The organism is Cupriavidus sp. 05N39, assembly GCF_056397325.1.
Genome location: NZ_JBFTNE010000045.1, coordinates 1 through 57,671 on the forward strand (window position 1 = coordinate 1; position 57,671 = coordinate 57,671).

Here is a 57,671-nt window from a genome sequence, read left to right on the forward strand (position 1 = left end):
CCTTGGGCAATGGCTGGAAATCCATCCAGCAAAAAGCAAGCTGCAAATCCGGCCGGTGTTCTGGCCTTCCTCGCAACGTTCTAGACTCCCCCTGGCTGTTCGGCCCGGTTCGTCTAAGCAAGAAATGGTTGGGATTGGACAGTTCAGGCGGAAACCTTCCCCTTGTCCCAACAAGGTCGATGCTCCTTACGTTGGAGCTGCCCGGACACGATAGTGCGTGTCGCACAGGATCGCCGCATTATAGCAAGCAGGGCGCAGCCAACCGCCCCCGGTTCGCGCTGGAATGCCCGGCCGCGCGGAATCATTTATGCTGCGTCCGGTCTGAATGCTGTCGCACGGGACGTGCGGCCGACGTGGACGGCACATTCTGCCCTCGCCCACGCTGGCTGTGACGACCGCGCCATTTCTCCTCCCTCGGTTACTCCATGCAACGACGCAACTTCCTTGGTGCCGGTGCGGCAGCACTGCTGGCTGCCTGCTCCTTTGGCCCAAAACCGGGCGCACTCACCGCAGCGCCGGACACCCCGGCTGCGCCGCCCACGGCGCCACCCCGGCCGATCAAGATCGGCCTTGCGCTCGGCGGTGGCGCCGCACGCGGCTTCGCCCACATTGGCGTGATCAAGGCACTCGAAGCACAGGGCATCCATCCGGACTTGGTCACTGGCACCAGCGCGGGCGCGGTGGTCGCGGCACTCTACGCATCGGGCATGAACGGATTCCAGCTCAACAAGGTGGCGCTGACGATGGACGAAGCCACCATCGCCGACTGGGCCCTGCCCTTCGGCACCCGCTTTGGCGGCTGGCTCAAGGGCGAGGCGCTGCAGAACTACGTGAACCGGCTGGTCGCAAATCGCCCGATCGAGTCCATGAAGCTGCCACTGGGCATCGTCGCCACCAACCTCAAGACCGGCCAGGGCATCTTGTTCCGGCGCGGCAACACCGGCCAGGCGGTACGGGCATCGAGCAGCGTGCCGGGCGTGTTCCAGCCGGTCTCGATTCAGGGGCATGACTATGTGGATGGCGGGCTGGTCGAACCCGTACCGGTCGATTCCGCGCGCGCCATGGGCGCTGACTTCGTGATAGCCGTGAACATCTCCGCCGAGCCCTCCAGCCAGAAGAACGGCGGCCAGAGCGGCGTATTGCTGCAGACCACGGCCATCATGGGGCAGTCGATCAGCAAGATGGCCCTGGCGCATGCCGATGTGGTAATCCGCCCCGACCTGCCGGACATGGGTGGCAGCGACTTCGCCTCGCGCAACCGCGCCATCCTGGCTGGCGAGCAAGCGGCCTCCGCGGTCATGGCGAGCCTGCGCGACAAGCTTGCCCTGGCKCGCTCGCGGCCCGCCGGAACGGTGGCCGCGCAATAACGGCCGCGGGAGCACATGCCGCCGGGAGGCGGCGCCAACGAAAAAGGACTGCGAGGCAGTCCTTTTTCGTTGTGACACGCACGGACAGGGCCCGCCCTCGCCTCAGCCGCCGTAGAGCGAACGACCGCCTGCGTTGGGATCGAAACGCTTGAGCGTCTCGACCATATTGCCCAGGTTGCTGGCGCTGCCGCTGTCCTGCGGCATATCGTCGATACGGCGCGCGCCGTTGTAGCGCGTCACCCAGTACGAGGCGCGCATGTCATCGACACGAATCTTGCTGCCGGTGGACGGGGCATGTACGAACTTGTTGTCACCAATGTAGATGCCAACGTGCGAGAAGGTATGGCGCATGGTGTTGAAGAACACCAGGTCGCCGGGGCGCAGGTCGCTGGTTGCCACGGTGGTGCCAACCTGGCTCATCTCGACCGAGCGGCGCGGCAGCATGAAGCCAAAGGTATCGTTGAAGACGTAGCGGACAAAACCGCTGCAGTCGAGGCCCGATTCCGGGCTGTTGCCGCCGAAGCGGTAACGCACGCCGATCAACCCGAGGGCATTCATGACCAAGTCGCCGGCCTTGCTGGCCACATGGCTGGTCGAGTTCATSACCGAMGACAGCAAGCCRCGCTTGCCTTCCGGATGCGGCTCCGCGCTGAGTTCGGTACGTGCGTCGATGCGGGCGTCGGGATCCTTGAAGACCGTGTCAGCCAGCACTCCATTCGATAGAGTGGCACCGCAGGCAATGGCTATTCCTACGGCGGCGCGCGCCAGGGAATGAAGCACCGTTCGCTGCATTGGTTCTCCTGATGAATCGTTCTTGTCCGGGCCCGGGCAAACACACCGGGGCGGGCCTGAAATCAATGAAGTGGATCGCACGCAAAAAGCGCGCCAAGTGACGCAAGCCACCCGCGCTGTGCATAAGCGACGCGCGAACCACCCGTAAAATTAGTTCTCGCCGGATGGTATAAGGTTGTCATCCACATGTCAAAGTTCGTTACAAAATTCAGATAAAGTGCTTTGTAATCAAGGCTATACAACGGAAGTCGCAGATGCTTTCTCGGTTTGATTATGTCAGCGGCAGGTCAATCGGGTGACACCCTGAGTTCGGCCGCACCAACTTGCGGCGGAATCGGGTCGCCTGCACCAATTTCGGCCGCGATCATGAGCTTGCGGGTGTATGCGTGCTGCGGATCACCTAGCACAACCTCGGTTTCTCCCGCCTCCACCACCTCGCCGGACTTCATCACGATGACCCGGTGCGCCATGGCGCGGATCACGGCCAGGTCATGGCTGATAAAGAGATAGCTCAGGTTGTACTTGCGCTGCAGTTGCGTCAGCAGCGCCAGCACCTGCTGCTGGATGGAGACATCGAGCGCGGACGTCGGCTCATCGAGCACCAGCACCTGCGGCTTGAGGATCAGCACGCGCGCGATCGCCACGCGCTGGCGCTGGCCGCCGGAGAACTCATGGGGATACCGCCCCAGGGCCGTGCGGTCCATGCCCACCTCGCGCAGCGCCTCGGTAACGCGTTGCCGCATGGCGTCGCGCGAAAGGCCCGGCTGGTGCAGTGCCAGGCCCTCCCCCACGATCTGCTCGATGGTCATGCGCGGCGAGAGCGAACCGAACGGGTCCTGGAACACCACCTGCAAGCGCGAGCGCAAAACGCTACGCTCGCGCCGCGAGACTTCGTCCAGGTTGCGGCCCAGGAACTGGATTTCGCCGGCACTACGGCGCTGCAGGTTCAGCACGGCGTGAGCCAGCGTGGTCTTGCCGGAGCCCGATTCGCCCACGATGCCGATCGTCTCGCCCTCGCGCAGCGAAAAATCCACGCCCTTGACCGCGGCAAACTGATCCCGGCCGAACCAGCCAGCCAGCCCGCTGCGCTTGCGCGCATAGTTCACGCACAAGCCGCGCGCTTCCAGCAGTACCGGCGCCAGCGGCACCAACGGCAGCACCTCCCGGCGCGGCCGGCTGTCGATCAGCTTGCGGGTGTAGGGATGCTGGGGCGCGGCGAAAACGCTGGTGGTTTCGCCCACCTCGACCAGCACGCCCTTCTCCATCACGCCCACGCGCTGGGCAAAAGCCCGCACCAGGTTGAGGTCGTGCGTGATCAGCATGACGGCCATGCCGAACTCAGCCTGCAGGTCGCGCAGCAACTCGAGGATCTGCACGCGGATGGTGACGTCGAGAGCAGTGGTAGGCTCGTCGGCCAGCAGCAGCTTGGGCCGGCAGGCCAGCGCCATGGCGATCATCGCGCGCTGGCGCTGGCCGCCCGATAGCTGGTGTGGAAAGCTGTCGAACCGGTGCGCCGCATCACTGATGCCAGTGCGCTCGAGCAACGCAATGGCGCGCTCGCGCGCAGAGCGCCGGTCCAGGCCCTCATGCAGCGCCAGCGTCTCCACGATCTGGTTGCCGATCGTGTAGAGCGGGTTGAGCGCAGTCATCGGTTCCTGGAAGATCATGGCGATGTCGGCACCACGAATGCCCCGCRTCTCGCGCTCCGAGACCTTGAGCAGGTCGCGGCCCTCGAAACGCACCGCGCCCTGGTAACGCGCGTCCTCCACCAGGCGCAGCATGGCAAGCGCGGTAACCGTCTTGCCCGAGCCGGATTCGCCCACCAGCGCGAAGCGTTCGCCCGCACGCAGGTCAAAGCTGACATCGCGCACCGCGCGGGTGGCCTCGTCGCCATGGCCGAACGTGACCGACAGGCGTTCGATGCACATTAGCGGACCGCCAGCGCCCTCCTTGGCTTGCACCGCTTGCACACCATTCACGGTGCTGGCTTGCGACAGCGCGCTCATGGCGTCACCTCGGCCGCGGGCGAACCTTCCGGCGCCTTCGGCTCGACCCGTCCGCGTAGCTGGGCCAGGCCCAGGCGCGTATCGAAGGCATCGCGCAGCGCGTCGCCCATGAAGGTCAGCAGCAGCAGGGTCACCACCAGCACGGCGAAGGTCGACAAGGAAATCCACCAGGCATCGAGGTTGGCCTTGCCCTGCGCCAGCAACTCACCCAGGCTAGGGGTGGTGGGCGGCACGCCCAGGCCAAGGAAGTCGAGGCTGGTCAGGGCCAGGATGGCGGCGCTCATGCGGAATGGCAGGAAGGTGATGACGGGCGTCAGGCTGTTGGGCAGGATGTGGCGCCACATGATCTGTACGTTGGAGAGTCCGAGCGCCCGTGCCGCCTTGACGTAATCGAGCGAGCGATTGCGGTAGAACTCGGCGCGCACGTAGTCGGACAAACCCATCCAGCCGAACAGCGAGAGCAGGATGATCAGCAGCGCCAGGCTTGGCGTGAAGATCGAGGCGAAGATGATCAGCAGATAGAGCTCGGGCATCGAGCTCCAGATCTCGATGGCGCGCTGCGAGAACAGGTCGAAGCGCCCGCCGAAGAAGCCCATCAGGGCGCCCGTCAGGGTGCCGATCACCACGCCGATCAGGGTCAGGGCCAGGCTGAACAGCACGGAGACGCGAAAGCCGTAGAGCAGCCGTGCCAGCACGTCGCGCCCGCGGTCGTCGGTACCCAGCCAGTTCTCCGCCGAAGGCGGCGCCGGATTGGGTTCCTTGGAGAAATAGTTGATCGAATCGTACGAATAGCGGTTGGGCGGAAAGATCGCGAAATTGCCATTGCTGGTGATGCGGTCGCGGATAAAGGGATCGAGGTAGTCCGCCCTGGTAGGAAAGTCTCCGTCGAAGGTGTTCTCGGCGTAGGTCTTGACGATGGGGAAATACCATTCGCCCTTGTACTTCACCACCAGCGGCCTGTCGCTCGACAAGGTCTCGGCAACCAGGCTGAGGAGGAAGATGGCAACAAAGAGGATCAGGCTCCAGTAGCCGAGGCGATTGCGGCGAAACCGCTGCCAGGCTCGCTGGCGCGGCGAGGGCGAATGCGGCAGCCCGTTGGGGAGCGTGCGCGAGCGGAATTTCATCGGTGCACTGCCTCGAAGTGGATGCGCGGGTCGACCATCACATAGCAGACATCGGAAATCAGCCGGGTCACCAGGCCGATCAGGGTGAACAGGTAGAGCGTGCCCAGCACGACCGGGTAATCGCGCCGCAGCACGGCCTCATAGGACAGCAGGCCGAGTCCGTCGAGCGAGAACAGCGTTTCGATCAGCAGGGAACCCGTGAAGAAAGCACCGATAAAGGCCGCCGGGAAACCGGTCACRAGCGGGATCAGCGCGTTGCGGAAGAYGTGCTTCCACAGCACGCGCCGCTCCGCCAGGCCCTTGGCSCGSGCGGTCAGCACGTAYTGCTTGCGRATYTCTTCSAGGAAMGCGTTCTTGGTCAGCATGGTAACCACGGCAAAACTGCCCACCACCGATGCGGTGATCGGCAGCACCAGGTGCCAAAGGTAATCCATTACCTTGCCCATCAGCGAGAGCTGCTCCCAGTTGTCCGACGTGAGCCCGCGCAGCGGGAACCACTGCACGAACGTGCCGCCCCCGAACAGCACCAGCAGCAACACACCCAGCACGAAGCCGGGAATGGCATAGCCCACCAGCACCACCATGCTGGTCACCACATCGAAGCGGCTGCCCGCCCGGATCGCCTTGGAGATACCGAGCGGCACCGATATCAGGTAGGTCAGGAAGAAGGTCCATAGACCCAGGCTGACGGAGACCGGCATCTTCGACTTCACCAGCTCCCACACGCTGCGGTGCTGGAAATAGCTCTGCCCCAGGTCGAACTGGGCGAAGCGCTTGAGCATCATGAAGTAGCGCTCCAGCGGCGGCTTGTCGAAGCCGTACAGGGCCTGGATCTCCTTGATCTTCTCGGGGTCCACGCCGCGCCGGCCGCGGTATTCCGCGCCGCCGCCGCTGGCCTCGCCGCCACCGCCTYCCCTGCCCTTGAGCTCGAGCATCATCTGCTCGACCGGCCCCCCCGGCACGAACTGGATCACCGCGAAGGTGAGGGTGATGACGCCGATCAGGGTCGGGATCATCAGCAATACGCGCTTGAGCAGATAGGCGAGCATCTTGTTTCCTTGTCGCGCTTATTGAGCGGCCGGCTTGGTGTCGGCACGCCACCAATCGCTCAGTATCCAGCCTTCGGCCGTGTAGTAGTGCGGCAAGCGCTGCGGATAGACCAGCTCTTTCCGATATGACACCCGGTGCGAGGCGCTATACCAGTTGGGCACGATGTAGTAGCCGTGCATCAGCACGCGGTCCAGCGCGCGCCCGGCGTTGACCAGTTCCTCGCGCGTATGGGCGTGCAGGACATTGTCCACCAACCGGTCGATGGCGGGCGATTTCAGGCCGAACAGATTATCGGAACCGGGCGTGCCTGCGGCTTCGCTGTTGAAGCGGTCGCGCAGTTCGTTGCCGGGGCTCTGCGAATCCGGGAAGCGGATCGACACCATATCGAAGTCGAAGTCCTCCAACCGCTTCTGGTATAGCGCGAAATCGGTGGTGCGCTGGTTCACCTCCATGCCCAGCTTTTCCAGGTTGCGCACATAAGTGGTAATGACGCGGCTCATGGCGCCGCCGTCATCCAGGAACTCGAAGACGAAAGGTTCACCCTTGGCATTGCGCAGCGCACCATCCGTGTAGGTCCACCCCGCCTGCGCCAGCAACCTGCGCGCCTCGCGCAGGTTGTCCCGCAGGGAGCGCGGCGGATTGGTGGTAGGCATCGTCACGATAGGCCCGAATACCTCCGGCGCCAACTGTGTGCGCAGCGGCTCCAGCAGCGCCAGCTCGCCGGGGCCTGGCCGGCCGTCGAAGGTGGCACTGGCTGCCAGTTCGCTGTTGGAGAACCAGCTATCGAGACGCCGGTAAGCACCGTAGAAAAGCTGGCGGTTCAGCCACTCGAAATCCAGCGCCAGGATCATGGCTTGCCTGACCCGCACATCCTGGAACACCGGCTTGCGCATATTCATGACGAAGCCTTGCATGCCGGCTCCGTTGCGATGCGGAAAATCGGTCTTCACCAACTCGCCGTTGCTAAAGCGCTTGCCCTCATAGCTCTTGGCCCAGCTCTTGGCCTTGTACTCGACGATGGCGTCGAACTCGCCGGCCTTGAAGGCTTCCAGCTTGGCGGTCTCGTCCTTGTAGAGGCGGTAGACCACGCGATCGAAGTTAAAGGTGCCGCGCCGCACCGCCAGGTCCTTGCCCCAATAGGCTGGATTGCGCTTGAAACTGATGCCGCGCCCGGCATCGTAGCGCTCGATCAGGTAGGGCCCGCTGGCCACGGGATCCTCGAAGGTCAGCTTGTCGAACGGTACCGTGGCGGTCCACTTCTTCGAAARGACCGGCAGCGAACCGACAATCAGCGGCAACTCGACATTGCGCTGCTTGAAATCGAAGCGCACCGTGTGCGGATCCACCACAGTGACGGCTTTCACATCGGTGCACATGCTGCGGTAGCCTGGGCTGGATGCCTTGCTCATCAGCATGTCGTAGGAATACTTGACATCGCTGGCCAGCACCGGATCGCCGTTGCTGAAGCGCGCCTGCGGCCGAATGTGAAAGGAGACGGACAGCTCGTCCGCCGCCACGGTCACGTCGTCGGCCAGCAAGCCATAGGCGCTGGCGGTTTCGTCGGCGCTGGCGATCAGCAGGGATTCGAACATCAGCGAATTCACGCCGGGGGCGGAGGTACCCTTGAGCGTAAACGGGTTGAACTTGTCGAAGCTGGTGCGGCGATCCGGATTCGCGAGCGTCAGCGTGCCGCCGCGTGGCGCGTCCGGATTGACGTAATCGAAATGGGTGAAGTCGGCGGGATACTTGAGGCCGCCATACTGCGCGAAACCATGGGCCGCGCCAGCGGATAAGGGAAAACCCGCGGCACACAGGGCTACTAGTCCACAGCCCAGCGCCGCAATCGTGCGGAAGCGCTGCCATGCCGCCTGAAGCGGTCTACGTGCGCGAATAGACATCCGGTTGGGGTCCTCCACCTGAATCGGATTCGTCCGCGGCCGTCTGCGGCGCGGTCAAGTTATGAGACAATTTTACATGGGTTCGGCCGGCATTCAGCCATCCGGACATTCCAGTACGCGGCACCGCTAGTTTGCCGGTCGTCAGCCTGCTGCCAAGCAGCCACCGCGGCGCGCGCTGCAACCCGGACGCGATTGCACGAACCGTGCCCGTCCACCTCGAACATCATTGGAGAAGTTATGGGATTTCTCGCAGGTAAGCGAATCCTGATTACCGGCTTGCTGTCCAACCGCTCGATTGCCTATGGCATCGCATCGGCCTGCAAGCGCGAAGGCGCGGAACTCGCCTTTACTTATGTCGGCGAGCGTTTCAAGGACCGCATCAACGATTTTGCCAAGGAGTTTGGCAGCAGTCTGGTGTTCGAATGCGATGTCGGCAGCGACGAGCAAATCGCCGCCACCTTCGCCGCACTGGGCCAGAGCTGGGACAAGCTCGACGGGCTGGTGCACTCGATCGGCTTCGCACCGCGCGAAGCGATCGCCGGCGACTTCCTCGAGGGCCTCTCGCGCGAATCCTTCCGCGTGGCGCACGACATTTCCGCCTACAGCTTCCCGGCGCTGGCCAAGGCCGCACTGCCCATGCTGTCGGACAAGGCCTCGCTGCTGACGCTGACCTATCTGGGCGCGGAGCGCGTGGTGCCGAACTACAACACCATGGGCCTGGCCAAAGCCTCGCTGGAAGCCAGCGTGCGCTACCTGGCCGCCTCGGTAGGCCCGCGCGGCATCCGTGCCAACGGCATCTCGGCGGGCCCGATCAAGACCCTGGCTGCCTCCGGCATCAAGGGCTTCGGCAAGCTGCTGGGCCATATCGAGGAAGCAGCGCCGCTGCGCCGAAATGTGACCATCGACGAGGTCGGCAACGTGGCCGCATTCCTGCTGTCCGACCTGGCCAGCGGTGTGACCGGCGAGATCACCTACGTCGACGCCGGCTTCAACACGGTGGGCGCGAGCCTGCCCGAAGAAGCGTAATCCGGGTGCGGCCGCCTGGGCGGCCGGCCATCGCAAAAAAGGGGCGCCCGGCTTTGGCCGGCGCCCCTTTTTAGTGCCTGCGGCGAGCTGGCACCGGGACCACCGCGCATGGCACGCGCCAACTAATCGGGGCCCGGCGCGGGCAGGAGACCCGAGCGCAGATAAGCAATGATCGGCGCCCAGAAGGCATCCTGACGCTCCGGTTCGATCGCCGCATCGTGCGGCAACGCCGGCAACGCCACCAGTCGCCGCGCCCCCGCGGCGGCACGCTCCAGCCGCTCGGCATGCGCGAAGGGAATCACCTCATCCGCGCGGCTGTGCACAAGCAGCAGCGGCAACTGCAAATTACGCAAGTGCATCTCGTTGTCCCACGGCTCGGGCAACAGCCGCGCCAACCACGCCGGCACCCGCCCTGTCACCACCGCCGCCTCGCGCGCGGACGTGAATCCGGCGGCAATCACCAGGCCAGCCGGCGCCGGGCGCAATGTGGATATCACATCAAGCAGCACCGCTGAGCCCAGCGAAAATCCCATCACATAGCGCCGGGACGACAACGGCGTAGCGGCAAGGAACTGCCCGTAAGCGGCCACGCCATCTTCATGCAGGTTGACAACGCCGGGCTTGCCGTCGCTGGCGCCGTAGCCGCTGTAGTCGAACACACAGGAAGAAACACCGTTACGGTAAAGCAGCGCCTGGGCGCTGGCCCAGTCGGACAGGTTCTCCTCGTCGCCGTGATAGATCAGCACGGCAGGCGCCTCGGCTGCCTGCACCAATACGCAAGAGCCGCGCAACGTGCGCGCCCCGCTGGAAAAAGCGAACTGGCGTGACGGGGCGCCCAGGCGGTCGGGGGTCATGGCATCGGCGGAGCCGGCCGGCTTGGGTTCGAACGCATCACGTTCAACGGCCAGGAACAAGGCATGGCGGGCAGCAGCAGCCAGCAACAACAGGCAGGCGCCGCCGGCCAACCATTGACGCAGCTTCCTGGCACTGCCTGCCGGGGACTTTGYCATGGGGACACCTCGGGAAACGAGACCGTGGCCAAAAACCGCGGCTCAACCCTGGAATCTTAATCCGGACTTGTGGGGAATGCGGGAGAAGGTGGCCCGCCCTACACGATTCGAACGTGTGACCGCTCGCTTAGAAGGCGAGTGCTCTATCCAACTGAGCTAAGGGCGGATACGTGGAAACTGCTGAAGACTACCGATACGAAGCCCGGTATTCTACCTCAGAGCCGCAGCCTATCCTACCGCCCCGACACGGCGCGCCGCACAGGCAATCGTCACGATGCCTGCGAAATCCGCATGCGCGGTGTCTTTGCCATGCCGGCAATTCGCTCGACGGGCTGCGTGGAAACGCAATTCCGACCCATTGTCTTGGCGTCGTAGAGGGCATTGTCGGCTCGGCGCATCAGCGCATCCGCGCCCTCTCCCGGCAGCCGCTCGGCCATGCCGACGCTGACCGTGTAGGAGATCGCATCCGGCTCGGACGGGCATGGCGTTGCGCGCACCAGCATATTCAACCGCAAGCTGATCGCCCGCCCCTGGTCCAGTGACGCATCGGGCATCACGATGCCGAACTCTTCCCCACCCAGCCGGCCGACGAAATCGCCCGTGCGCACCGACTTGCGCAGCAACCCGCTGAAGTGGCGCAGCACGCTGTCGCCGGCGAGGTGGCCGTAGAGATCGTTGATGGCCTTGAAGTGATCAAGATCGATGAAGGCCACGGTCAAAGGACGTTGCAGGCGGTCCGCCTGCTTGCAGGCATCCTCCAGCGCCTCCCAGTAAGCGCCGCGCGTCAGCAAATCGGTAAGATCGTCATAACTGGCGCGATGCTCGAGCCGGCGGCGCAGGCTGTCGTGGGCCATCAGCGCGAAGCTGACCGACAGGCTGACGATGCCGAAGGCGTGCAGGAGGGTGAACGTTCCCTCGGGTGGCCCCTTCGCCAGCCAGGCGAGCCCGGCAGGAAGCAGGGCCAGGTCGGCTGCCTGATAGACGCCCATACCCGCGCAGGCGAGCGCGATCAACCCAAGCGACAGCGCCGCCAGCCGCCCGGTGCCGCGCTTGGCCGGCACTTGCGCCGCCACGACGCGCAGCAACGCGAGCGGAAGATAGATATTGGCCAGGGCGAAGAGCAGCGCCGGCCCCGATGGCGGCGCCCCCGACCAATCGAAGTAGACCGCACCGGCCAGCACCGCAAGATTCAGCAGGCAGAGTGCGCCCGCGCGCCCACGCCTGCCGAAGAAGCAGCGCGTGCCGTAAACCATCAAGGACAGCGCCGCGGTCATGACCATGTCCGCCAGATTGAGCGTCAGCCATTCCGGCAGATAGTCATGCGCGGCAAGCAAGACCGTGGCGGCCGTTACCAACAGGTCGCCAACCGCCCAGGAATTCAAGCCCGCCCGGCCCATACCCGGTGTGCGCTGCAAGACGGCGAATACCACTGCCATCTGCAACCCGAATAGACCCGCGACGAGCATACTAACTTGCGACTGAAACATGATTTCCCCGTCCAACTTGGCAGGTGGCGTTCCATCACGCCACCTTGCGCCCCAGGACCCGCGCGGACCCAAGGTTTTCGCCATTCATTCTTTTTACGCATCTGACCGACTTCATGCGCCCCGGCGGACGAGGGCTGGGCCTCGCGATCGTGGCGAGGGCACTCTTGTTTTCATGCTCGGCGCCAGTCCGGCAGGCGGCACGCTTCCCCTTGCGCCTGACCGGGCGCGGGGTCTGGCCGCTGCGGTGTGCGGATTATGTCAGCGCTTGCGACCAAGTCAAGCGAACCTTACCCATCGAATACGGCAGCGCTACCGGCACCGGCCAGCGCCATGCGCGGCCGGTGCAAAAGTAAAATTTGACCCGTGCCCCCCAGCCGGGCTACAATCCGACGCTTCGGGGCGTAGCGCAGCCTGGTAGCGCATCTGATTTGGGATCAGAGGGTCGCATGTTCGAATCATGTCGCCCCGACCAGTATTTGGCAATATGATCAAAGGCTTAGACCATAGGGTCTAAGCCTTTTTTTCGTCCACTGTTGGTACATGGGCCGAATCTCGGCCACTCGCCTGCCGCCCCCTCCACTGCGCCGCACCAATTCCATGGCAATGCCATAAACATGGGATGCCCCGCGAGAGCCGGAACGACGACACTGATCGCGGGCGGATCCGCAGAACGCCCACACCACTTTTAGCCCGTCACCTACCCGGCCGCGGGCTTTTTTTCGTGTTTTTGCGAGTGGAAACCAACAAGGTACCCGAGAGCACACCACGCCCGGGCAGCACTGGCATGGTATAATCGCGCGTTAGCCCGGGGTGTATGCAGCATGCCCTGTAACCGGGCGCCCTTGCCGAAATCTGCAATCAAGCCGCAATTTATACTGCGACGCAGTATCGGCAAGCCACCGGGAACATCTTRCCCGCTTCATTGCCCCGCGCCTATCACGGTAGCTCGGCCGCATTAGCTTGGGCCGCAACCGGCAAGGCAATCGGCCGGGCACTGACGCGCCCCCTGGCGATTCCCTAACGTGGACCACGTTGCACGCGCTTCGGCCGTGCCGGTCCGGGTCAGCTTGCCTCCCGCAACTCCAAGGCGCAACCAAGCAAGCCGGCGCTTGTCACTGCTGGCACCCGGACCTCGCGAGTCAGCAGGCGGCAAGCCCGCGCTCGCCTCACCGGATTTACCTAAATCATGCAGCCCAAGGCTGCCGTAAAGGAAGAAGATTGGCTAAGGAAGAACTCATTGAATTTGGCGGCGTTGTCTCGGAAGCCCTGCCCGACAATCGTTACCGCGTAACGCTGGAAAACGGCGTGGAAATCTGGGCCTATGCCTCGGGCAAGATGCAGAAACACCGCATCCGCATCCTGGCCGGTGACCGCGTGACGCTGGAAATGTCGCCCTACGACTTGACCAAGGGCCGCATTAACTTCCGCCACAAAGTCTGATCTTCTTCCACGCTCGCCGCCAGCGAGCGTTGCGCCAAGCGCGCTCCCAGGGCACCGCATAGCGGCGGTCCGGCCCAGGGAAACATCTGGCCATTGGTACCGCTTTGGTACCGGCAAGGGCCTGCCGGAAGCGTCGCCGTGGCAACGCCGGCCTGATCCCCCAGGCCTGGCATCCACGTGCTGGCGCCGTATGCGTTTCCGGCGGTCTTGGCATGAGGTGCCCGTCACATGCGCGTCATCCGGGCTTGCGATGCTGCAAGCCCGTTTGGCCGGTGTTTGCCCGCCTTGCATGCACCTGCAGGCGTAGCCATACTCAAGCCACCCCCCTAGTCCGAATACCCCGCCCCCATGAATCTGATCCTTTGGCGCCATGCCGAAGCCGAAGAGTTGCCTGGCTCGCTCGGCCTCAGCCGCAATGCCGACCTGCAGCGCCCATTGACAAGGCGCGGCCATAAGCAGGCGGATGCCTCGGCAGCCTGGCTGCGCGCGCACCTTCCGGCCGGCACGCGTGTTGTCTGCAGTCCGGCGCTGCGCACCCGCGAGACCGCCGCCGCCCTGCGGGAGAACGCCGAGATATTGCCCGAGCTCGCTCCAGGCGCCGACGTCAGTTCGGTACTGGCCGCGGTCGACTGGCCGCAGGGCGCCGAGCACACTGTCCTCGTAGGCCACCAGCCGTGGCTAGGCCGCCTTGCCAGCCTGATGCTGGCAGGCACCGAGATGAACTGGAGCGTGCGTAAGAGCGGCATCTGGTGGCTATCGGGCCGCACCCGCGAAAGCGAATCCCAGGTGGTGCTGCGGGCCGTCATCAATCCTGAATTTCTCTGACTTTTCCAGAGATTTCTTGCCTCCCGGGCCAGGCAGGCTCCACTTGCCTGGCCATCGTCACCGAACCGTCACAGCGGCTTCACGGCACTGTCACCTGCCCTCTCTACATTCGACCGCAACAGTTTCGTCACCGTAAGGACATACTGATGCGAGAGCTACCGACGCCCMCCCAGCCGTTGTTCGATTCCTTGCCCAATGGCCTCTCCGGCCATTCGGCGCGGAGGCGTCTTCATCGCCAGCAACCTGCACAGGCAAATGAACAAGGGCATGAACAGCCTGCTTTCAGCGTGGCGTGGGCGCGCCACCAGGACGAAGTAGTCGAGGCGCAACGCCTGCGCTACAAAGTCTTTGCCGAAGAAATGGGCGCAAGGCTGAACCCGTCGACGCCGGAACTCGACGTGGATATGTTCGACGCCTATTGCGACCACCTGATCGTGCGCGACATGACCACGCTCAAGGTGGTCGGCACGTACCGCGTCATGGCGCCGCACCAGGCCAAGCGCATCGGCTGCCTCTATGCCGAGTCGGAATTCGACCTGGTGYGCCTGGCCCACCTCAAACCCAAGATGGTCGAACTGGGGCGCTCCTGCGTGCACCGGGACTACCGTTCGGGCAGCGTGATCATGGCGCTGTGGGGGGGCCTTGGCGAGTACCTGCAGCGCTGGGGAATCGAGTCGATGCTAGGATGCGCGAGCGTGCCGATGAGCGACGGCGGCCACTATGCGGCCAGCCTTTACCGCGTCTTCGCGGAGCGTGCCCTGGCGCCGATCGAATACCACGCCTTCCCGCGCCTGGCCTTGCCGATCGATGAGCTGAACCAGACGCTGGAGGTGGAACCGCCGGCACTGATCAAGGGCTACCTGCGGCTCGGCGCGCGCATTTGCGGCATGCCGGCCTGGGATCCCGACTTCAACGTCGCGGACTTCCTCACGCTGCTGCGCGTGAACGATATGAACCCCCGCTACGCGCGCCATTTCCTCGGCCTGAACCGCGGCGCCTGATCCGGACAGTTCCTGCGCGAGCGCTGGCTCGCACAGGCAACATCGGGTCATTGACCGGGGGCCGCCTGCCGGCCGGCCCCCGCCCTCTTGCTCAGGCGTAGACCACCTTGTAGCGCTTGCCGATACGTTCCCACTCATCGGCTTCCTGCGCCAGGCTGTATTCCACCAGCGGATTGGCTTCGATCCAGGCCTTCGGCAAGCGGACTTCGAAGCCCTCATCCAGTTCGTCCGAGCGCTGACCAACGGTGATCTCCGGCAGCGGCTCGTCGGCGCGGCGCCGGCACAGCACGAAGGCCAGGCGCAGGCTGAACAGCATGCGCCAGTCGAGGAACTTCCCGCTGCCTGACAGCTTGCCCAGCTTGCCGGCGTGTCCGAGCAGTAGCGTCGCCAGCCGTGCCTGGTCGGTCTTGGAGAAGCCAGGCATGTCGGCGTGGGTGGCGATATACGCCGAGTGTTTGTGATAGCCACTGTGCGAGATGGTCATGCCGATCTCGTGCAGCCCGCCAGCCCAGCCCAGCAGCGCAAGATTGTCATCGCGGCGCTCATTGCGCGGCTCGGGAAACTGTGCCAGCAAGCCCAGCGCGGCCTGTCGCACGCGCTGCGCCTGGGCACGGTCCACGCCATAGCGTCGCATGAACTGATCGACGGTAATGGTGCGCATATCCTCGTGATGCGTGCGGCCGAGCAGGTCGTACAGCACGCCGAGGCGCAGCGCGCCATCGGTCACGTCCATGCGCTCGATATCGAGTTCGGCGAACACGCCGAGCATGATCGACAGGCCGCCGGGCAACACGGGAATGCGGTCCGCCTTCAGCCCGACCAGCTTGACCCGGTTGGCGTTCTCCGCCTTGACCAGCGCGCGCTTGAGACGTTCCAGACCTTCACGGGTGATGCCGTGCTCGGCCGGGTTGTCGTTCATGCCGTTCAGCTCGATCAATTCAGCCAGCGCGCGCGCCGTGCCGGACGATCCCACCGCCTGCTGCCAGCCGGCGGCGCGGTACTGGCGCACCAGCACCTGGATCTCCCGGCGCGCGGCCAGTTCCGCCTGCTTCATCGCGTATTCATCGACGTTGCCACTGGGAAAGAATTGCCGGCTGTGCGAGACGCAGCCGATGTACAGGCTCTCCATCAGCTTGGACGAGTAGCCACTGCCAATGATGAACTCGGTCGAACCGCCACCGATATCAACCACCAGCCGATTGCCCGCGCAGGCCGGCGCATCGTGCGAGGCCCCCAGGTAGATCAGCCGCGCCTCTTCCCGCCCGGCAATCACCTCGATCGGGAATCCCAGCGCATGCTCGGCCTCGATGAGGAATTCCGAAGCGTTCTTGGCCACCCGCAGCGTATTGGTGGCCACAGCACGCACATGGTCCGCGGAGAAATCGCGCAAGCGGTCGCCGAAACGCCGCAGCGCGTCGATGCCGCGGCGGCGAGCCGGCTGGTCCAGGTATTTGTCGGGCGTCAGGCCCGCAGCCAAGCGCACGGGCTCGCGCAGCGCGTCGACCTGGAAAATCTGGCTGGCCGGCCCGGATGCGGTCAGGCTCTCGTCCACCCGGCCGATCATCAGGCGGAAGCTGTTGGAGCCCATATCGACGGCGGCCAGCAAGCGAGGGGTTTGGTTCATCGCGGTAGGGGGAATGTTAGTCGGTGCCGCAAGCCGCGGCGCAAAAGATTGCATCGGGCGAAACAAGGCTGCCCAACCATGGAAAATATGTCTTTATCATGTCTGCATCGTGACAAAATCACTTTGTCATCAATTTGACATCAATCTATGAAAAAGTCGCCGCATTACCAAAAGAAGGTCATGCCAATGTCGACAAGCCCACCTGGCACGCTGCTCAACCGTGAACTGGGCATTCTGGAATTCAATACGCGAGTGATGGCACAGGCTGCTGACGCCAAGGTGCCGTTGCTGGAACGTCTGAAGTTCATCTGTATCGTATCAAGCAATCTGGACGAGTTCTTCGAGATCCGCATGGCCGGATTGAAGGAGCAGATGCGTGACAATCCGTCCGGCATCACCCCCGATGGGCTCTCGCTGCAGCAGGCTTACCAGATCGTAACGGAACGCGTGCAAACGCTGGTGGCGATGCAGTATGACATGCTGCAAAACGTGATCTTCCCCCTGCTGGAGAAAGAAGGGGTGTTCTTTCACCTGACCTCCACCTGGAACGAGGCGCAACGCGAATGGGCGCGCAGTTTCTTCGTGCGCGAACTCGGCCCCGTCCTGACGCCGATCGCGCTGGACCCGGCCCACCCCTTCCCGCGGGTACTCAACAAGAGCCTGAATTTTGTCATTGAATTGTCGGGCAAGGATGCCTTCGGCCGGGAGGCCGACCTGGCCATCGTGCAAGCGCCGCGCGCGCTGCCGCGCATGGTCAGGATGCCCGAGGAGCTCTCGGGCTATCCCTACGGCTTTGTGCTGCTGTCGTCCTTCATGCAAGGCTTCGTGCATGAGTTGTTCCCCGCCATCAAGGTCAACGGCTGCTATCAGTTCCGCGTCACCCGCAACTCTGACCTGTTTGTGTCCGAGGACGATATCACGGACCTGCGCGAAGCGCTGCAGGGCGAGCTGCCCACCCGCCACTTTGGCGACACGGTGCGCCTGGAAATCTCTTCCGACACACCGCCGACGATCGCGCGCCGACTGCTGCTCGAATCCGGCCTGGGCGAGCAGGATGTCTACCGCGTGAGCGGCCCCGTCAACCTGGTGCGGCTGATGCAGATCCCCGACCTGGTCGACCGCCCCGCCCTCAAGTACCCGCCCCACGTGCCGGCGCCGGTCAAGGCATTCGTGCCCGGCGTGCCGATGTTCGACGCGATCCGCCAGCAGGACGTGCTGCTGCATCACCCCTACGAGAGCTTCAGTTCGGTGCTCGACCTGCTGCAGCAGGCCGCAGTCGATCCCGCCGTGGTGGCCATCAAGCAGACTGTCTATCGCACCGGCAACGAGTCGCCGGTGATGGAAGCGCTGATGACCGCGGCCCGCAATGGCAAGGAAGTCACGGTCGTGGTGGAACTGCTGGCGCGCTTCGACGAAGAAACCAATATCAACTGGGCCGAACGGCTCGAGTCCGCCGGCGCGCACGTGGTCTACGGCGTAGTCGGCCACAAGTGCCATGCCAAGATGCTGCTGATGGTCCGCCGGGAACTGGCCGGCGCCAAGAGCAAGCAGTACAAGCTGCGCCGCTACGCGCACCTGGGCACCGGCAACTACCATCCGCGCACCGCGCGGCTGTACACCGACTTCGGCCTGCTCACCGCCAACGAGCAGATCTGCGAGGACGTCCAGCATGTGTTTCAGCTGCTCACCGGCACCGCGGGCACCATCCGGCTGAACCATCTGTGGCAGTCGCCGTTCACCATGCAGAGCAACCTGGTCGAGCATATCCGCGCGGAAGCGCGCAACGCCCGCGCCGGCAAGCGCTCGCACATCATGGCCAAGATGAATGCGCTGCTGGAGCCGTCTATCATCGATGAGCTGTACAAGGCTTCGCGCGCCGGCGTGAAGATCGACCTGATCATCCGTGGGGTTTGCGCGCTGCGTCCGGGCGTGCCGGGCATGTCGGAGAACATCACGGTACGCTCGATTGTCGGGCGCTTCCTGGAACATCATCGCGTCTACTACTTCCTGGCCGACGGTGCCGATGTCGTCTACTTGTCCAGCGCGGACTGGATGGACCGGAACCTGTTCCGCCGGGTCGAGGTCGCCTTCCCCGTACTGGACAAGACACTGAAGGCGCGCGTGATCAGCGAGAGCCTGCGCGTTCACCTGCGCGACAATGCTTCCGCCTGGATCATGCAGGAAGACGGTAGCTACACACGCAAGCACACCAAGTCCAAGCAGCCCCACGTCAGCCAGCACGACTTGCTGGCCATGTTCGGCAGTGCCTGAGGCGCGGGTGGCACGGCACGCCTGGCGTGCCGTGTCCAGCGAACTGGAGCAGTCGATGCCCTGGGCCAGCCGCAAACCTCCGGTCTGGGCCGGCGACTGACCACCGAGAATCGCCCTGGTCAGGCTGCCTTCTGCGGCGACTGGCCGGGGCGCGGCACGGCGGCCGGCACGTAGCCACTGCGATCGGTCGGGAATACCACGCGGAACACGCTGCCGCGGCCTACCTCGCTGGTGATACGCAGATCGGCATGATGGCGCGACAGCACGTGCTTGACGATGGCCAGCCCCAGGCCGGTGCCGCCGGTATCGCGCGAGCGGCTGCGATCGACCCGGTAGAAGCGCTCGGTCAGGCGCGGGATGTGGTCGGCGGCGATGCCCAGGCCCGTATCGCTGACCGAGAAGATGGCGTGCTCGTTCTCGTACGTCAGCGCGATGCCGATGCGCCCGCCCTCGGGCGTATAGCGCACCGCGTTGGAAACGAGGTTGCCGAATGCCGATAGCAGTTCCCGCTCCGCGCCGCGGATCACCACCGCCGGATCGATCTGCGCGGACACCTGATGGCCGCCCTGCGACAGCGCCTCGGCGTCATGCACCAGGTGCCCGACCAGTTCGGCCATGTCGATGCGCTCCGGGCTCGGCGGCTGCTCGTCGCTTTCCAGTTTGGCCAGCACCAGCAAGTCCTCGACCAGATGCTGCATGCGCATGGACTGCACCAGCATCATGTCGAGATAGCGGTTGCGATCCTGCTCCGATACCGGCAGGTCGCGCACCGTCTCCAGGAAGCCGGTCAGCACTGTCAGCGGCGTCTTCAACTCGTGCGAGACATTGGCGACGAAATCCCTGCGCATCGCCTCGGTGTTCTCCAGCTTGGTGATGTCGTGCGTCAGCACCAGCTTGCGGTTCTCCCCGTAAGGCAGGATCTGTACGGCAATCACGCTGCGCTTGTGCTCGCCCATGTCGCGCATCAGCAGCGGATCGTCGAAACGCTGCAGGTGCAGATACTGGACGAACTCGGGGCGCCGGATCAGGTGGGTAATGCGCTGGCGCACGTCCCGCCGCGCATTGAGGCCGAAGTGCTGCTCGGCCACGTCGTTGCACCACTCGATCTGGTCGGCGTCATCGAGCATCAACACGCCGTTGGGCGAAGCCTGGATGGCCTGGATAAAGCGGGTATGTTGCTGCTCGACCTGGAGCACCTGGGTACGCCACCGCTTGACCAGMCGATGCAGGCGGTAATACACCTCGCCCCACAGCCCGAGCGCGCTGGGAATCTCGCCGTAGGCCGGCGCATCGAGCACTTTCCACAGGCGGTTGATCTGGTACAGGTAGTAGAGCAAGAGTCCCAGCAGCGCGACGCACATCATGGCCAGCGCGGGTACGGGACCGGCAAGGAAGTACAGCCCCGACGAAGCCAGGGCCAGGAAGATCAGGATGGCCGCCGAACGGGCCCAGATGACGTTCATGAAGAAGGAAGAAGGTCAGGCAGGCGGCAGGACCGCAGGGAATGCGGTGGAGTGTGCCACGAAACAGGCCACAAGAAACAGGCCACAAGCGAGGCAACAAGCGAGCGGCCGGCGGTCGGCCGCCCGCCCGGCGACAGGCGCCACGCCAGCGACGACGTGGCAAGCCTGGTGTCAGTGGCTGGGAGCGCGCGCCAGACGGTACCCGCTGCCCCGCACCGTCTCGATCATATTGCTGTACCCGCCGGGCGTCAGCGCGGCACGCAGGCGCTTGATATGGACGTCGACCGTCCGCTCTTCGACGAACACGTGATCGCCCCAGACCTGGTCCAGCAGCTGCGAGCGGCTGTGCACGCGCTCCGGATGCGTCATCAGGAAGTGCAGCAGACGGAACTCGGTGGGCCCCAGATCCAGCTTGATCAGCCCGGTCTCGTCCTGGCCGGTGACACGGTGCGTGGCCGGATCGAGGCGCAGGCCATTGATGGCAACCACGTCGTCGGTGAGTTGCGGTGCGCGGCGGCGCAACACGGCCTTGATGCGGGCCAGCAGTTCCTTGGGGGAAAACGGCTTGGTGACGTAGTCGTCCGCGCCGGCCTCGAGCCCCAGTATCTTATCCTGCTCCTCGCTGCGCGCGGTCAGCATGATGATCGGAATCTGCTTGGTACGGTCGTTGTTGCGCAGTTCCTTGGCGAAGGTTGCACCCGACTTCCCCGGGAGCATCCAGTCGAGCAACACCAGGTCCGGCAACACGTCGCTCATCAGCGACAGTGCCTGCTCGGCGTTGTAGGCCCGGATCGGATAATGTCCCGCGTGTTGCAGGTTGACCGCGATCAGTTCGGCGATCGCCGGTTCGTCTTCGACAACAAGAATGCTGCTTGGCATGTAGTTTTCTCCGCAGTGGCGCCGTTTTAACTCAGCGCTTCGCGCTCCATGTCCTCACGCGAGGCGTGGCGGACGTCGGTTCCCTTGACGATGTAGATGATGAATTCGGCGATGTTCTTGGCGTGATCGCCAATACGCTCGATTGCCTTGGCGATGAAGAGGAAGTCGAGCGCGACCGAGATCGTACGCGGGTCTTCCATCATGTAGGTGATGAGCTTGCGCACAAAGGCGCGGAATTCTTCATCAATGGCTTTGTCTTCCTTGACGATCCGGGCCGCGGCCACGGTGTCCAGGCGCGCAAAGGCGTCCAGAGCCTGGCGCAGCAGCGCGATGGCCATATCGCCCGAGAGCTTCACCTCGGAATAGTTGATCTGGTGGGCACCCGAATCTTCCATGATGTGCTTGGTGCGTTTGGCGATCTTCTCCGCCTCGTCACCGGCGCGTTCCAGATTGGTGATGGTCTTGGAAATCGCCATCACCAGGCGCAGGTCGCGCGCGGTCGGTTGCCGGCGCGCGATGATATTGCCGCAATCGGCATCGATCTCGAGCTCGAGCGCGTTGAGCTGCTGCTCGCGCGCGATCACCTGGTCGGCGAGATCGGCATCGAACTCCGATAGCGCCCGCATGGCGATTTCGATCTGCGACTCGACCAGACCGCCCATCTGCAGCAGCTTCGTGCTGATGGCGTTCAGGTCGGCGTCGAATTGGGTCGACAGGTGCTTGTCAGACATGTTGTTCTCCTAGCCGCTCTATTTGCATGCTATGCGTTACGTGCACAACGCTCAAATCAGCCGAAACGGCCGGTGATGTAGTCTTCGGTTTCCTTGCGATGCGGCTTGATGAAGATCTTCTCGGTCTCGCCGAATTCGATCAGTTCACCCAGATACATATATGCGGTGTAGTCCGAGCAGCGCGCGGCTTGCTGCATATTGTGCGTCACGATCACCACCGTATACTCATCCTTCAGCTCCGCAATCAGTTCTTCGATGCGCCCGGTCGAAATCGGGTCGAGAGCAGAGCACGGTTCGTCAAGCAAGAGCACTTCGGGGCGGATGGCGATGCCTCGTGCGATGCACAGGCGCTGCTGCTGCCCGCCCGACAGACCATAGCCCGACTGGTTGAGCTTGTCCTTGGCCTCGTTCCACAACGCAGCCTTGGACAGTGCCCACTCAACGCGGTCGTCCATCTCGGAGCGAGACAGCTTCTCGAACAAGCGCACCCCGAAGGCAATATTGTCATAGATCGACATGGGGAACGGCGTGGGCTTCTGGAACACCATGCCAACCTTGGCGCGCAGCAGGGCGATGTCCTGCTTGGCGGTCAGCAGGTTGTCGCCGTCCATGTTGATCTCGCCCTCGGCTCGCTGCTCCGGGTAGAGCGCGTACATCTTGTTGAAGGTACGCAACAGGGTCGACTTGCCGCAGCCGGACGGGCCGATGAAGGCCGTCACTTTGCGCTCCGGGATCGACATGTTGACGTTCTTCAACGCATGGAACTGGCCATAGTAGAAGTTCAGGTTGCGCACGTCGATCTTGGCGCGGGTCGTGTCGGGAATGTCGATGACGGTCGAGGTCATGCTCGTCTCTCGCAAGGAATTTCGGGAATGCCGTGTGGCTATCACGCCGCTGGTCATTTCTTGAACAGAATGCGGGCCAGGATGTTCAGCGCCAGCACCCCAACGGTAATCAGGAACACGCCGGCCCAGGCCAGTTGCTGCCATTCGACAAACGGGCTCATGGCGAAGCGGAAGATGGTCACCGGGAGGTTCGCCATCGGCTTGTTCAGGTCGCTGGTCCAGAACTGGTTGGACAAGGCCGTGAAGAGCAGTGGCGCGGTCTCGCCGGCGATGCGGGCCACCGCCAGCAGCACGCCGGTGACGATGCCCGCATAAGACGACTTCACCGTGATGGACAGCACCATCTTCCACTTGGGCGTGCCCAGGGCGAAGGCCGCCTCACGCAGTGCGTTCGGGACCAGGTTCAGCATGTTCTCCGTGGTACGCACCACGATCGGGATCTGCAGCAGCGCCAGCGCGCAGATGCCTGCCCAGGCGGAGAAATGGCCCATGCGGGTCACCACCAGCGCGTAGACGAACAGGCCAATCACGATCGATGGCGCCGACAGCAGGATGTCGTTGATGAAGCGGATGAAGCTGGCCAGCGGCGAAGTCTTGCCGTATTCCGCCAGGTAAATGCCAGCCAGGATGCCTAGCGGCGTGCCGCACAGCGTGGCCAGCCCGACCATCACGAAACTGCCGTAGATTGCATTGGCCAAGCCGCCGCCGGCGGTGTTCGGCGCCGGCGTCATCTGCGTGAACAGGTCCATCGACAGCCCGCCCACCCCCAGCGAGATGGTGGTCCACAGGATCCAGGCCAGCCAGAACAGGCCAAACCCCATGGCGCCCAGCGACGCGGTCAGCGCATAGAAATTGGTGCGACGGCGGCGCGCCTGCAGGCGCTTGCGCATTGAGTCCGCATCCGGACTGACTGCCGGAATCGAGGAGGAGGAGGAAGACATTGCGGCTTGGCTCATTTTGCGCCCTCGTTCTTGGCCAAGCGCAGCAGAAGGATCTTCGACAGCGCCAGGACCACGAAAGTGATGAAGAACAGGATCAGGCCGAGTTCCATCAGCGCAGCAGTGTGCAGCCCCGCGCCGGCTTCGGCGAACTCATTGGCCAGCGCCGAGGTAATGCTGTTGCCCGGCGAAAACAGCGAGGCGCTGTCCAGCAGGTTGGTATTGCCGATGACGAAGGTGACCGCCATGGTCTCGCCCAGCGCGCGGCCCAGGCCCAGCATCACGCCGCCGATCACGCCGGCCCGGGTGTAAGGCAGCACCACGCGCCACATCACTTCCCACGTCGTGCAACCGATGCCGTAAGCCGATTCCTTGAGCAGCACCGGCGTGACTTCGAACACGTCGCGCATCACCGAGGCAATGTAGGGAATGATCATGATCGCCAGGATCACCCCGGCGCACAACAGGCCAATGCCCAGCGGCGCGCCCTGGAACAGCTTGCCGATCAGCGGCACCTGGCCCACCGTGGCGGCCAGTGGCTTCTGGAAGTACTCGCCGAAAATGGGCGAGAAGACCAGCAGGCCCCACATGCCGTAGACAATCGAGGGCACCRCCGCCAGCAGTTCGATGGCCGTGCCGAGCGGACGGCGCAGCCACGCCGGCGACAGTTCGGTCAGGAACAGCGCAATACCGAAGCTGATGGGCACCGCGATGATCAAGGCGATGAGCGAGGTCACGATGGTGCCGTAGATGGGCACCAGGGCGCCGTAGACATCGGCGGGTGGATCCCACTCGGCGGTCCACAGGAAGCGCAGGCCGAAGGCCTCGATGGTGGGCCACGCGCTGATCGCGAGCGATACGATGATGCCGCCCAGCAGCAGCAAGGTCACGATGGCGGCGCCGCGCGTCAGGCCACCAAACAAGATGTCACCGGTACGGCTGGGTGGCCGCACAGCGGATAGATCGGATGTAGTCGCCATGATGTGGTTTTTGAGTTCGGTTAAGGGCAGGTCGCCGGCTGCTCCGCCCGCTCAGGCTCGTGAGCCGGCGCATTGCGCTGCGGGTGCCAGGATGTTTGCCATACGTTCTGCGTTGCTGTTTCTGCTGTGATGCTGCTCTGCTGCTGCGTAGTACTTTATTGCCTGCCCGGCGCCTTTTGGGCGCCAGGCAGGCGAAGCTGCAACCCCGGCCCGCACATGCGGCCGGGTTCGCAGCCGGCCGATCAGTTGTACAGTGCCTTGCCCGAACCGTCCTTGACCGAGCTCTTCCAGGTCGCGCGGATCTGGTTCACCACGGCGTCCGGCAGCGGCACGTAGTCGAGATCGCTGGCCATGTTGCCACCGCTCTTGTACGCCCAGTCGAAGAACTTCAGCACTTCCGTGCCCTGTGCCGGCTTTTCCTGGTTCTTGTGAACCAGGATGAAGGTGGCGCCGGCGATCGGCCATGCCGCCTTGCCAGCCTGGTTGGTCAGGATCTGGTAGTACGTCTTGCTCCAGTCGGCACCGGCAGCAGCTGCCTTGAAGGCATCGTCGCCCGGCTGGACCACGGCACCCGAAGCGTTCTTCATGTTCAGGTGGGTCATCTTGTTCTGCTTGGCGTAGGCGTACTCGACGTAGCCGATGGCGCCGTTCAGGCGCTGCACGAAAGCAGCGACGCCTTCGTTACCCTTGCCACCCGTGCCGCCGCCCGGCCAGTTGACCGTGGTGCCCTCGCCAACCGAGCTCTTCCACTCGGGGCTGACCTTGGTCAGGTAATTGGTGAAGATGAAGGTCGTGCCCGAACCATCGGCACGGCGCACCGGCAAGATGTCCTGGTTCGGCAGCTTGGCGTGCGGGTTCAGCGCCTTGATGGCGGGATCGTCCCACTTCTTGATCTTGCCCAGGTAGATGTTGGCCAGCACTTCGCCGGTGATGGTCAGCTCGCCCGGCTTGATACCTTGCAGGTTGATCACCGGCACCACGCCGCCGATCACCGTGGGAAACTGCACCAGGCCTTGCTTGGCGAGTTCCTCATCCTTCAGGGGAGCGTCGGAAGCGCCGAAATCGACGGTCTTGGCGCCAATCTGCTTGATACCACCGGACGAGCCGATGGATTGATAGTTGACCTTGTTACCCGTTGCCTTTTGGTATGCGTCGGCCCACTTGGAATAGACGGGCGCCGGGAAGGATGCGCCAGCACCGGTAATTTCCGCCGCGAACGCAGTGCCCGCCACCACCAACGACACGATGCCTGCAACGGCAGTCTTGACCAGCTTCATATGTCCTCCAGAGACATGGTTGGGGAATGACAATTTTTTGACAAGTCGAACTGTATGCCCCCTGTATGACAATTCCATGACATCACGAGATCTTCTTGCTGGCGACTGGGAAGTTAGCCTCGACTCACATAAAACAGCTGCCGCTCACCTCCCTTCCGCTCTCGCTTCTGGCCTTCAACTCCGCCGGTTAATTGCTGATTGGAGCAAAAAAATGCCGGGCAATGCCCGGCATTCCTGACCGCGTCGAATCAATCGATGCTCAGGCCCGCAACGCGTCCGCCAGCGTCTGCGCCGCCTGCTCCGCGGTATCGGCCTGCTCGGCCTCGACCATCACGCGCACAACCGGCTCCGTCCCCGACGCACGGATCAGGACACGGCCGCGGCCTTCCAGTTGCGGCTCGATCACAGCACGCGCCGCGCTCAGTCCAGCGTGCGACTGCCAGTCGAAGCCTTTCTCGACGCGCACGTTGATCAGCGTCTGCGGGAACAGCGAAACGCCTTCCAGCAACTGGGCCAGGCTCTTGCCGCTACGGCGCAATGCCGCCAGGACCTGCAAGGCGGACACGATGCCATCGCCGGTGGTGTGCCGGTCGAGGCAGAGCAGATGGCCCGAGCCCTCGCCGCCCAGCGTCCACTTGCGCTTGTTCAGTTCCTCCAGCACATAGCGGTCGCCCACCTTGGCGCGCACGAACTCCACGCCCTGGCGCTTTAGCGCCAGCTCGACCGCCATATTGGTCATCAACGTGCCCACCGCGCCCTGTACGGCCTGCCCCGCATGGAGACGATCCTGCACGATGAGGTAAAGCAGTTCGTCACCGTTGAACAGACGGCCGTCGCGGTCCACCACCTGCAAGCGGTCGSCATCGCCRTCGAAGGCCAGGCCCAGGTCCGCGCCATTGGCCTTGACAGCCTCGATCAGCTTCTCAGGCGCGGTGGCGCCATAGCCCGCATTGATATTGCGTCCGTCTGGCTGGTTGCCGATCGAGATCACGTCGGCGCCCAGTTCGTGGAAAACGTGGGGGGCAATGTGATAAGCGGCCCCATGGGCGCAATCCACCACCAGCTTGAGCTTGTGCAGGTCCTGCTCGTAGGGGAATGTGCTCTTGCAGAACTCGATGTACCTGCCGGCGGCATCCTCGATGCGGCGTGCGCGGCCGAGATCGTCCGAGCGCACGCACACCATTGGCTCTTCCAATGCCTCCTCGATCGCCATTTCCACCGCGTCGGGCAGCTTGTCTCCGTCTGCCGAGAAGAACTTGATGCCGTTGTCGTAGTAGGGATTATGGCTGGCGGAGATCACCACGCCCGCCGACAGGCGAAGGGCGCGCGTGAGATACGCCACGCCCGGCGTCGGCAGCGGCCCGGTCAGCAGCACGTTGACGCCAGCCGAGGTAAAGCCGGCCTCCAGTGCGGCCTCCAGCATATAGCCGGAGATACGCGTGTCCTTGCCAATCAGCACGGTCGGACGCGCCTGGTCTTGCTGCTTCGCGCCATGGGCGAGCACCATGCCCGCCGCATAGCCCAGGCGCATCACGAAGTCGGGCGTGATCGGCGCCTCGCCTACCCTGCCGCGCACCCCATCCGTGCCGAAGTACTTGCGTGTCATAAGGTCTTTCTCCCGTTGTTCTGTCTTGCGATGCCGAATGCTAAGGGCTAAATGCGCAACGCTGGATGCCAATAGTCAAAACAAATGTTAACTGGCAATGGTTTCATGACGGATGGCCCACCAGATCTTGAGGGCATCCACGGTTTGCGCTACATCATGCACGCGCACGATATACGCACCCCGCTCCGCCGCGCACACCGCCGCGGCCAGGCTGGCTGCGACGCGTTCCTGCGGTGGGCGGCCGCCCAGAATCGTGCCGAGCGTCGACTTCCGTGACAACCCCACCAGTAGGGGCAATCCTTCCACGGCGAGTTGCGGCAACTGGCCCAGCAAGCGCAGATTATGATCCGGCGTCTTGCCGAAGCCAAAACCCGGATCGAGCGTGATGCGGGCATCGTCGATGCCCGCATCACGCAGCACGCCGATGCGCTCCCGCAGGAAGTCGGCCACGTCGCGTACCACGTCCTCGTACTGTGGGCGCTCCTGCATGGTTTGCGGATCGCGTTGCATGTGCATCACGCACAGCGCGGCCTGCCCGGCATCCGCCCCGCTCACCGCCTCGACCGCGCCGGGCATGCGGAAGCCCCAGATGTCATTGATCAGGTCGGCACCGGCGGCCAGCGCGGCGCGCATGACTTCCGGCTTGTAGGTATCGATCGACAAGGCCCGGCCACAGTCGCGCAGCGCCTCGACCATCGGCAACACGCGCTCCAGTTCCTGCTCCAGCGGCAGCGCCGCCGATCCTGGCCGGCTCGACTCGCCGCCAATATCGATGATGTCCACGCCTTCGGCAATCATGCGTTCGGCATGCCGCAAGGCGGCATCGCGGCCGGCATGCTGGCCACCATCGGAAAAGGAATCCGGGGTGACGTTGAGAATACCCATCACCAGGGGTCGGCGGTCACGCGCGAATCGGTAGCGGCCGCATTGGAAATACGAATCAGTTGAGATCGACGACAAGATACGAGAGCGAGAGACGATAAAGGAAACCTGGCTGTGCAATATGCGGCGCCAGCAAAGCAAAAGCCGGCGCACAAGGCGCCGGCTTCAGGCTTGGTGAACAAACGCTACAGCCACCACTACGGCACCAGGGCTACTGGTCCGCCGACGTCGTTGCCGCGCGCCGGCTATGCCGCTCAGGCCGTGGCGGGTGCGTTGGCGGGGGCCACCGGCGAACCACCCGACGGGGTGTTGCCACCACCGTTCTGGCTGGAGGCACCACGCGGCGGCCGCGGCGGCTTGCCTGCCATGATGTCGTTGACCYGGTCCGCGTCGATGGTTTCCCACTCCATCAGGGCCGCGGTCATTGCCTCGACCTTGTCGCGGTTTTCCTCGAGCAGTCGCTTGGCCAGGTTGTACTGTTCGTCGACGATGCGGCGGATTTCCGCGTCGACCTTGACCTGGGTGGCTTCCGACACCGTCTTGGACGACATCTTGCCGAACATGCCATCCTGCTCGGTATCCACATACACCATGGTACCCAGCGTATCGCTCATGCCGAACCGGGTGACCATGTCGCGGGCCGTCTTGGTGGCACGCTCGAAGTCGTTGGAAGCACCGGTGCTCATGGCGTTGAGGAAGACCTCTTCCGCCGCGCGGCCGCCAAACAGGATGGCGATCTCGTCGAGCATGTTGTCCTTGTACTTCGAGTACTTGTCGTGCTCAGGCAATTGCCAGGTCACGCCAAGCGCCCAGCCGCGCGGCATGATGGTGACCTTGTGCACCGGATCCGCCTTCGGCAGCAGCTTTGCCACCACCGCATGGCCGGACTCGTGGTACGCGGTAGCGCGGCGTTCCTCTTCGCGCATGACCGTGGACTTGCGCTCCGGACCCATGTAGATCTTGTCCTTGGCGTCCTCGAAGTCCTGCATGTCGACCACGCGCTTGCTGCGGCGGGCGGCGAACAGTGCGGCTTCATTGACCAGGTTGGCCAGATCGGCGCCCGAGAAGCCCGGGGTACCGCGTGCGATTACCGAGGCGTCGACGTCGTTGCCAATCGGCACCTTGCGCATATGGACCTTCAGGATCTGCTCGCGGCCGCGGATGTCGGGCAGGCCGACGTACACCTGGCGGTCGAAACGGCCCGGGCGCAGCAGCGCCKKGTCCAGCACGTCSGRACGGTTGGTGGCSGCGATCACGATCACACCCGAGTTGGCCTCGAAGCCGTCCATCTCGACCAGCATCTGGTTCAGGGTCTGCTCGCGCTCGTCGTTGCCGCCGCCCATGCCAGCGCCGCGGTGACGGCCGACCGCATCGATTTCGTCAATGAAGACGATGCAGGGCGCCTGCTTCTTGGCGTTCTCGAACATGTCGCGCACACGGGCCGCGCCCACGCCGACGAACATTTCAACGAAGTCCGAACCGGAGATGCTGAAGAACGGCACCTTGGCTTCGCCGGCGATCGCGCGCGCCAGCAGCGTCTTGCCGGTGCCCGGAGGGCCGACCAGCAGCACGCCGCGCGGGATACGGCCGCCCAGCTTCTGGAATTTCTGCGGATCCTTGAGGAAGTCCACCAGTTCGACCACTTCTTCCTTAGATTCATCGCAACCGGCGACGTCCTGGAAGGTGACCGCGTTCTGGTTTTCATCGATCAGGCGTGCGCGCGACTTGCCGAAGGAAAAGGCACCGCCTTTGCCGCCGCCCTGCATCTGCCGCATCATGTAGAACCAGAACACGATGATCAGCAGGGTGGGCCCGAGGTAGTACAGGGCCTGCACCAGCATGTTGGGTTCGTCGTCAGCCTTGCCGGTCACCTGAACGCCGTACTTCATCAGGTCGCCGACCATCCAGATGTCGCCCGGCGAGATGATGGTGTACTTCTGCCCTTCCTTGGGCGTCACCACCAGATTACGGCCTTGCACGTCGACCCGGCCCACCTTGCCGGACTTGGCATCATCCATGAACTGCGAATAGGTGACGCCTTCCTGCGTGCGGGGCTTGTCGAACTGCTTGAAGACGGTAAACAACACCAGCGCGATCACGAGCCAGATTGCCGCCTTTTGAAACAGGTTGTTATTCAAGGCCAAACTCCTTTACGAACGCCTTGCCAACGGGATAGCTGCATTGTAATGCAGCGCCCGGCGTCGGGGGAAAAAGCAAATTGATCGAAGCGATAGGCTCGCTTCACCCCGCCGACTTGAGGTAACGCCCAAGAATGAAGGTCTCTGAAGACTTGTCGCGCGACGCCTTGGGCTTGCGTTTGGCGACCACCTTGAACTGGCGCTTGAACTTCTCCACGATCTGGCTGTAACCGCTGCCATGGAAACACTTTACCAGCAATGAGCCCTCCGGCTTCAGATGCGCCTGGGCAAATTCCAGCGCCAGGTCGCACAAGTAATCGATACGGGCAGCATCGGCAAAGGCTACACCTGACAAATTGGGGGCCATGTCCGACAATACAAGGTCGATCTTTGCGCCGCCGGACGCCTGGAGCACGATTTCCTCCAGCTGCCGGAAAACGTCCTCCTCGCGGAAGTCCCCCTGGATGAATGTGACGTCGGCGACCGCCTCCATGGGCAGCAGGTCGATGGCGATCACCGCGCCGTCGATGCCGCCGTCCTTGGCGCGCGGCGAAGCCGCCAGCTTGTTGCGGGCGTACTGGCTCCAGCTGCCGGGGGCAGCGCCCAGGTCGACAATGACCTGGCCGGGACGAATCAGCTTGTCCTGCTCGTCGATCTCCTTCAGCTTATACGCTGCGCGGGCCCGATAGCCCTCGCGCTGCGCCATTTTGACGTAGGGGTCGTTGATATGGTCGTGCAACCACGCCTGATTGAATTTGTTCTTGGCCATTCCGGAGACATCTGTTTGAGAAAAACGCCGCCGACCCGCGGTCGACCGTGCGTTTTTCACTCGTTTTGCTGATTTTGCAGCCTGACCGTGCCAGTTTGACGGATAATACGCGCCGATTCGCTTTTTCGGCACTTCAGTGCCTTGGTTTGCGCACCACTTGCGCGCCCATTTGCGCCCTCGCCTGCGCTTTACTTATGCCCGCTCTTCAACTCATTCCCGCCCAGCGCTCCGAACTTCGCTCACGTGCCCATGGCCTCAACCCGGTCGTGATGATCGGCGGCGAGGGCCTGACCCGGCCCGTCCTGGCCGAAATCGACCGCAGCCTGGCGTCTCACGACCTGATCAAGATCCGCGTGTTCGGCGACGACCGCGAAAGCCGCATCGCCATGTACGAAGCCATTTGCGAGGATCTCAGCGCCGCCCCGATCCAGCATATCGGCAAGCTGCTGGTGGTATGGCGCCCGGGTCCGGCCGTCCTGAAGGAAAATCGTCCGCAGGAACTGGGCCGCCTGGCCCCGCGTGGCGGCGCCGCGCCGCGCACCGTGACCGTCAGAAAGCCGAGCGCCGCGCCCAATCGCCGCCCCAAGCGCTCGCAAGTGACGGTGCTGGGCAATGAGCGCGTCACCGCTGGCGGCAACGTCAAGCGTGCGCGTGCCCGTCCGACCAGCCAGAAGAAGAAAGCGCTCGACTGAGCGACTGGCCGGCGCCTCCTGACGCGCGCCGGCTTGATATCGGCGCCCCCACGCGGGGGTCCGCCACACTCCTTGCCGGCTTGCCCTACTCGCCCGCCGAACGCGGTGCCGCCGCGCGCCACACCAGGACCAGTGCAAGCAGGCTGTGCGCCAGGTAGAACACGCTGGACACACCATGCAGCATGCCGAACTGCCCCTTATAGGGGGATTCGGACACGCCCACGCCCAGCGCCGTCGCCTTGTCCTTCAGGTTCTCCATGAAGGGCTGGATGCCGAAGTATCCCACCAGCACGCAAAGCAGCATGCCCAGCACCAGCCAGCGCAGCCCCCGGTAGCGCCTCGCGCCACGGCGGATCATCAGGTTGCATAGCGCCAGTTGCAGCACGCYGACCACCACGCCAAGGATTGCCTCGGTCCGGAACAGCTGCCCGGCGATCAGCCCGGCGGTCTCCCGGCTGGGCAGCACCGAAAACAGCGTCGGGGCCACCATGTAGCCCACGGTCCACAGGCTGCCGGCCCAGACTACGGTCAGCAGGAGAAAGATCCGATGCGGCAGCGGCGGCAGGCTCGAGTAGGAGGAGGAGAACACGCAGCCTCGTTCAGACGTAGCGAACCGTGATGACTTCGTACTCGCGCTCGCCGCCAGGGGCCAGCACGATAGCCACATCGCCCTCGAACTTGCCGATCAGCGCGCGCGCGATAGGCGAGCTGACCGAGATCTTGCCGCTGTCGAGGTCGGCCTCGTCGTCACCGACGATCTGGTAGCTCACGGGCTTGCCCGACTCCAGGTCTTCCAGGTCCACGGTGGCGCCAAACACGATGCGGCCATCGGTATCGAGCTGGGTCGGGTCGATGACTTGCGCGGTCGACAGCTTGGACTCCACCTCCAGGATGCGCCCTTCGATAAAGGCCTGCTTTTCCTTGGCGGCGTCGTATTCGGCGTTTTCGGACAGGTCACCCTGCGCGCGCGCTTCGGAAATGGCATTGATCACCGCGGGACGTTCGACGGCCTTCAGGCGCTGCAGTTCCTCTTTCAGCAGCTCGGCGCCGCGCTTTGTAATCGGAATCGTGCTCATGTCTTCGTTCTGCAAAAAAATGAGCCGCAGCGGAGCTGGAGCCATGCACCGGCATCGCTGCCCGGGGCACTTCCGCTCAACCGCGGCCTTTCAGGTTGTCAGGTTGGATCGACCCATTGCCCGGACGCTTGCCCGGTCGGCGGATCGACGGTATTGCTGTTAGTTTAGGCCATGAGGGCTGCCCGCAGCAACTGCGGGCAGCCCAGGGGGCCCAAAGGGGGCCGTCAGGCCAGCGAGGCGTGCAGGCCTTGCAGGTCGTAGACCTCCAGGCTCTGCATGTGCTTCAGACCCTCCACCGCGGCGCGCGCGCCGGCGATGGTGGTGTAGTACGGCACCCGGCTGGCCAGGGCCGAGATACGGATCGAACGCGAGTCGGCGATAGCGGTGCGGGTTTCGTCCACCGTGGTGAACACCAGCGCCAGTTCGCCGTTCTTCAGCATGTCGACGATATGCGGGCGGCCGTCCTTCACCTTGTTGACCACGCGAACCGGGATGCCGGCGGCTTCGATGGCCGAGGCGGTACCGCGGGTGGCAACGATGGGGTAGCCCATATCGTGCAGCATGCGCGCCACGCCCACGGCGTGCGGCTTGTCGCTGTCCTTCACGGTCAGCAGCACCGTGCCCTTCTCCGGCAGGCGCGAACCGGCGGCGAGCTGGCTCTTGAAGAGCGCTTCGCCGAAGGTCTTGCCCACGCCCATCACCTCGCCGGTGGAGCGCATTTCAGGTCCGAGCACCGGGTCGACGCCGGGGAACTTGTTGAACGGGAACACCGCTTCCTTGACGCTGTAGTACGGCGGCACCACTTCGTCATGGATGCCTTGCGAATCCAGCGTCTGGCCGGCCATGCAACGCGCGGCGATCTTGGCCAGCGACAGCCCGGTGGCCTTGGACACGTACGGCACCGTGCGCGAGGCGCGGGGGTTCACTTCCAGCACGTAGACGATATCCTCGCCGTTGACCTGCTGGATGGCGAACTGCACGTTCATCAGGCCGACCACGTTCAGGGCCTTGGCCATGGCGGCGGTCTGGCGCTTGAGCTCGTCCACGGTGGCTTGCGCCAGCGAGTACGGCGGCAGCGAGCAGGCGGAGTCGCCCGAGTGCACGCCGGCTTGCTCGATGTGCTCCATCACGCCGCCGATGAACACGCGCTGGCCGTCGCACAGGGCGTCGACGTCGCACTCGATGGCGTCGTTCAGGAAACGGTCCAGCAGCACCGGGGAATCATGCGACACCTTGACGGCTTCGCGCATATAGCGCTCGAGGTCGCGCGGCTCGTGCACGATTTCCATCGCGCGGCCGCCCAGTACGTACGACGGACGCACCACCAGCGGGTAGCCGATCTCGGTGGCCAGGCGCAGCGCTTCGTCCTCGGCACGCGCGGTGCGGTTGGGCGGCTGGCGCAGGCCCAGCTCATGCAGCAGCTTCTGGAAACGCTCGCGGTCTTCCGCGGCGTCGATCATGTCGGGGCTGGTGCCGATGATGGGCACGCCGTTGGCTTCCAGGTCCAGCGCCAGCTTCAGCGGGGTCTGGCCGCCGTACTGCACGATCACGCCGACCGGTTTTTCCTTGTCGACGATTTCCAGCACGTCTTCCAGCGTCAACGGCTCGAAGTAGAGGCGGTCCGAGGTGTCGTAGTCGGTCGACACGGTTTCCGGGTTGCAGTTGACCATGATGGTCTCGTACCCGTCCTCGCGCAGCGCCAGCGCGGCATGCACGCAGCAGTAGTCGAATTCGATGCCCTGGCCGATCCGGTTCGGACCGCCGCCCAGCACCATGATCTTGCGATTGGTGGTGGGCTCGGCTTCGCACTCGCCATGCTCGGCTTCATACGTGCCGTACATGTAGGCGGTATTGGTGGCGAACTCGGCGGCGCAGGTGTCCACGCGCTTGTACACCGGGCGCACGCCGGCGGCATGGCGCGCGGCGCRCACGGCCTTGGGCTCGGCGCCCATCAGCTTGGCCAGGCGGCGATCCGAGAAGCCCTTCTGCTTCAGGTGGCGCAGCTCGGCGGCCGACAGGCTGTCCAGCTTGCGCGCCTTGACCAGGGTCTCGGTCTTGACGATGTCTTCGATCTGGGCCAGGAACCACGGGTCGATGTCGGTCTCGGCGTGCACTTCTTCCAGCGACRTGCCGATACGGAAGGCGTCGCCCACGTACCAGATGCGGTCCGGGCCGGCTTCGCCGATTTCCTCGACGATCTCGTCGCGGTCGGTGGACTTGTCGTCCAGGCCGTCCACGCCGACTTCCAGGCCACGCAGCGCCTTCTGGAACGATTCCTGGAAGGTGCGGCCCATGGCCATCACTTCACCCACGGACTTCATCTGGGTGGTCAGGTGGCTGTCGGCCTGCGGGAATTTCTCGAAGGCGAAACGCGGCACCTTGGTGACCACGTAGTCGATCGACGGCTCGAACGAGGCCGGGGTCGCACCGCCGGTGATCTCGTTCTTCAGCTCGTCCAGCGTGTAGCCCACCGCCAGCTTGGCGGCAACCTTGGCGATCGGGAAGCCGGTGGCCTTGGACGCCAGCGCCGACGAACGCGATACGCGGGGGTTCATCTCGATCACGATCATGCGGCCGTCGGCCGGGTTGATCGAGAACTGCACGTTGGAGCCGCCGGTATCGACGCCGATCTCGCGCAGCACCGCCAGCGAGGCGTTACGCAGGATCTGGTATTCCTTGTCGGTCAGGGTCTGGGCCGGCGCCACCGTGATGGAGTCGCCGGTGTGGATGCCCATCGGGTCCAGGTTCTCGATCGAGCAGATGATGATGCAGTTGTCCTTTTTGTCGCGGACCACTTCCATCTCATACTCTTTCCAGCCCAGCAGCGATTCTTCGATCAGCAGTTCGCGGGTCGGCGAGAGATCCAGGCCGCGCTTGCAGATTTCCTCGAATTCCTCGCGGTTGTAAGCGATGCCGCCGCCGGAGCCGCCCAGCGTGAACGACGGGCGGATCACGATGGGGTAGCCGCCGGTCGCGGTTTCCTTGGCGATCTGCGTCTGCACGGCCAGTGCTTCTTCCATCGAGTGGGCGATGYCGGACTTGGCCGAACCCAGGCCGATCTTGGTCATCGCCTCCTTGAACTTCTGGCGGTCCTCGGCCTTGTCGATGGCTTCCGGCGACGCGCCGATCAGCTCGACCTTGTACTTGTCCAGCACGCCATGGCGGTGCAGGTCCAGCGCGCAGTTCAGCGCGGTCTGGCCGCCCATGGTCGGCAGGATCGCGTCGGGACGCTCTTTCTCAATGATGCGCTCGACCACTTCCCAGGTAATCGGCTCGATGTAGGTCACATCGGCCGTGTTGGGATCGGTCATGATCGTGGCCGGATTGGAGTTGACCAGGATGACCTTGAAGCCTTCCTCGCGCAGCGCCTTGCAGGCCTGGGCGCCGGAATAGTCGAACTCGCACGCCTGCCCGATGATGATGGGGCCGGCGCCGATGATCAGGATGCTCTTTATGTCTGTGCGCTTTGGCATTGCACGCTCTCATTATTGGCCGGTCCCCACGTTCGCGCGGACCGCACCGGATATCAGGATTCGATTCAGTTCAGGGTGGCCGTCGCCAGCTTGGCGCCGAAGCCGATGAACATGGCGCCCACACCGCTCGCCATGCCCGCCGACAGGCGCCGTCGGCGGCGAAACGCCTCGGCCAGCCTGGCGCCCACGAAGATAATCGCGGTCAGGTAGGCGAAGCTGCACAACTGGCACACCAGCCCCAGCGCGACAAAGGACAGCGCCGGATAGCCGAACTGCGGATCGACGAACTGGATGAAGAAGGAGATGAAGAACAGGATGGCCTTGGGGTTGAGCAGGCTCACCACCAGCGCCTTGCGGAACGGGCTGACGGCACGGTCCACGGGCATCTCGCCCTGTGCCGCCGTCCCGCTATCGCTGCCGCGGCTGGACCAGCCGCGCACGGCACCGCGCAGCATCTGGAAACCGATCCAGCCGAGGTAAGCGGCACCGATGTACTTCACCACGTAGAACAGGCCCGGGCTGGCCTTCAGCAGCGAGGCCACCCCCGCTGCCGACAGCACCATCAGGATGGCATCGCCCAGGAACACCCCGCAGGCGCCCTTGTAGCCTTCGCGCACGCCACGCTGCGCGGCGACGGAAAGCACATACATCGAATTCGGGCCCGGCAGCAGCACGATAAAAATCGTGCCGAGCACAAAGGTCCAGAAATCGGTAATGCCCAGCGCGGTATGCATGAAGGCGTTCATGGGATCGTCCTGCGGTCTGCCTGTCTACTAATCTTCTCGTCTTGACTTCTTCGCTGCGCGCTTACTGGCGTGCGTCCGCCATCATCTTGGTGAAGCGGTCGAACAGGTAAGCCACGTCGTTCGGGCCCGGCGAGGCTTCCGGATGGCCCTGGAAGCAGAAGGCGGGCTTGTCGGTCAGCGCGAAACCTTGCAACGAACCGTCGAACAGCGACACGTGGGTGGTGCGCACGTTGGCAGGCAGGGTATCGGCGTCCACCGCGAAACCGTGGTTTTGCGAGGTGATCACCACACGGCCGTCGTCCACGTCCTTCACCGGATGGTTCGCGCCATGATGGCCGAACTTCATCTTCAGCGTCTTGGCGCCAACTGCCAGCGCCATGATCTGGTGCCCCAGGCAAATGCCGAAGGTGGGGATGCCGCGTTCGATGAACTCGCGGGTAGCGCGGATCGCGTAGTCGCAAGGCTCGGGGTCGCCGGGGCCGTTCGACAGGAAGATGCCATCCGGGTTGAGCGCCAGCGCGTCGGCGGCGCTGGCTTGCGCCGGCAGCACGGTCACCTTGCAGCCGCGTTCAGCCAGCATGCGCAGGATGTTGAACTTGACGCCGTAGTCAAAAGCCACCACGTGGAAGCGCGGCGACGCCAGCTTGCCGTAGCCGGCACCCAGCGCCCATTCGGTCTGGCTCCACTCGTACGGTTCCTTGACCGAAACCACCTTGGCCAGGTCCATGCCGGCCAGGCCGGGGAAGGAGCGCGCCAGGTCGATGGCCTTCTGCACATTGTCCTCGCCAGCCAGGATGCAGCCGTTCTGGGCACCCTTCTCGCGCAGGATACGGGTCAGCTTGCGGGTATCGATGCCGGCGATCGCCACCACCTTTTCCTGCTTCAGGTAATGGCCGAGGGAATGTTCCTTGCGGAAGTTGGAGGCCAGAAGCGGCAGATCCTTGATGATCAGGCCGGCGGCATGGACTTTCGTGGCTTCGACATCCTCAGAATTGACCCCGACATTGCCGATATGCGGATACGTCAGCGTGACGATCTGCCGGGAATAGCTGGGGTCGGTGAGGATTTCCTGGTAACCGGTCAGAGCGGTGTTGAACACCACTTCGCCGATGGTATGGCCGGAAGCGCCAATGGAATAGCCACGAAAGACCGTGCCGTCTGCAAGCGCGAGAATGGCGGACGGAAAAGACGGTAACACGGGTAGGCTCCTGCTGGATTCACCCCGTGACCGACCTGCTCAACGCCTCTTGCCCCGTTGTCCGGCGGGGCGACAGGCAGCGTGATGGACGCGATGCTTGTCGCCGGGGCCGTTCGCCTGGTGCTCGATACGCCACACAAATTAGTGCAGCGGAGCCAAGGCGAAATGGGGGCGGCGGAAGGTGGAATTCGGTAGGCGCTAGGGTGAGGGGTTCTGAAAGCGAAACTTTTGGATTATACCCCGCGCCACCCATTTTCTCAAGTTATCAAGGACTTRCGGACGCGGCAGGGCCGCTGCGCGCGCCCGCCGGCAGGCCGGAACGCCCGGCCGGCACCGCTCATTCGCTGGCAGGCACCACCGCCGTCACCTCGATCTCCACCTTGGCGCGGGCCTCCACCAGATCGGCGACCTCGACCGCCGTCATGGCCGGGAAGTGACGCCCGATGGTGGCCCGGTAGTGCTCGCCGATGGCGCGGTAGGCGGCGACATATTCCACCTTGTCCTTCACGTACCAGGTCATGCGCACGATGTGATCGGGACGCGCCCCACCCGCGGCCAGCACCGCCACGATGTTGCGCAGCGCCTGGCCGACCTGCTCGGCGAAGTCATCGGTTTCGAACTCGCACTGGCCGTTCCAGCCGATCTGGCCGCCGACGAAGAGCAGGCGGCTGCCCACCTGCATCTCGGTCATGATGCCGTTCGAGTAGCCGCGCGGCGCGGCCCAGTCTGGTGGCTGGAGAATCTTCATGGTCGGTCTTCCGTAATCAGTGATTGGGATCTGGTTGGTTCGCACCACGCCCCGGACGGGCGCATGGGTGCGGGATGTCAGGTGGCGCGCTTACCGCGCCGCGGCTTCTTGCCCTGGCGCCAGGAAGCGCTCCATGCCCGCGCGGACCTCCGGCGGCAGCGCGCGCGGCATCATTTCGCCGGTATCGACGCACACCAGGCGCTGGGCGATCTCCACGCGGAGGTCCGCGGCAGGCCCGACGAAGCGCACCTGCAAGGAGAAACTGGTGCGCCCCAGCCGCGTCACACGCAGCTCCCGCGTCAGCAACTCGCCCAGCCGGCTGGGCGCCACGAAGCGGCAGGACACTTCCGCCGTCGGCACGCCGGCCTGTGCCGCGCCATGCATGGCGTCGAAGGACCAGCCCAGTGCCTCCCGAAACCAGTCCTCGACCAGGTCGTTAAGCATCTCGAAGTAGCGCGGGAAGAACACGATGCCGGCGGCGTCGCAGTCCTTGAAGCGCACCCGCACGGTGTTGGTGAACACTTCGCTCACGGCTGGCGCCCTCCTCCGGCCGCGCCGGCCTGCTCCGCCATCTGCCGCAACCGGAAGCGCTGCAGCTTGCCGGTCTCGGTGCGCGGCAGCGCATCGACGAAGATCACCCGGCGCGGATACTTGTACGGCGCGATCTCGGCCTTGACGTAGGCCTGCAGCACGGCGCACATCTCCTCGCCGGCCACCACGCCGGGGCGCAGCACCACGTAGGCGGCGACGACCTGCCCGCGCTCGGGATCGGCCATGCCGACGACGCCGCATTCGGCCACCGCTTCGTGCCGCATCAGCGCGCTTTCCACTTCCGGCCCGGCAATGTTGTAGCCGGCCGAGACGATCATGTCGTCSGAACGCGCCTGGTAGTAGTAGTAGCCGTCGGCATCGGCCATGAAGGTGTCGCCCGGCAGGTTCCAGCCGTCCCTCACATAGCTGGCCTGGCGCGGGTCGTCCAAATAGCGGCAGCCGGTGGGACCGCGCACCGCCAGCTTGCCGACCGTGCCGGGCGGCACCGGTTGCATCGACTCGTCGACAATCTGCGCGACATAGCCCGGCACCACCTTGCCGATGGCGCCCGGCCGGACTTGCGCGCCGGCGCTGGAAATGAAGATATGCATCATCTCGGTGCCGCCGATCCCGTCTGTCATCTCGATGCCCGTGGCCGCCTTCCAGCTCTGGCGCGTCGCATCGGGCAGCGCCTCGCCGGCCGAGACGCTCTTCTTCAGGCTGGAGATGTCATACCCCGGCGCCAGCGCCGCCATCTGCCGGTAGAAGGTCGGCGCGGTGAACACGATCGTCGCGCGCCAGGACTGGATCAACGCAAGCAGGCTCTCGGGCGTGAGCCGCTCGGCCAGCACGGTGGACGCCCCGACCCGCAGCGGAAAGCACAGGATGCCGCCCAGGCCGAAGGTAAAGGCCAGCGGCGGGGTGCCGCAGAAGATGTCGTCCGGCCCCGGCTTGAGCACATGACGCGGGAACAGGTCGCACATGGCAATCACATCGCGGTGGAAATGCACCGTGCCCTTGGGCTGGCCGGTAGTCCCGCTGGTGAAGGCGATCAGGCAGATGTCGTCGCTAGCGGTATCGCACGCGTCGAACGACTCGGGCTTGCCGGCCATGGCGGCTTCCACCGAGTCTGCGCCGCTGCCGTTGAAGTAGCGCACCTGCGCCAGGCTCGGGCAATAGTGCTCGTTGCCGGGATCCAGATTGGCTTCGAGTTCTTCGCGCAGGCGCTCGTCGCACAACGCCGCGCTGACCGCGGCACGGTCGATCACCTGCTTGAGTTCCTTGGCGCGCAGCAACGGCATGGTCGGCACCGCGATCAGCCCCGCCTTGACCACCGCCAGCCAGCACGCTGCCATCATCAGGTTGTTGGGGCCGCGCAGCAGCACGCGATTGCCCGGCACCAGCTCCATATCGCCGGTCAGCACGTGGGCGATGCGGTTGGAGAGCGCTGCCAGTTCGGCATAGCTGACGGTGCGATGGGCGCCGTCCTGCTCGTAGCGGATCGCGATGCGCTCGCCCCGCCCTTCGCGCACATGGCGCTCGACCAGTTCCAGCGCGCAGTTCATGCGCTCCGGATATTGCGTGTCCGCGTTGAACAGCAGTTCCGGCCACTGCTGCGGGAGCGGCAGGCGGTCGCGTGCAAAGGTATCTAGGTGGGCTGTGCTCGCCATGGTTGTCTCCGCTTCCTTCATTCTGGTGATGCTGGTAAGGGCTGTCCGGCCGCGTCGATCACGCTATGCGCGATGCTGTGCCAGCGTTTCGCGCGCGATGATCAGCTTCTGCACTTCGGTGGCGCCTTCGTAGATCCGCAGCGAGCGGATCTCCCGGTACAGGCTCTCCACGCGCGTGCCCACCTTGACGCCGAGCCCGCCGAACATCTGCACGGCGCGGTCGATGACCTGCTGCGCGTTCTCGGTGGCCACCATCTTGGCCATCGCCGCTTCGCGCGTGGTGCGCACACCCGCCACATCGCGCAGCCACGCGGCGCGGTAGGTCAGCAGCGCGGCCGAGTCGATGGCGGTGGCCATGTCGCCGATTGCCGCCTGGGTCAGTTGCAGGTCGGCCAGCACGCCGCCGAACATGGGCCGCGCGGTGGCGCGCGCGAGTGCTTCGTCAAGCGCGGCGCGGCCGAAGCCCAGCGAGGCGGCCGCCACCGAGGCGCGGAAGATATCCAGCGTCATCATGGCCACTTTGAAGCCCTGCCCTGCTTCGCCCAGCCGCGCGCCAACCGGCACCCGGCAGTTCTCGAAACGCAGCGTGGCAAGCGGGTGCGGCGCCATGACATCGATCCGCTCGGCGATGGTCAGGCCCGGCGTGTCCGCGTCCACCACGAAGGCGGAGATGCCGCGCGCGCCCGGCGCTTCACCGGTGCGGGCGAACACGCAGTAGAAGTCGGCGATGCCGCCGTTGGAGATCCAGGTCTTCTCGCCATCGATCACGTAATGATCGCCGTCCAGTACCGCGCGGCATTGCATTGCCGCCACGTCGGACCCGGCGTCGGGCTCGGACAGGGCGAACGCAGCGATCGCCTCGCCGCGCGCCACGCGCGGCAGGTAGCGCTCGCGCATGGCGTCGCTGCCGGCCAGCGTGATGGCGCCGCTGCCCAGGCCCTGCATGGCGAAGGCGAAATCGGCCAGGCCATCGTGACGGGCAAGCGTCTCGCGCAGCAGGCACAGCGAGCGCGAGTCGAGCGTTTCGAGCGCGCCGCCATAAGCAGCGGGCACGCAGTAGCGCAGCCAGCCGGCCTCGCCAAGCTGGCGCACCAGCGCGCGGCAGGCGGCGTCGGTGTCGCTGTGATCGACCGCGAGCGAGGCCGTGGCCCACGCGTCGAGCCGTTGTTCCAGTTCGCGGTGCGCGTCGCCGAAGAACGGCAGGGCGAGATAGCTTTTGTCGGACATGAAGTTTGTACCCTTTCAGTCGCCTTCGAACACGGGCCGCGTCTTGGCCACGAACGCGTCGTAGGCCCGGCGGAAGTCCTTGGTCTGCATGCAGATGGCCTGCGCCTCGGCCTCGGCCTCGATGGCTTCGTCCAGGCCCATGTTCCATTCCTGGTGCAGCAGCTTCTTGGTCACGCCGTGGGCGAAGGTGGGCCCGGCGGCGATTTGCGCGGCCAGCGACTGGGCTTCGGCGAGTACCGCGTCCGGTGCGTGCAACGCGTTGAAGAAGCCCCATTGCAGCCCTTCCTGCGCAGTCATCGCCCGGCCGGTGTACAGCAACTCGCTGGCACGGCCTTGTCCGATCACGCGCGGCAGCAGCGAGCAGGCGCCCATGTCCGCGCCCGCCAGGCCTACCCGCACGAACAGGAAGGCGGTCTTCGCCTGCTCGGTGCCCAGCCGCATATCCGAGGCCAGCGCCATCATCGCGCCGGCGCCCGCGCAGATGCCGTCGACGGCGCTGATGACCGGTTGCGGGCAGGCCCGCATGGCCTTGATCAGGTCGCCGGTCATGCGCGTGAACTCGAGCAGCTCGGGCATGGTCATGCGGGTGAGCGGGCCGATGATTTCGTGGACGTCGCCGCCCGAGCAGAAGTTGCCGCCGGCGCCGGTGATCACCACGGTCTTGATGTCCGTGGCGTAGCACAGCGCGCGGAACAGATCGCGCAGTTCGGCGTAGGAATCGAAGGTGAGCGGGTTCTTGCGCTCGGGGCGGTTCAGCGTCACGGTGCCAACCTTGCCGTCGGCCGAGACCGACCACAGGAAGTGCTGCGGCTGGTAGCCGGCAAAGCTGCGCTTGTGGTGGCGCATGTCCAGTGCTATTTCACTCATCTCGTTTCTCGCTTGCCTGTTCTGGTTTTCTCGAATTCGTTCGGGATCAACCCGCCATGACCTCGCCACCGGCCACTGCGATGGCTTGGCCGGTGACCGCGCTGGCGGTGGGCTGGCACAGCCATGCGACCGCGTCAGCCACCTCGCCCGGCTGCACCAGCCTGCCCTGCGGATTGCCCTTGGACAACTCGGCCCGGGCCTGCGCCTCGGTGCGGCCGGTCTTGCCCATGATGTTGGCGACCGCGTCGCGCACGATGTCGGTCTCGGTATAGCCAGGGCAGACCGCATTGACGGTCACGCCGCTGCTCGCGACTTCCAGCGCCAGCGAGCGGGTCAGTCCGATCACGCCATGCTTGGCCGCGCAGTAGGCGCTGACATAGCCGTAGCCAACCAGCCCGGCCGTGCTGGCCACATTGACGATGCGGCCCCAGCCGCGTTCCAGCATGCCCGGCAGCGCTGCCTGCGTGCAGAGGAAAGTGCCGGTCAGGTTGACCTCGAGCATGGATTGCCACAGGGCGAGATCCGTCCTGGCGAAGCTCGCGCTGCGCGCCTGCCCGGCATTGTTGATCAGCAGGTCGATCGGGCCCGCGCGGCCGGACGCTTCCGCGAACGCCGCCGCCACGCTGTCGGCCTGCGAAATATCCGCCGTCACCGTGCCGAGCATGGCGGGCGCGACGACCGCCTCGGCGAGCGCATCGGCTGTCGCTGCCAGCGTGGCCGCGTCGCGCCCCAGCAAGGTGACGCTGGCGCCTTGCGCGAGCAGGCGGCGCGCAATGGCCGCGCCGATGCCGCGTCCGCCACCGGTGACCAGCGCGTGCCGACCCTGCAGGGAAAGATTGGCGCTCATGCTCAGTGATCCTCGGGCTGACGGGCTTGCCGTGCCTGTTGCGCGGCCCGCTCCAGGTTGGTTTCCAGCTGGCGCTTGCCGGCCTGGTATTGCTTGGGCCATGCCAGGTCGCGATGGCCCAGCCGCGCTGCCTCGTGGATGGTCCAGGCGGGGTCCGCCAGGTGCGGGCGGGCAATCGCGCACAGGTCGGCACGGCCGGCGGCGATGATGCTGTCGACGTGGTCGGCTTCGAAGATCGCGCCGACAGCGATGGTGGCAATGCCGGCCTCGTTGCGGATGCGGTCGGCAAACGGCGTCTGGTACATGCGCCCGTACACCGGCGCCTGGTCAGGACTCACCTGCCCCGAAGAACAGTCGATCATATCGGCGCCCGCAGTCTTGAAGGCACGTGCGATCTCGATCGCATCGTCCGGCGTGATGCCGCCTTCGACCCAGTCGTGCGCCGAAATCCGCACCGACATCGGGCGCTCGTGGGGCCACACAGCCCGTACCGCCGCAAAGACTTCGAGCGGGTAGCGCAGCCGCGCGGCCAGCGAGCCGCCGTATTCGTCGCTGCGCTGGTTGGTCAGCGGCGAAATAAAGCTGGAGAGCAGGTAGCCGTGGGCGCAGTGCAGCTCGAGCCAGTCGAAACCCGCCTGCGCGGCACGCCGCGCGGCGGCCACGAAATCGTCCCGCACCTGATCCATGTCCGCGCGGCTCATCTCGCGCGGCACTTGCGACACGCCCGGCATATAGGGCAGCGGCGAGGCCGACATCACCGGCCAGTTGCCGCTGGCAAGCGGGTAGTCCATCGCTTCCCAGCCGAGCTGGGTCGAACCCTTGCGCCCGGCGTGGCCAATCTGCATGGCGATGCGCGCATCGCTGTTGGCGTGCACGAAATCGACGATGCGGCGCCAGGCGTCGCGCTGCGCGTCGTTCCACAAACCCGGGCATCCCGGGGTGATGCGCGCATCCGGAGAAGTACAGGTCATCTCCGCCACCACCATGCCGGCGCCACCGAGCGCGCGCGCGCCCAGGTGGGTCAGGTGGAAGTCGCCGGGCACGCCGTCCTCGCAGGAATACATGGCCATGGGCGACACCACCACGCGGTTCTTCAGCGTGACGCCGCGTACACGGAACGGCGTGAACATCGGCGGCACCGCGCGCGCATCGGCGGGTTGGCCGGCATTGGCAACGTTGGCCGCCGCCTGTGCCGCGAGCCAGCGCTCGAAGCCCTCGACGTAGCCGGAATCCCGCACGCGCAGGTTCTCGTGCGAGATGCGCTGCGAGCGCGTCAGCAGGGAATAGGCGAACTGCTCCGGCGCCATGCCCGCATAGCGCTCGACGTTCTCGAACCATTCGGTGGAGTTGCGCGCGGCATTCTGGATCTTGAGGACCTCGACGCTGCGGGTGGCCTGGTAACGCTCCAGCGCCTGCGGCAGCACGTCGGCGCCGCCCGGCCCGGCATCGCGGATATTGTTGGCGAGGTCGATCGCATCTTCCAGCGCCAGCTTGGTGCCGGAGCCGATCGAGAAATGCGCGGTATGCGCGGCGTCGCCCATCAGCACCACCGGCACGCGGCGGCCGTCGGCCAGTGTGTTCCAGTGCACCCAGGTGCCGCAGATCACACGCGGAAAGCGGATCCAGTTGGCCGAGCCGCGCAGGTGAGTGGCGTTGCTGATCAGGGCGTTACCGTCCAGGTAGCGGGCAAACAGGCGCTCGCAGAAGGCCACGCCCTCCTCCTGGCTCATCTGCTCGATGCCGGCGGCGCGCCAGACCGGCTCGGGCGCCTCGACGATAAAGGTGGAGGTGTTGTCGTCGAAACGGTAGGCATGGGCCTGGAACCAGCCATGCTCGGTTTTTTCGAAGGCGAAGGTAAAGGCGTCGAACAGCTTGCGCGTGCCAAGCCAGACAAAGCGGCACAGACGGGTATCGATATCGGGCTGGAAGGTCTCGGCGTAGCGGCCGCGCACGCGGCTGTTGATACCGTCGGCGGCGATCACGATGTCGGCCTGGTATTGCTGCGCCAGCGCCTGGTCATCCGTGACGTCGGTCTCGAAGACCAGATGCACGCCCAACTCCTCGCAACGTGCCTGCAGGATATTGAGCAGACGCTTGCGGCCGATGCCGATAAAGCCATGCCCGCCGGAACGCATGGTGCGCCCGCCGATATGGATGTCGATATCGTCCCAGTGGTTGAATGCCTCGTTGATCTGCTGCGCGCTGACCGGATCGGCCTGCTTGAGGTTGTCCATGGTGGCGTCGGAGAACACCACGCCCCAGCCGAACGTGTCGTAGGGCCGGTTGCGCTCCACTACGTAGACCTCGTTGGAGGGATCCCGCAGCTTCATCAGCAAACCGAAGTACAGGCCCGAGGGGCCTCCGCCGATACACAGCACTCGCATCTTGTCGTCTCCTGCGCGCCGGCCCGGATCCGGCTGGCCCGGCCCCTCGCGGCACATGCGATGCGCGGGAGCGCATCTAGATCATACTTAAATATTTGATGCTTAAAATATTAGTCCGCATCGGACCGTCGTGCAAGCACAATCTCTGACGCGGTGCAGCGCGTGCCCCGGGAGGCCAGCTCAGCCAACCCGGCAGCGGCGGATACGCCGCGTTTCAAGCCCTAAACATGCCTCTGCCGCCGCTCGCCCTCCGGCGCGCGGCGGCCTGGACAGCCGTCAGCCTTGCATCGCCGCCTGGAGTTGCGCCAGCGCGGTGGGATCTTCGATCGTGGTGAGATCGCCGGGGTTGCGGCCTTCCGCCACCGCCTGCATGGCGCGGCGCAGCAGCTTGCCGGAGCGGGTCTTGGGCAGCGCATTGACGAAGAACACGCGCGCCGGGCGCGCCACCGCGCCCAGTTGCCGGTCCACGGTCTTCATCACGTCGCCTTCCAGCGCCAGCCGGTCGGCCTGGGTTTCGATGCGGCCCGCGTCGCGCGCGATCACGAACGCCATCGCCACCTGCCCCTTCAGCGCATCGTGCACGCCCACCACCGCCACCTCAGCCACCGCCGGATGCGACGAGATGCTCTCCTCGATCTCGCGCGTGCCCAGCCTGTGGCCCGCCACATTGATCACGTCGTCGGTGCGGCCCAGGATAAAGATATAGCCGTCCTCGTCCTGCACACCCCAGTCGAACGTCGAATAGCAGCGGCGGCCCGGCACGCCGGACCAATAGGTCTTGACGAAGCGTTCATCGTCGCCCCACACCGTGGTCATGCACCCCGGCGGCAACGGCCCGTCGATGGCGACCACGCCTTTCTGCCCCGGCGCGCATTCGGCGCCGGTGGCTTCATCGACGATCTTCAGGTCGTAGCCATAGACCGGCACGCCGGGCGACCCCAGCTTGGCCGGCAACGGATCGATACCGCGCTGGATGGCGATGATCGGCCAGCCCGTCTCGGTCTGCCAGTAGTTGTCCACCACCGGCTTGCCAATGCCCTGCTGGATCCAGCTGGCGGTGGGTTCGTCGAGCGGCTCGCCGGCCAGGAACAGCAGGCGCAGGCTGGAGAGGTCGTAGCGCGTGAGCCAGGCCGGGTCCTGCTTCTTCAGCACGCGAATGGCGGTGGGCGCGCTGAACATGATGTTCACGCGGTACTGCTCGACCAGTTGCCACAGGATGCCGCCGTCCGGGCGCACCGGCGTACCTTCGTACATCAGCGTGGCCATGCCGGCCAGCAGCGGCCCGTACACAATGTAGCTGTGCCCCACCACCCAGCCGATATCGGAGCTGGAGAACATGGTGTCGCCAGCCTTGCCGCAGAAGATGTAATCCATCGAGGTGGCCARCGCGACCGCGTAGCCGCCGGTGTCGCGCTGTACGCCTTTTGGTTTTCCGGTGGTGCCCGAGGTGTAGAGCACGTAGGATGGCTCGCTCGATTCGAGCCAGACGCACGGCACGCGCGCCGCGCCCACGCGCTCGCGCCAGGCTGCGTAGTCTTCGTCGCGGCCGGGCGTGAGCGCCATCGGCGCGAGCTGGCGATCCACCAGCAGCACGCGTTCGGGCTTGTGCGCGGCCAGCGTCACCGCCTCGTCGAGCAGCGGCTTGTAGGGCACCACCTTGCCCGCGCGCGAGCCGGAGTCCGCGCTGACGATCACACGCGGCTGCGCGTCGTCGATGCGCGCGGCCAGACTGACCGAGGCGAAGCCGCCAAACACCACCGAGTGAATGGCGCCGATCCGCGTGCACGCCAGCATGGCAAAGGCGGCCTCGGGAATCATCGGCATATAGATCAGCACGCGGTCGCCCTTGGCCACGCCCATCTGCTGCAGGATCGCGGCCATGCGGTTGACCTCGTCATGCAGTTCGGCGTAGCTGTAAGTGCGATGCTGGCCGGTTTCGGTCGACACGTAGATCAGCGCGGGCTGGTCCGCGCGCGCCGCCAGGTGACGGTCGACGGCGTTGTGGCAGAGATTGGTGCGCCCGCCAACGAACCACCGGGTAAATGGTGGACGGCTATCGTCCAGCACGGTCTCGAACGGGGTTTCCCAGTCGATGCGGCGAGCCTGTTCGGCCCAGAAACCTTCGGGATCGCTCACTGAGCGTGCGTGCAGGGCACGGGTAGCCGTCATGGCTTGTCTCCTCCGCTTGAATGCGGGTTGTCCATATGCAGTTTGTCTTGGCCGGGCGAACCGCCTGATGCTGTCTGCTGTCGCCCGTTAGTTTGCCACCATTCCAGGCGCATGGCGGCTGGCTTGCCGCAGCCAAGCCAGCCCACCGGTACCTGCAGTCTGGGTACGCCGGCTTACGCAACGCTTACCGCTGACGCACCGCACCAAGCAAAAGGGCGTGCCATTGGCACGCCCTTGATCTGGCTCAAACTTGCTGGCTCGAACCCGTTGGCCCGAGCCCGGTCAGCGCGCGTGCGCCTTGGTCTTGGCAGGCGCCGCGGCAGCCTTGCCGGCTGGCTTCGCGGACGGTTTGGCGCCGGCCTTGGCTGCCGGGACCGCCGGAGCGGCTTTGGCCGTCCTGCCGGCGCCGGCAGCAGCCTTGCGCGGGGCCGCCTCCACCGTCACACGCTGACGGCCCGCCGCGCGGCCCTTGGCGGTTGCCTGCACCGGCTCGCCGCGAACCGGCGCCAGGGCGGACGCAGTGGGCGGCGTGTCGGTGGCACTGGCGAAACGGGCCGCCGAACGCGCGGGCACCATCAACACCAGGCTCTGCCCCGCCACCAGCTTGGTGCCGGAAAGCTTGTTCCAGGATTGCACCTGCCCGGCCGACACGCCGTAGCGATGCGCCAGCGAAACCACCGTGTCGCGCCGCCCCGCGCGCACCACCACGCGGCGCGCGTCCGGCACATCCGGCTCGACAGCCATCATGGCGCTTTCCGCCAGCGTGGCGCTGATATCCTGGCCGTGGCTCTCCGAGCGCGGCACCACCACGGTGGAGCCGGCCTTCAGCCGCATGCCCTTGGGAATGCGGTTGATCTCGCGAATGGTGTCCGCGTCGATATTCAGCCGCGCCGCGAGCGCCTCGATGCGCTCGCGGTTGTCCACCGTCACCGCCGTCCAGCTCGACAGGCCGCCCCGGTAGGTATTGAGGTTGTACTGGAAGCGCTCGGCGTTATCGAACGGCAGCAGGATCTGCGGATTCGCCGCGCCGAGGATCACCGGCCGGTTGAAGGACGGGTTCAGCGCCTTGAACTCGTCGAGCGGCATATTGGCGAGCTTGGCCGCCAGCGAGACGTCGATATCGCGCGATGTGGTCACCGTGACGAAGTACGGGTGGTCGGGAATATCGGGCAGCTTCACCCCGTACATCTGGGGGTTGGCAATGATGTTCTTGACCGCCTGCAGCTTGGGCACGTAGTAGCGCGTTTCGTTGGGCATGCTCAGGCTGGCGTAGTCCGTCGGCAGCCCGCGCGCCTGATTGCGCGCGATGGCCCTGGAAACCGCGCCCTCGCCCCAGTTATACGCCGCCAGCGCCAGTTGCCAGTCGCCGAACATGTCGTACAGCCGCTGCAGGTAATCCAGCGCCGCGTCGGTCGACGCCAGCACATCGCGCCGCTCGTCGCGGAACATGTTCTGCTTCAGGTTGTAGCTCTTGCCGGTGCTCGGAATGAACTGCCACATGCCGGCCGCCTTGGCGGTGGACTCGGCCTGCGGGTTGAAGGCGCTTTCCACGAAGGGCAACAACGCCAGCTCCGTGGGCATCTTGCGGCGTTCCAGTTCCTCGACGATGTGATAGAGGTAGCGGCTCGAGCGCGCGACCATCCGTTCCATGTATTCCGGCCGCTGCGCGTACCACTGCGTGCGATCGTCAACCAGCGTGCCTTCCAGGTCCGGCATGCCGAATCCGCGGCGGATACGGTCCCAGATGTCGCTTGACGGGCCGCGCAGCCAGTCGAGGCTGTCGCGGTCCAGGTTGATCACGGCCGCGCTGTTGATCGAATTGAGCGGATCGGGCTTCGAATACGCAGGTTTGGAAGCGGAGGCGGTCGTGCTGACGCCATCGGCGGCGCCGGGCGGAGTTGGCGTGCCGGCACACGCTGCGAGCAGCGCGGCACACGCAACCACCGCCAGTAATCGACCAATTTTCATTAAGTTCTCAAATCGTGACGCTAAAAATTTGCCTGATGCTAAGAAAAAGCGGCTTTCGCGTCAATGAAATTTTCCCTGCGGCGGCGCCAGGGCAGCGCCGCCAGGAACATAACGGGTACACGGAAATCGCCCTCCCGGCTTGCGGGGTCAACGGCTGGCGGGTCCGCCACGCCGGCATATGGCAATAAGGAATCAGCGGAAATTGTCTTTCCAGCCACGCAGCGCGCCGAAGGCCGCCGCGTCGTTGGCTGCCGGGCCACCCGCATGGGCGGCCACCGCCAGGCGTACCGAAGGTTCGCGCGAACGCAGGAAGGGATTGACCTCCCGCTCCTGCGCAACCGTGGTCGGTACGGTCGGCGTGCCCGCGGCACGCAATGCATCCACACGCGCCTCCCAGGCTGCCAGCGCGGCATTGTCCGGCTCCACCGCCCGCGCAAAGCGCACATTGCTACGCGTGTACTCGTGGGCGCAAAACACGCGGGTGGCGCCGGGCAGCGCCGCCAGCTTGTCCAGCGAGGCCAGCATCTGCGCCGGCGAACCCTCGAACAGCCGCCCGCATCCGCTGGCGAACAGCGTATCGCCGCAGAACACGGCCGGACCGGCGCCGGGCAGATCCGCCACGTAGGCAACGTGACCGGCGGTGTGACCCGGTACGTCGAGCACCTTGAGTTGCAGCGCGGGATGGGCCACCTCCACGGTGTCGCCTTCGCGCACGGCCACGGTACGCCCGCCGATGCGTTCGCCGGCCGGCCCGATCACGGGCAATGGCGTGCCATCCGGCGCCACCGGATGCGCCGCCAGCAGCTCGGCCACCCCGCCCTGGTGATCGCCATGGTGATGGGTGATTACAATAGCGCCCAGCACCAGCCCCGCGCGTGCCAGGAAAGCCTCGACCGGCGCGGCTTCGCCCGGGTCCACCACGGCGGCGCAGTGACCGTCGTGGATAGCCCAGATATAGTTATCCTGGAATGCGGGAATCGGCTCCACCTTCAACATGCGTGCTCCTATGTCCAAGCGTCCGATTATAAATTGGGAAGACTGGCTTGCCTCGCCTCCCGGGCAATACATGCTCCAGTGGGAGCAGGGTCAGTACGACCGGACCGTCGTGGATATCTTCGGCTACCACGCGGTGCAGCTTGGCCTGCCGCACATTGACACGCTGCGCGAAAACCGCATGCCGTTCTCCGCACTGGCGCTGGCTCCCGGCAGCGGCCCCCATGGCCCACGCGCCCAGGCCGACGCCCGCCAGCTGCTGTGCCGCTTCGACGAATTGCCGTTCGAAACGCAAAGTATCGATCTGATCACCCTGCCCCATATCCTGGAATTTTCGGAAGATCCCCACGAGGTGTTGCGCGAAGTATCGCGCGTGCTGATGCCCGAAGGCCGCGTCGTGGTGACCTGCTTCAACCCCATGAGCCTGTGGGGCGCGCGCCAGGGCCTCAAGCGGCTGGGCGCCGATCCTTTCCTGCCCAACGACAGCCAGTCGATCGGTTTCGTGCGGATCAAGGACTGGCTCAAACTGCTGGGTTTCGATATCATCCGCGGCCGGTTTGGCTGCTATTGCCCGCCCTACCACACAGAGCGCTGGCTGCAGCGCACCGCCTTCATGGAAAAGGCCGGCGACCGCTGGTGGCCGATCTTCGGCTCAGTCTATATGATTTCGGCGGTCAAGCGCGTGCGCAATATCCGCCTGGTCGGCCCCGCCTGGAAGAGTCCCAAGACGGCACTGTCACCCGTCGCCGCGCCGGTGGCCTCGCCCACGGGCACCCACGGCAAGGCGCCCGGCGACGAGCATTGAGCGCCACCGGCGCACACCCAATCACCCCGGTCGGCACCGCGCGCCATTGCCGTGCCAACCTTAGCGACAACGCAATGCAACCCAACGAAATCGAAGACGTCATCATCTACTCTGACGGCGCCTGCAAAGGCAACCCTGGCCGCGGCGGCTGGGGCGCTGTGCTGGTCTCCGGCAGCAACGAAAAAGAACTGTTCGGCGGCGAGCCCCTGACCACCAACAACCGCATGGAAATGACCGCCGTGATCGAAGCCCTGCGCGCGCTCAAGCGGCCGTGCCGGATCAAGGTCTACACCGACTCCCAGTACGTGCAGAAAGGCATCGGCGAATGGTTGCCGGGCTGGAAGGCACGCGGCTGGAAGACCGCCGACAAGAAACCGGTGAAAAACGCCGACCTCTGGCAGGAAATGGACAAGCTCGCGCAGCAGCACGATATCTCCTGGCACTGGGTGCGCGGCCACAACGGCCATCCGGGCAACGAACGCGCCGACGCCCTCGCCAACCGCGGCGTGGAGTCGCTCAAGGGTTAAGGACAGGCCCCGACGGCCGCCTGCCCCGCCCCTCCGGTTAGAATGCCCGCCATGCGACAGATCGTTCTCGACACCGAAACCACCGGCCTTAGCGCCGCCACCGGCGACCGCCTGATTGAAATCGGCTGCGTGGAGCTGCTCAACCGCCGCCTCACGGGCAGGCACCTGCACTTCTACGTCAACCCGGAACGCGATATCGACGAAGGCGCGATCGCGGTGCACGGCATCACCGTCGAATTCCTGGCCGACAAGCCCAAGTTCGCGGAAGTGGTACACGAGATCCGGGATTTCATCCAGGACGCCGAACTGATCATTCACAACGCGCCCTTCGACCTTGGCTTCCTCGACATGGAATTCAAGCTGGTCGGGCTGCCCCCGTTCCGCGAGCACGCGGGCAATGTGATCGACACCCTGCGCGAAGCGCGCCAGATGTTCCCCGGCAAGCGCAATTCGCTCGATGCGCTGTGCGACCGCCTCGGCATCAGCAATTCGCACCGCACCCTGCACGGCGCACTGCTCGATGCGGAACTGCTGGCCGAGGTCTACCTCGCGATGACGCGCGGCCAGAACTCGCTGGTCATCGATATGCTTGACGGCGGCGGCTCGCAGAGCGACGCCGTGGCATCCACTGACCTCTCGCGCCTGGACCTGCCGGTGCTGATGGCCAGCGAGGAAGAGACCACCGCGCACCTGGCCGTGCTCAAGCAACTGGACAAGGCGAGCGGCGGCAAGGTGGTGTGGCAGGAAGATGCGCCCGCGGCTGAAGCCGCGTGAGCCTGCCAGGAAAGCCAGAAGCGATTTTTTGCAGAAATCTCCAGAAAGGGCTTTACAAGATACAAGCGTGCTGACATAATCTTGTTTCTCTGCAGCACAGCAGCAACAACGCAGCAGCAGGGGTGGTTAGCTCAGCGGTAGAGCACTGCCTTCACACGGCAGGGGTCACAGGTTCAATCCCTGTACCACCCACCAAAATTCGGTGAGGAATGAAGGACTTGCGGCGACAGCCCAAGTCCTTTTTTCTTTGGGTGAAAAAATTTCCGCCGAAGCCATCGCGACACCTTGCATTGAAGATGCCGTCGAACCCAGGTGGGCGCCCGATTCTGCGACTCCCCCGATTCCGTCCATTGCCCAAGCGGCGGCGGCCACTGCGGGAAGGCGCCGGGACCATGGCCATCCGGATTCCTCCACCGTCATTCCTTGGTACCATCCAGCCCCAGACTCGTACACAAGCCAAGATGCGCCGCGCTTCCTGCAATGAAATCCTTGGAGATCATGCCGTGCAATACAAGAAGGTGCTGGCAGCGGTAGCCTGCCTGATATCGGCGGCATGCACTACGACCACGCCCGCGCCATCTGCTGGCCGACAGATGTCGACGTATGACATGGACACCGAATACACGGTTGAATACGTTCCAGACGGCTTCACCCTGATAGTCAACTATCGCTATTCGCAGTTCATCGTGCGATCCAGCTCGGCCGATGCGGCGTGCAAGGCAGCGCTTGCCAGCGTAGCCAACAGCCTGGCCGAGCGCCGGCAACGGCCGATCGAGCCGGTCAACGAACAGCTAGTCAAGGTCACTACCACCAGGAGCTGGTCCGGCAAGGTGGCCGCCTGCTCCGCCTCCGCGCCGATAGCCTGGAAACGCTGACGCAGGGCTAATGGCTCACTAGAGAGGCCCTCGGTCCAGAGGGATGGCGACGGGAGGGCCTCCTGTGGAAGATATCCAGCACGGCAACAACGCGCGCCGCCGCCTCAGCCACCGCCCTTCGCGGTATCGGACGTGGCCGGAAAGACGGTCAATCCTTGCGAGGCATCCAGTTTCCGGTGGAACTCCGCGCAGGCCTGATCTTCCTGGATTGGCAGTTGCTCAAACAAGCCCTTCCACAGGAATATGGAGAAGTAAATCTTCAGGTGCTCAGGATAGTCGGGCGCCTCTGGGGCCATTGCAACGCTGAGCGTAAACAAGCCTTCCAATCTGATGCTCCCCCAAGTGCCGGGAGCGCTCGCGGTGCAAGGACCTATCCCAAAGAGGAACTGCGTCGGGACGGACTGCTCAGGACAAGCCAGCACCAGGTCCGAGGGGCCCAAGGCCTCATCATGCTCATCAAGCCGCCCTGCCGACGGGACACGATAGACCGCGAAGAGATTCAGGCCGGTGATACGGCTCAAGGGCTCCATGAAGACGCTTTCGCCGGGCCGGTGGTCCAGGTGGACTTGCCCGGTGGCGTGATACGACAACTTCCTGGTTTTCGGCTGCCCGATCCGGTCAGAATCGGCGCCCGCGCCTTCCTGAACGGTGCCGGCACGGACGAAGCGGATATTCAGCGAGCCCTCATCTTCGATTGCGTATCGCGCAAGCCGGCGGTAACCGCCTTCGCTCCCCACTAGAATCCAACCGCCAACCTTCTCAGCCATTTCGCTTCCCGGGGTTCCCTGATCGTCCTGCCTGGCCGCGCCCGTCCACCAGCGGGACAGGATGGGCCTGCAGGAATTCGCGCCGCTCGCCCGGCACCTTAGAAATTCGCCACCACGCCACCCATCGGCGGCCGATAGTCCAGCAACCGCGACAACTCCGCCGCGGCCCCCCTCACCTGCTCCACCATCGTATCCAGCCGCTCCGGATCGATCCGCGAAGCCGGGATGGTAGCCCCAAGCGCCGCCACCACCTTGCCGCTGCGGTCGCGCACCGGTGCGGCAATGGTCGAGATGCTGGTTTCGAAAAAACCCTCCTGCAGCACATAGCCGCGCTGGCGGTCGCGCTGAACCATGTCGAACAGGGCCTCCACGGTCTTGGGTGTGCTGTCCGAGAAGACTTCCAGTTGCGGCTCGGGATAGAGTTCGCGCAACGCCTCCAATGTCAGGTCTTCAAGCAGCACGCGGCCGAGCACGGTCGCGTGCGCCGGCAGGCGGGTGCCGACATTGACCGAACTGGCGAACGGCGTGGGCGCCACGGACTTGGCCACATAGACAATGGAGCGGCCGTCGCGCACCACGAGGTTGCAGGGGTAATTGATTTCGTCGCGCAGCCGGTCCAGCAGCGGGCGGCCCAGCTCGGTCAGCTCCAGCGAAGCGAGATAATCGAAGCCGAGGCGCAGCACCGCCATGCCGAGCCGGAACTCGCGGCCGCCGTCGGTGCGCTCGACAAAGCCCATCATCTCCAGCGTGGTCAGCAGGCGGAACACCGTGGAGCGCGGGACCTGGAGCCTGCGAGCCAGTTCGGCCGCGGACAAGGTCTTCTCGTTGCGGCTGAACTCGCCCAGCAAGCGCAGGCCGCGTTCAAGTCCCGGCACGATGTACTTGTCCTGGAGATCGGTTGGCTCGACAGCGTCTGTCATGGTGATATCTCTGCGAATGAAGTGCTTTGGCGTTGCTATATGGTACCGGCTTTGGGCCGGGCCCCGCCCGATGCGGGCCCCGCGCCCCGACCCCGGCGCGCCATCCCGCGACTGACCGATATAACACGCCCGGCGTCGATCCTCCAGCACTTCAATCACCAGACCGGTGCGCGGACCCTAGCCCTTCAGGTATTCCCGCAGCCAGGCCGCGCATTCGCTGGCGTGCCGAGCGCCCGCGGCCTCGCACCGCTCGCTTCAGGCCTCGAGTTGCTCGAGGACCTTGCCCTTGGTTTCGATGCCAAGGAAGTGAATCGTCAGCGCGGCCAGGAACGGCACCAGCGCGAGCGCATAGAACGCGCTGCTGAGGTTGCCCGTGCCGATCGTATTGGCGACCAGCGTCGGCGCGAAGATCGCCGCCAGTTTCAGCCAGGCGCCCCCGAAACCGCAGCCCATCGCGCGAATGCTGGTGGGATACAGTTCCGGCGTGTACACGTAGGCCGTGATAAAGCCGCTGGCCAGGAAGCCAAGGGCCAGCGCGCACAGGCCTGCCACCACATACACCGACTCCGCATGGAACACGCCGGCCAGCGCAAGCGACAACGCGCACAGGACAAACGAGACGTTGATCACCGGCTTGCGGCCCACCTTGTCGACGATCATCGCGCAGACCAGCGAGCCCACCACGCCCAGCACTGATGCGCCGGCGGCGAGATTCAGCGCCAGTTGCAGCGGCGCGTGATACACGGTCTTGTAGATCGTCGGCAGCCAGGTCGATAACCCATACTGGATAAAGCCACAGGTGGCCCACAGCATCCACACCGCCAGCGTGCGCCCGATATAGGCCTTGCCCAGCAGGTCCTTCACGCTGCGGCGCGGGTGCTTGTGGGTCATCGCATCGTAGGCGGACACATCGCCCAGCGGCGCCAGCGGCCCCTTGGCGCGCGCCTCGAAGGCCTGCAGCGCGCGGTCGGCTTCCTCCAACCGG

The 57,671-nt window shown here is 64.8% G+C and carries 48 protein-coding genes and 3 tRNA genes (1 of these 51 running past the window's edge); 13 read left to right on the top strand and 38 right to left on the bottom strand.

Going from position 1 to position 57,671, the window contains the following annotated elements; translation table 11 throughout:
* Nucleotides 1-425 precede the first annotated feature (425 nt).
* Nucleotides 426-1,367 (top strand): patatin-like phospholipase family protein, encoded by a 942-nt coding sequence (locus tag AC1DN0_RS21630; RefSeq protein ID WP_441627427.1) that lies wholly within the window; start codon nucleotides 426-428, stop codon nucleotides 1,365-1,367.
* A gap of 102 nt (nucleotides 1,368-1,469) precedes the next feature.
* Here AC1DN0_RS21630 and AC1DN0_RS21635 read toward each other — a convergent pair whose 3' ends face one another.
* The 5 genes from AC1DN0_RS21635 to AC1DN0_RS21655 form a co-directional block, all read right to left on the bottom strand.
* Nucleotides 1,470-2,159 (bottom strand): C40 family peptidase, encoded by a 690-nt coding sequence (locus AC1DN0_RS21635; protein ID WP_035860485.1) that lies wholly within the window; start codon nucleotides 2,157-2,159, stop codon nucleotides 1,470-1,472.
* Between the two features lie 287 nt (nucleotides 2,160-2,446).
* Nucleotides 2,447-4,087 carry an ABC transporter ATP-binding protein gene (locus tag AC1DN0_RS21640; RefSeq protein ID WP_477146002.1) on the bottom strand — a complete coding sequence of 547 codons (1,641 nt, stop codon included), beginning with the start codon at nucleotides 4,085-4,087 and terminating at the stop codon, nucleotides 2,447-2,449.
* A 74-nt stretch (nucleotides 4,088-4,161) separates the two neighbouring features.
* Nucleotides 4,162-5,289 (bottom strand): ABC transporter permease, encoded by a 1,128-nt coding sequence (locus tag AC1DN0_RS21645; RefSeq protein ID WP_035860490.1) that lies wholly within the window; start codon nucleotides 5,287-5,289, stop codon nucleotides 4,162-4,164.
* A complete protein-coding gene (locus AC1DN0_RS21650) occupies nucleotides 5,286-6,338 on the bottom strand; it encodes a microcin C ABC transporter permease YejB (RefSeq protein WP_477145991.1) in 1,053 nt (350 codons plus the stop codon). The genes AC1DN0_RS21645 and AC1DN0_RS21650 overlap by 4 nt, the downstream gene beginning before the upstream one ends.
* Nucleotides 6,339-6,356: 18 nt before the next feature.
* Complete coding sequence (locus AC1DN0_RS21655; protein WP_477145992.1) at nucleotides 6,357-8,237, bottom strand: extracellular solute-binding protein; 1,881 nt, start codon at nucleotides 8,235-8,237, stop codon at nucleotides 6,357-6,359.
* A 237-nt stretch (nucleotides 8,238-8,474) separates the two neighbouring features.
* Between AC1DN0_RS21655 and fabI the strand changes: the two genes are divergently transcribed.
* Nucleotides 8,475-9,263 (top strand): enoyl-ACP reductase FabI, encoded by a 789-nt coding sequence (gene fabI, locus AC1DN0_RS21660; RefSeq protein ID WP_035860500.1) that lies wholly within the window; start codon nucleotides 8,475-8,477, stop codon nucleotides 9,261-9,263.
* Nucleotides 9,264-9,385: 122 nt separating this feature from the next.
* Here fabI and AC1DN0_RS21665 read toward each other — a convergent pair whose 3' ends face one another.
* The 3 genes from AC1DN0_RS21665 to AC1DN0_RS21675 form a co-directional block, all read right to left on the bottom strand.
* Nucleotides 9,386-10,273 (bottom strand): alpha/beta hydrolase, encoded by an 888-nt coding sequence (locus AC1DN0_RS21665; RefSeq protein WP_477145993.1) that lies wholly within the window; start codon nucleotides 10,271-10,273, stop codon nucleotides 9,386-9,388.
* An 89-nt stretch (nucleotides 10,274-10,362) separates the two neighbouring features.
* Nucleotides 10,363-10,439 (bottom strand) — tRNA-Arg (locus AC1DN0_RS21670).
* Between the two features lie 103 nt (nucleotides 10,440-10,542).
* On the bottom strand, nucleotides 10,543-11,760 hold the full coding sequence (locus AC1DN0_RS21675) for a GGDEF domain-containing protein (protein ID WP_441627437.1): 1,218 nt from the start codon (nucleotides 11,758-11,760) through the stop codon (nucleotides 10,543-10,545).
* A gap of 395 nt (nucleotides 11,761-12,155) precedes the next feature.
* Between AC1DN0_RS21675 and AC1DN0_RS21680 the strand changes: the two genes are divergently transcribed.
* The 4 genes from AC1DN0_RS21680 to AC1DN0_RS21695 all read left to right on the top strand — a co-directional run bounded on the left by AC1DN0_RS21680 (nucleotide 12,156) and on the right by AC1DN0_RS21695 (nucleotide 15,026).
* Nucleotides 12,156-12,232: transfer RNA gene (locus tag AC1DN0_RS21680), tRNA-Pro, on the top strand.
* 746 nt (nucleotides 12,233-12,978) lie between these two features.
* Entirely contained in the window at nucleotides 12,979-13,200 is a 222-nt protein-coding gene (gene infA / locus AC1DN0_RS21685; RefSeq protein ID WP_006157708.1) for a translation initiation factor IF-1, read from the top strand.
* 348 nt (nucleotides 13,201-13,548) lie between these two features.
* A complete protein-coding gene (locus tag AC1DN0_RS21690) occupies nucleotides 13,549-14,025 on the top strand; it encodes a SixA phosphatase family protein (RefSeq protein WP_035860512.1) in 477 nt (158 codons plus the stop codon).
* 146 nt (nucleotides 14,026-14,171) lie between these two features.
* Nucleotides 14,172-15,026 carry a GNAT family N-acetyltransferase gene (locus AC1DN0_RS21695; RefSeq protein ID WP_477145994.1) on the top strand — a complete coding sequence of 285 codons (855 nt, stop codon included), beginning with the start codon at nucleotides 14,172-14,174 and terminating at the stop codon, nucleotides 15,024-15,026.
* A gap of 91 nt (nucleotides 15,027-15,117) precedes the next feature.
* On the opposite strand, the gene ppx is transcribed toward AC1DN0_RS21695, so the two are convergent.
* The gene (gene ppx, locus AC1DN0_RS21700; protein ID WP_441627440.1) at nucleotides 15,118-16,650 is read right to left on the bottom strand and encodes an exopolyphosphatase; all 1,533 of its coding nucleotides are present in this window, start codon (nucleotides 16,648-16,650) and stop codon (nucleotides 15,118-15,120) included.
* Nucleotides 16,651-16,797: 147 nt separating this feature from the next.
* Between ppx and ppk1 the strand changes: the two genes are divergently transcribed.
* A complete protein-coding gene (gene ppk1, locus AC1DN0_RS21705; RefSeq protein WP_477103524.1) occupies nucleotides 16,798-18,921 on the top strand; it encodes a polyphosphate kinase 1 in 2,124 nt (707 codons plus the stop codon).
* A gap of 119 nt (nucleotides 18,922-19,040) precedes the next feature.
* Here the strand turns inward: ppk1 and phoR are convergent, their stop codons facing one another.
* The 11 genes from phoR to AC1DN0_RS21760 form a co-directional block, all read right to left on the bottom strand.
* Nucleotides 19,041-20,384, bottom strand: a complete 1,344-nt coding sequence (gene phoR / locus AC1DN0_RS21710; protein ID WP_441627444.1) for a phosphate regulon sensor histidine kinase PhoR — start codon at nucleotides 20,382-20,384, stop codon at nucleotides 19,041-19,043.
* 171 nt (nucleotides 20,385-20,555) lie between these two features.
* The gene (phoB, locus tag AC1DN0_RS21715) at nucleotides 20,556-21,263 is read right to left on the bottom strand and encodes a phosphate regulon transcriptional regulator PhoB (RefSeq protein WP_441627446.1); all 708 of its coding nucleotides are present in this window, start codon (nucleotides 21,261-21,263) and stop codon (nucleotides 20,556-20,558) included.
* A gap of 26 nt (nucleotides 21,264-21,289) precedes the next feature.
* Nucleotides 21,290-21,994, bottom strand: coding sequence for a phosphate signaling complex protein PhoU (phoU, locus tag AC1DN0_RS21720; RefSeq protein ID WP_035860529.1), 705 nt, complete (start codon nucleotides 21,992-21,994; stop codon nucleotides 21,290-21,292).
* Between the two features lie 56 nt (nucleotides 21,995-22,050).
* Entirely contained in the window at nucleotides 22,051-22,839 is a 789-nt protein-coding gene (gene pstB, locus AC1DN0_RS21725; RefSeq protein ID WP_006157701.1) for a phosphate ABC transporter ATP-binding protein PstB, read from the bottom strand.
* A 53-nt stretch (nucleotides 22,840-22,892) separates the two neighbouring features.
* Nucleotides 22,893-23,795, bottom strand: coding sequence for a phosphate ABC transporter permease PstA (pstA, locus tag AC1DN0_RS21730; RefSeq protein ID WP_441627449.1), 903 nt, complete (start codon nucleotides 23,793-23,795; stop codon nucleotides 22,893-22,895).
* Nucleotides 23,792-24,757: a phosphate ABC transporter permease PstC gene (pstC, locus tag AC1DN0_RS21735; RefSeq protein ID WP_477145995.1), complete on the bottom strand. Its 966-nt coding sequence runs from the start codon at nucleotides 24,755-24,757 to the stop codon at nucleotides 23,792-23,794. The genes pstA and pstC overlap by 4 nt, the downstream gene beginning before the upstream one ends.
* Nucleotides 24,758-24,999: 242 nt before the next feature.
* Nucleotides 25,000-26,034 (bottom strand): phosphate ABC transporter substrate-binding protein PstS, encoded by a 1,035-nt coding sequence (gene pstS, locus AC1DN0_RS21740; protein ID WP_441627453.1) that lies wholly within the window; start codon nucleotides 26,032-26,034, stop codon nucleotides 25,000-25,002.
* 259 nt (nucleotides 26,035-26,293) lie between these two features.
* A complete protein-coding gene (gene glmM, locus AC1DN0_RS21745) occupies nucleotides 26,294-27,640 on the bottom strand; it encodes a phosphoglucosamine mutase (protein WP_477145996.1) in 1,347 nt (448 codons plus the stop codon).
* An 87-nt stretch (nucleotides 27,641-27,727) separates the two neighbouring features.
* On the bottom strand, nucleotides 27,728-28,525 hold the full coding sequence (gene folP, locus AC1DN0_RS21750; protein WP_441627455.1) for a dihydropteroate synthase: 798 nt from the start codon (nucleotides 28,523-28,525) through the stop codon (nucleotides 27,728-27,730).
* Nucleotides 28,526-28,776: 251 nt separating this feature from the next.
* On the bottom strand, nucleotides 28,777-30,660 hold the full coding sequence (ftsH, locus tag AC1DN0_RS21755; RefSeq protein ID WP_477145997.1) for an ATP-dependent zinc metalloprotease FtsH: 1,884 nt from the start codon (nucleotides 30,658-30,660) through the stop codon (nucleotides 28,777-28,779).
* A gap of 103 nt (nucleotides 30,661-30,763) precedes the next feature.
* Nucleotides 30,764-31,429, bottom strand: a complete 666-nt coding sequence (locus AC1DN0_RS21760; protein ID WP_035860545.1) for an RlmE family RNA methyltransferase — start codon at nucleotides 31,427-31,429, stop codon at nucleotides 30,764-30,766.
* 194 nt (nucleotides 31,430-31,623) lie between these two features.
* On the opposite strand from AC1DN0_RS21760, the gene AC1DN0_RS21765 reads away from it, so the two are divergent.
* Entirely contained in the window at nucleotides 31,624-32,121 is a 498-nt protein-coding gene (locus AC1DN0_RS21765; protein WP_035860547.1) for a YhbY family RNA-binding protein, read from the top strand.
* Nucleotides 32,122-32,206: 85 nt separating this feature from the next.
* On the opposite strand, the gene AC1DN0_RS21770 is transcribed toward AC1DN0_RS21765, so the two are convergent.
* From AC1DN0_RS21770 to gloB, 15 genes are all read right to left on the bottom strand, one after another.
* Nucleotides 32,207-32,710, bottom strand: coding sequence for a DUF4149 domain-containing protein (locus AC1DN0_RS21770; RefSeq protein WP_477145998.1), 504 nt, complete (start codon nucleotides 32,708-32,710; stop codon nucleotides 32,207-32,209).
* A gap of 10 nt (nucleotides 32,711-32,720) precedes the next feature.
* Nucleotides 32,721-33,197: a transcription elongation factor GreA gene (greA, locus tag AC1DN0_RS21775; RefSeq protein ID WP_035860659.1), complete on the bottom strand. Its 477-nt coding sequence runs from the start codon at nucleotides 33,195-33,197 to the stop codon at nucleotides 32,721-32,723.
* Between the two features lie 224 nt (nucleotides 33,198-33,421).
* Nucleotides 33,422-36,670, bottom strand: a complete 3,249-nt coding sequence (gene carB / locus AC1DN0_RS21780) for a carbamoyl-phosphate synthase large subunit (protein ID WP_477145999.1) — start codon at nucleotides 36,668-36,670, stop codon at nucleotides 33,422-33,424.
* A 65-nt stretch (nucleotides 36,671-36,735) separates the two neighbouring features.
* Nucleotides 36,736-37,416, bottom strand: a complete 681-nt coding sequence (gene leuE / locus AC1DN0_RS21785) for a leucine efflux protein LeuE (RefSeq protein ID WP_441627464.1) — start codon at nucleotides 37,414-37,416, stop codon at nucleotides 36,736-36,738.
* A gap of 61 nt (nucleotides 37,417-37,477) precedes the next feature.
* Nucleotides 37,478-38,614 (bottom strand): glutamine-hydrolyzing carbamoyl-phosphate synthase small subunit, encoded by a 1,137-nt coding sequence (gene carA / locus AC1DN0_RS21790; RefSeq protein WP_441627466.1) that lies wholly within the window; start codon nucleotides 38,612-38,614, stop codon nucleotides 37,478-37,480.
* A 337-nt stretch (nucleotides 38,615-38,951) separates the two neighbouring features.
* Nucleotides 38,952-39,362, bottom strand: coding sequence for a RidA family protein (locus tag AC1DN0_RS21795; protein WP_035860557.1), 411 nt, complete (start codon nucleotides 39,360-39,362; stop codon nucleotides 38,952-38,954).
* Nucleotides 39,363-39,452: 90 nt separating this feature from the next.
* Complete coding sequence (locus tag AC1DN0_RS21800) at nucleotides 39,453-39,893, bottom strand: acyl-CoA thioesterase (RefSeq protein ID WP_441627468.1); 441 nt, start codon at nucleotides 39,891-39,893, stop codon at nucleotides 39,453-39,455.
* Nucleotides 39,890-41,563 carry an AMP-binding protein gene (locus AC1DN0_RS21805; RefSeq protein WP_441627470.1) on the bottom strand — a complete coding sequence of 558 codons (1,674 nt, stop codon included), beginning with the start codon at nucleotides 41,561-41,563 and terminating at the stop codon, nucleotides 39,890-39,892. Before AC1DN0_RS21805 ends, AC1DN0_RS21800 begins: the two co-directional genes overlap by 4 nt.
* A gap of 63 nt (nucleotides 41,564-41,626) precedes the next feature.
* The gene (locus AC1DN0_RS21810; protein WP_477103526.1) at nucleotides 41,627-42,790 is read right to left on the bottom strand and encodes an acyl-CoA dehydrogenase family protein; all 1,164 of its coding nucleotides are present in this window, start codon (nucleotides 42,788-42,790) and stop codon (nucleotides 41,627-41,629) included.
* Nucleotides 42,791-42,805: 15 nt separating this feature from the next.
* Nucleotides 42,806-43,657: an enoyl-CoA hydratase family protein gene (locus tag AC1DN0_RS21815; RefSeq protein ID WP_441627474.1), complete on the bottom strand. Its 852-nt coding sequence runs from the start codon at nucleotides 43,655-43,657 to the stop codon at nucleotides 42,806-42,808.
* 46 nt (nucleotides 43,658-43,703) lie between these two features.
* The gene (locus AC1DN0_RS21820) at nucleotides 43,704-44,504 is read right to left on the bottom strand and encodes an SDR family NAD(P)-dependent oxidoreductase (RefSeq protein WP_441627476.1); all 801 of its coding nucleotides are present in this window, start codon (nucleotides 44,502-44,504) and stop codon (nucleotides 43,704-43,706) included.
* A 2-nt stretch (nucleotides 44,505-44,506) separates the two neighbouring features.
* Nucleotides 44,507-46,888, bottom strand: a complete 2,382-nt coding sequence (locus tag AC1DN0_RS21825) for a bifunctional salicylyl-CoA 5-hydroxylase/oxidoreductase (RefSeq protein ID WP_441627478.1) — start codon at nucleotides 46,886-46,888, stop codon at nucleotides 44,507-44,509.
* Nucleotides 46,889-47,164: 276 nt separating this feature from the next.
* Nucleotides 47,165-49,057 (bottom strand): propionate--CoA ligase, encoded by a 1,893-nt coding sequence (locus tag AC1DN0_RS21830; RefSeq protein WP_441627480.1) that lies wholly within the window; start codon nucleotides 49,055-49,057, stop codon nucleotides 47,165-47,167.
* Between the two features lie 282 nt (nucleotides 49,058-49,339).
* Nucleotides 49,340-51,025 carry a transglycosylase SLT domain-containing protein gene (locus tag AC1DN0_RS21835; RefSeq protein ID WP_477111528.1) on the bottom strand — a complete coding sequence of 562 codons (1,686 nt, stop codon included), beginning with the start codon at nucleotides 51,023-51,025 and terminating at the stop codon, nucleotides 49,340-49,342.
* Nucleotides 51,026-51,217: 192 nt separating this feature from the next.
* Nucleotides 51,218-52,021 (bottom strand): hydroxyacylglutathione hydrolase, encoded by an 804-nt coding sequence (gene gloB, locus AC1DN0_RS21840; RefSeq protein ID WP_441627484.1) that lies wholly within the window; start codon nucleotides 52,019-52,021, stop codon nucleotides 51,218-51,220.
* 10 nt (nucleotides 52,022-52,031) lie between these two features.
* Here gloB and AC1DN0_RS21845 point away from each other — a divergent pair, with 10 nt between their 5' ends.
* The 5 genes from AC1DN0_RS21845 (at nucleotide 52,032) to AC1DN0_RS21865 (ending at nucleotide 54,999) form a co-directional block, all read left to right on the top strand.
* Nucleotides 52,032-52,823: a class I SAM-dependent methyltransferase gene (locus AC1DN0_RS21845; RefSeq protein ID WP_035860582.1), complete on the top strand. Its 792-nt coding sequence runs from the start codon at nucleotides 52,032-52,034 to the stop codon at nucleotides 52,821-52,823.
* A gap of 89 nt (nucleotides 52,824-52,912) precedes the next feature.
* Nucleotides 52,913-53,350 (top strand): ribonuclease HI, encoded by a 438-nt coding sequence (gene rnhA, locus AC1DN0_RS21850; protein WP_441627540.1) that lies wholly within the window; start codon nucleotides 52,913-52,915, stop codon nucleotides 53,348-53,350.
* Between the two features lie 51 nt (nucleotides 53,351-53,401).
* Nucleotides 53,402-54,124: a DNA polymerase III subunit epsilon gene (dnaQ, locus tag AC1DN0_RS21855; RefSeq protein ID WP_441627487.1), complete on the top strand. Its 723-nt coding sequence runs from the start codon at nucleotides 53,402-53,404 to the stop codon at nucleotides 54,122-54,124.
* Nucleotides 54,125-54,244: 120 nt separating this feature from the next.
* Nucleotides 54,245-54,319: transfer RNA gene (locus AC1DN0_RS21860), tRNA-Val, on the top strand.
* Nucleotides 54,320-54,627: 308 nt separating this feature from the next.
* Complete coding sequence (locus AC1DN0_RS21865; protein ID WP_441627489.1) at nucleotides 54,628-54,999, top strand: hypothetical protein; 372 nt, start codon at nucleotides 54,628-54,630, stop codon at nucleotides 54,997-54,999.
* Between the two features lie 104 nt (nucleotides 55,000-55,103).
* Here the strand turns inward: AC1DN0_RS21865 and AC1DN0_RS21870 are convergent, their stop codons facing one another.
* The 3 genes from AC1DN0_RS21870 to AC1DN0_RS21880 all read right to left on the bottom strand — a co-directional run.
* Entirely contained in the window at nucleotides 55,104-55,766 is a 663-nt protein-coding gene (locus AC1DN0_RS21870; protein WP_441627491.1) for a hypothetical protein, read from the bottom strand.
* A gap of 98 nt (nucleotides 55,767-55,864) precedes the next feature.
* Nucleotides 55,865-56,686 (bottom strand): IclR family transcriptional regulator, encoded by an 822-nt coding sequence (locus AC1DN0_RS21875; RefSeq protein ID WP_441627493.1) that lies wholly within the window; start codon nucleotides 56,684-56,686, stop codon nucleotides 55,865-55,867.
* Nucleotides 56,687-56,941: 255 nt separating this feature from the next.
* Nucleotides 56,942-57,671 carry the 3' portion of an MFS transporter gene (locus tag AC1DN0_RS21880; protein ID WP_441627542.1) on the bottom strand. Its footprint extends 566 nt past the window's final position, so 730 of the gene's 1,296 nt are visible here — the last part of the coding sequence; its start codon lies beyond the right edge, outside the window; its stop codon occupies nucleotides 56,942-56,944.

Coding starts and splice junctions, on each gene's coding strand:
- AC1DN0_RS21645 (WP_035860490.1), bottom strand. CDS start 5,289: ATGAAATTCCGCTCGCGCACGCTCCCCAACGGGCTGCCGCATTCGCCC.
- AC1DN0_RS21820 (WP_441627476.1), bottom strand. CDS start 44,504: ATGAGCGCCAATCTTTCCCTGCAGGGTCGGCACGCGCTGGTCACCGGT.
- AC1DN0_RS21810 (WP_477103526.1), bottom strand. CDS start 42,790: ATGTCCGACAAAAGCTATCTCGCCCTGCCGTTCTTCGGCGACGCGCAC.
- AC1DN0_RS21845 (WP_035860582.1), top strand. CDS start 52,032: ATGTCCAAGCGTCCGATTATAAATTGGGAAGACTGGCTTGCCTCGCCT.
- phoU (WP_035860529.1), bottom strand. CDS start 21,994: ATGTCTGACAAGCACCTGTCGACCCAATTCGACGCCGACCTGAACGCC.
- ppx (WP_441627440.1), bottom strand. CDS start 16,650: ATGAACCAAACCCCTCGCTTGCTGGCCGCCGTCGATATGGGCTCCAAC.
- fabI (WP_035860500.1), top strand. CDS start 8,475: ATGGGATTTCTCGCAGGTAAGCGAATCCTGATTACCGGCTTGCTGTCC.
- AC1DN0_RS21815 (WP_441627474.1), bottom strand. CDS start 43,657: ATGAGTGAAATAGCACTGGACATGCGCCACCACAAGCGCAGCTTTGCC.
- AC1DN0_RS21835 (WP_477111528.1), bottom strand. CDS start 51,025: ATGAAAATTGGTCGATTACTGGCGGTGGTTGCGTGTGCCGCGCTGCTC.
- AC1DN0_RS21825 (WP_441627478.1), bottom strand. CDS start 46,888: ATGCGAGTGCTGTGTATCGGCGGAGGCCCCTCGGGCCTGTACTTCGGT.
- AC1DN0_RS21765 (WP_035860547.1), top strand. CDS start 31,624: ATGCCCGCTCTTCAACTCATTCCCGCCCAGCGCTCCGAACTTCGCTCA.
- AC1DN0_RS21690 (WP_035860512.1), top strand. CDS start 13,549: ATGAATCTGATCCTTTGGCGCCATGCCGAAGCCGAAGAGTTGCCTGGC.
- pstB (WP_006157701.1), bottom strand. CDS start 22,839: ATGACCTCGACCGTCATCGACATTCCCGACACGACCCGCGCCAAGATC.
- gloB (WP_441627484.1), bottom strand. CDS start 52,021: ATGTTGAAGGTGGAGCCGATTCCCGCATTCCAGGATAACTATATCTGG.
- ppk1 (WP_477103524.1), top strand. CDS start 16,798: ATGAAAAAGTCGCCGCATTACCAAAAGAAGGTCATGCCAATGTCGACA.
- phoB (WP_441627446.1), bottom strand. CDS start 21,263: ATGCCAAGCAGCATTCTTGTTGTCGAAGACGAACCGGCGATCGCCGAA.
- pstA (WP_441627449.1), bottom strand. CDS start 23,795: ATGAGCCAAGCCGCAATGTCTTCCTCCTCCTCCTCGATTCCGGCAGTC.
- pstS (WP_441627453.1), bottom strand. CDS start 26,034: ATGAAGCTGGTCAAGACTGCCGTTGCAGGCATCGTGTCGTTGGTGGTG.
- AC1DN0_RS21675 (WP_441627437.1), bottom strand. CDS start 11,760: ATGTTTCAGTCGCAAGTTAGTATGCTCGTCGCGGGTCTATTCGGGTTG.
- leuE (WP_441627464.1), bottom strand. CDS start 37,416: ATGAACGCCTTCATGCATACCGCGCTGGGCATTACCGATTTCTGGACC.
- folP (WP_441627455.1), bottom strand. CDS start 28,525: ATGGGTATTCTCAACGTCACCCCGGATTCCTTTTCCGATGGTGGCCAG.
- AC1DN0_RS21795 (WP_035860557.1), bottom strand. CDS start 39,362: ATGAAGATTCTCCAGCCACCAGACTGGGCCGCGCCGCGCGGCTACTCG.
- AC1DN0_RS21875 (WP_441627493.1), bottom strand. CDS start 56,686: ATGACAGACGCTGTCGAGCCAACCGATCTCCAGGACAAGTACATCGTG.
- AC1DN0_RS21760 (WP_035860545.1), bottom strand. CDS start 31,429: ATGGCCAAGAACAAATTCAATCAGGCGTGGTTGCACGACCATATCAAC.
- AC1DN0_RS21870 (WP_441627491.1), bottom strand. CDS start 55,766: ATGGCTGAGAAGGTTGGCGGTTGGATTCTAGTGGGGAGCGAAGGCGGT.
- greA (WP_035860659.1), bottom strand. CDS start 33,197: ATGAGCACGATTCCGATTACAAAGCGCGGCGCCGAGCTGCTGAAAGAG.
- dnaQ (WP_441627487.1), top strand. CDS start 53,402: ATGCGACAGATCGTTCTCGACACCGAAACCACCGGCCTTAGCGCCGCC.